This is a genomic window from Halalkalirubrum salinum (assembly GCF_005543295.1).
Taxonomy (GTDB): Archaea; Halobacteriota; Halobacteria; order Halobacteriales; family Haloferacaceae; genus Halalkalirubrum; species Halalkalirubrum salinum.
In genome coordinates, this window is the sequence record NZ_SRSG01000017.1 from 1 (window position 1) to 54,878 (window position 54,878).

62 protein-coding genes and 1 tRNA gene (1 of these 63 running past the window's edge) are annotated in these 54,878 nt (G+C 60.1%); 23 read left to right on the forward strand and 40 right to left on the reverse strand.

Translation table 11 applies throughout. The annotated features are described in order from the left end of the window. The first annotated feature begins 138 nt into the window (after positions 1–138). Positions 139–396 carry a hypothetical protein gene (locus E5K03_RS06880; protein ID WP_138005733.1) on the forward strand — a complete coding sequence of 86 codons (258 nt, stop codon included), beginning with the start codon at positions 139–141 and terminating at the stop codon, positions 394–396. Positions 397–618: 222 nt separating this feature from the next. Here the strand turns inward: E5K03_RS06880 and E5K03_RS06885 are convergent, their stop codons facing one another. Continuing rightward, positions 619–1,770 carry a metal-dependent hydrolase family protein gene (locus tag E5K03_RS06885; protein WP_138005736.1) on the reverse strand — a complete coding sequence of 384 codons (1,152 nt, stop codon included), beginning with the start codon at positions 1,768–1,770 and terminating at the stop codon, positions 619–621. A gap of 131 nt (positions 1,771–1,901) precedes the next feature. On the opposite strand from E5K03_RS06885, the gene E5K03_RS06890 reads away from it, so the two are divergent. Further along, positions 1,902–2,636, forward strand: coding sequence for an SDR family oxidoreductase (locus E5K03_RS06890; protein ID WP_138005739.1), 735 nt, complete (start codon positions 1,902–1,904; stop codon positions 2,634–2,636). Between the two features lie 4 nt (positions 2,637–2,640). On the opposite strand, the gene psmA is transcribed toward E5K03_RS06890, so the two are convergent. The 3 genes from psmA to E5K03_RS06905 form a co-directional block, all read right to left on the reverse strand. Further along, positions 2,641–3,429: an archaeal proteasome endopeptidase complex subunit alpha gene (gene psmA, locus E5K03_RS06895; protein WP_138005742.1), complete on the reverse strand. Its 789-nt coding sequence runs from the start codon at positions 3,427–3,429 to the stop codon at positions 2,641–2,643. Between the two features lie 415 nt (positions 3,430–3,844). Next, a tRNA-Ser gene (locus E5K03_RS06900) sits at positions 3,845–3,927 on the reverse strand. Positions 3,928–3,989: 62 nt separating this feature from the next. Beyond that, entirely contained in the window at positions 3,990–4,772 is a 783-nt protein-coding gene (locus E5K03_RS06905) for a hypothetical protein (protein WP_138005745.1), read from the reverse strand. Between the two features lie 66 nt (positions 4,773–4,838). On the opposite strand from E5K03_RS06905, the gene E5K03_RS06910 reads away from it, so the two are divergent. Then, positions 4,839–5,033, forward strand: a complete 195-nt coding sequence (locus E5K03_RS06910) for a hypothetical protein (RefSeq protein ID WP_138005746.1) — start codon at positions 4,839–4,841, stop codon at positions 5,031–5,033. Positions 5,034–5,081: 48 nt separating this feature from the next. Here the strand turns inward: E5K03_RS06910 and E5K03_RS06915 are convergent, their stop codons facing one another. Continuing rightward, positions 5,082–5,717, reverse strand: coding sequence for a uracil-DNA glycosylase (locus E5K03_RS06915; protein ID WP_138005749.1), 636 nt, complete (start codon positions 5,715–5,717; stop codon positions 5,082–5,084). A 166-nt stretch (positions 5,718–5,883) separates the two neighbouring features. On the opposite strand from E5K03_RS06915, the gene E5K03_RS17145 reads away from it, so the two are divergent. Further along, a complete protein-coding gene (locus tag E5K03_RS17145; protein ID WP_171006625.1) occupies positions 5,884–6,042 on the forward strand; it encodes a DUF7563 family protein in 159 nt (52 codons plus the stop codon). Here the strand turns inward: E5K03_RS17145 and E5K03_RS06920 are convergent. The 7 genes from E5K03_RS06920 to E5K03_RS06950 form a co-directional block, all read right to left on the reverse strand. Continuing rightward, positions 6,039–6,239, reverse strand: a complete 201-nt coding sequence (locus E5K03_RS06920; RefSeq protein ID WP_240729969.1) for a helix-turn-helix domain-containing protein — start codon at positions 6,237–6,239, stop codon at positions 6,039–6,041. The two genes, E5K03_RS17145 and E5K03_RS06920, sit on opposite strands and share 4 nt — an antisense overlap. Before the next feature lie 300 nt (positions 6,240–6,539). Then, on the reverse strand, positions 6,540–7,451 hold the full coding sequence (locus E5K03_RS06925) for a prenyltransferase (protein WP_205742971.1): 912 nt from the start codon (positions 7,449–7,451) through the stop codon (positions 6,540–6,542). A gap of 37 nt (positions 7,452–7,488) precedes the next feature. After that, entirely contained in the window at positions 7,489–9,336 is a 1,848-nt protein-coding gene (locus E5K03_RS06930; RefSeq protein ID WP_138005755.1) for an FAD-binding protein, read from the reverse strand. 49 nt (positions 9,337–9,385) lie between these two features. Further along, positions 9,386–10,267 carry a succinate dehydrogenase/fumarate reductase iron-sulfur subunit gene (locus E5K03_RS06935; protein WP_138005758.1) on the reverse strand — a complete coding sequence of 294 codons (882 nt, stop codon included), beginning with the start codon at positions 10,265–10,267 and terminating at the stop codon, positions 9,386–9,388. A gap of 2 nt (positions 10,268–10,269) precedes the next feature. After that, a complete protein-coding gene (locus tag E5K03_RS06940) occupies positions 10,270–10,641 on the reverse strand; it encodes a succinate dehydrogenase (protein WP_138005761.1) in 372 nt (123 codons plus the stop codon). A 2-nt stretch (positions 10,642–10,643) separates the two neighbouring features. Further along, entirely contained in the window at positions 10,644–11,036 is a 393-nt protein-coding gene (sdhC, locus tag E5K03_RS06945; protein ID WP_138005763.1) for a succinate dehydrogenase, cytochrome b556 subunit, read from the reverse strand. 93 nt (positions 11,037–11,129) lie between these two features. Further along, positions 11,130–12,155, reverse strand: a complete 1,026-nt coding sequence (locus E5K03_RS06950) for a succinylglutamate desuccinylase/aspartoacylase family protein (RefSeq protein ID WP_138005764.1) — start codon at positions 12,153–12,155, stop codon at positions 11,130–11,132. 190 nt (positions 12,156–12,345) lie between these two features. Between E5K03_RS06950 and trxA the strand changes: the two genes are divergently transcribed. Further along, positions 12,346–12,675 carry a thioredoxin gene (gene trxA / locus E5K03_RS06955; protein ID WP_138005766.1) on the forward strand — a complete coding sequence of 110 codons (330 nt, stop codon included), beginning with the start codon at positions 12,346–12,348 and terminating at the stop codon, positions 12,673–12,675. Between the two features lie 306 nt (positions 12,676–12,981). Here the strand turns inward: trxA and E5K03_RS06960 are convergent, their stop codons facing one another. Both E5K03_RS06960 and E5K03_RS06965 read right to left on the reverse strand, forming a co-directional pair. Then, positions 12,982–15,339, reverse strand: a complete 2,358-nt coding sequence (locus tag E5K03_RS06960) for an ATP-dependent DNA helicase (protein ID WP_138005769.1) — start codon at positions 15,337–15,339, stop codon at positions 12,982–12,984. 277 nt (positions 15,340–15,616) lie between these two features. Beyond that, the gene (locus tag E5K03_RS06965) at positions 15,617–16,357 is read right to left on the reverse strand and encodes a proteasome assembly chaperone family protein (protein WP_138005771.1); all 741 of its coding nucleotides are present in this window, start codon (positions 16,355–16,357) and stop codon (positions 15,617–15,619) included. A 140-nt stretch (positions 16,358–16,497) separates the two neighbouring features. Here E5K03_RS06965 and E5K03_RS06970 point away from each other — a divergent pair, with 140 nt between their 5' ends. Both E5K03_RS06970 and E5K03_RS06975 read left to right on the forward strand, forming a co-directional pair. Then, a complete protein-coding gene (locus tag E5K03_RS06970; protein ID WP_138005772.1) occupies positions 16,498–17,406 on the forward strand; it encodes an RsmB/NOP family class I SAM-dependent RNA methyltransferase in 909 nt (302 codons plus the stop codon). 66 nt (positions 17,407–17,472) lie between these two features. Continuing rightward, positions 17,473–18,039 carry a DUF7122 family protein gene (locus E5K03_RS06975; protein ID WP_138005774.1) on the forward strand — a complete coding sequence of 189 codons (567 nt, stop codon included), beginning with the start codon at positions 17,473–17,475 and terminating at the stop codon, positions 18,037–18,039. Positions 18,040–18,045: 6 nt separating this feature from the next. On the opposite strand, the gene E5K03_RS06980 is transcribed toward E5K03_RS06975, so the two are convergent. Both E5K03_RS06980 and E5K03_RS06985 read right to left on the reverse strand, forming a co-directional pair. Continuing rightward, entirely contained in the window at positions 18,046–19,560 is a 1,515-nt protein-coding gene (locus tag E5K03_RS06980) for a DUF790 family protein (RefSeq protein WP_138005776.1), read from the reverse strand. A gap of 74 nt (positions 19,561–19,634) precedes the next feature. Further along, positions 19,635–20,975, reverse strand: coding sequence for a DEAD/DEAH box helicase family protein (locus E5K03_RS06985; protein WP_394343969.1), 1,341 nt, complete (start codon positions 20,973–20,975; stop codon positions 19,635–19,637). Positions 20,976–21,040: 65 nt separating this feature from the next. Here E5K03_RS06985 and E5K03_RS06990 point away from each other — a divergent pair, with 65 nt between their 5' ends. Then, positions 21,041–21,985, forward strand: a complete 945-nt coding sequence (locus E5K03_RS06990; protein WP_138005780.1) for an alpha/beta hydrolase — start codon at positions 21,041–21,043, stop codon at positions 21,983–21,985. 36 nt (positions 21,986–22,021) lie between these two features. On the opposite strand, the gene E5K03_RS06995 is transcribed toward E5K03_RS06990, so the two are convergent. Both E5K03_RS06995 and E5K03_RS07000 read right to left on the reverse strand, forming a co-directional pair. Next, positions 22,022–23,164: an NAD(P)/FAD-dependent oxidoreductase gene (locus E5K03_RS06995; RefSeq protein WP_138005783.1), complete on the reverse strand. Its 1,143-nt coding sequence runs from the start codon at positions 23,162–23,164 to the stop codon at positions 22,022–22,024. Positions 23,165–23,224: 60 nt separating this feature from the next. After that, a complete protein-coding gene (locus tag E5K03_RS07000) occupies positions 23,225–23,779 on the reverse strand; it encodes a response regulator (protein WP_138005785.1) in 555 nt (184 codons plus the stop codon). 221 nt (positions 23,780–24,000) lie between these two features. On the opposite strand from E5K03_RS07000, the gene E5K03_RS07005 reads away from it, so the two are divergent. Then, a complete protein-coding gene (locus tag E5K03_RS07005; RefSeq protein WP_138005948.1) occupies positions 24,001–25,845 on the forward strand; it encodes an SLC13 family permease in 1,845 nt (614 codons plus the stop codon). A gap of 11 nt (positions 25,846–25,856) precedes the next feature. Here E5K03_RS07005 and E5K03_RS07010 read toward each other — a convergent pair whose 3' ends face one another. The 5 genes from E5K03_RS07010 to E5K03_RS07030 all read right to left on the reverse strand — a co-directional run bounded on the left by E5K03_RS07010 (position 25,857) and on the right by E5K03_RS07030 (position 28,777). Next, positions 25,857–26,102, reverse strand: coding sequence for a DUF5816 domain-containing protein (locus E5K03_RS07010; RefSeq protein WP_138005788.1), 246 nt, complete (start codon positions 26,100–26,102; stop codon positions 25,857–25,859). A gap of 80 nt (positions 26,103–26,182) precedes the next feature. Next, on the reverse strand, positions 26,183–26,548 hold the full coding sequence (locus E5K03_RS07015; protein WP_137198941.1) for a HesB/IscA family protein: 366 nt from the start codon (positions 26,546–26,548) through the stop codon (positions 26,183–26,185). Positions 26,549–26,617: 69 nt separating this feature from the next. Beyond that, positions 26,618–27,886 carry a histidinol dehydrogenase gene (hisD, locus tag E5K03_RS07020; protein WP_138005791.1) on the reverse strand — a complete coding sequence of 423 codons (1,269 nt, stop codon included), beginning with the start codon at positions 27,884–27,886 and terminating at the stop codon, positions 26,618–26,620. 57 nt (positions 27,887–27,943) lie between these two features. Further along, positions 27,944–28,153 (reverse strand): hypothetical protein, encoded by a 210-nt coding sequence (locus tag E5K03_RS07025; RefSeq protein ID WP_138005794.1) that lies wholly within the window; start codon positions 28,151–28,153, stop codon positions 27,944–27,946. A gap of 75 nt (positions 28,154–28,228) precedes the next feature. Then, positions 28,229–28,777, reverse strand: a complete 549-nt coding sequence (locus E5K03_RS07030) for a mechanosensitive ion channel domain-containing protein (RefSeq protein ID WP_138005796.1) — start codon at positions 28,775–28,777, stop codon at positions 28,229–28,231. A 186-nt stretch (positions 28,778–28,963) separates the two neighbouring features. On the opposite strand from E5K03_RS07030, the gene E5K03_RS07035 reads away from it, so the two are divergent. Next, a complete protein-coding gene (locus E5K03_RS07035; protein ID WP_171006626.1) occupies positions 28,964–30,025 on the forward strand; it encodes a sensor histidine kinase in 1,062 nt (353 codons plus the stop codon). Positions 30,026–30,027: 2 nt separating this feature from the next. Beyond that, positions 30,028–30,486 (forward strand): DUF5804 family protein, encoded by a 459-nt coding sequence (locus E5K03_RS07040; RefSeq protein WP_138005799.1) that lies wholly within the window; start codon positions 30,028–30,030, stop codon positions 30,484–30,486. A 36-nt stretch (positions 30,487–30,522) separates the two neighbouring features. Here the strand turns inward: E5K03_RS07040 and E5K03_RS07045 are convergent, their stop codons facing one another. Beyond that, positions 30,523–31,440 carry a PLP-dependent cysteine synthase family protein gene (locus E5K03_RS07045; RefSeq protein WP_138005801.1) on the reverse strand — a complete coding sequence of 306 codons (918 nt, stop codon included), beginning with the start codon at positions 31,438–31,440 and terminating at the stop codon, positions 30,523–30,525. Positions 31,441–31,582: 142 nt separating this feature from the next. Between E5K03_RS07045 and E5K03_RS07050 the strand changes: the two genes are divergently transcribed. After that, the gene (locus E5K03_RS07050; RefSeq protein WP_138005803.1) at positions 31,583–31,963 is read left to right on the forward strand and encodes a thioredoxin; all 381 of its coding nucleotides are present in this window, start codon (positions 31,583–31,585) and stop codon (positions 31,961–31,963) included. A 10-nt stretch (positions 31,964–31,973) separates the two neighbouring features. Further along, positions 31,974–32,585 (forward strand): DUF192 domain-containing protein, encoded by a 612-nt coding sequence (locus tag E5K03_RS07055; RefSeq protein ID WP_138005807.1) that lies wholly within the window; start codon positions 31,974–31,976, stop codon positions 32,583–32,585. Between the two features lie 36 nt (positions 32,586–32,621). Here the strand turns inward: E5K03_RS07055 and E5K03_RS07060 are convergent, their stop codons facing one another. Together E5K03_RS07060 and E5K03_RS07065 are read right to left on the reverse strand one after the other, a co-directional pair. Next, the gene (locus E5K03_RS07060; RefSeq protein ID WP_138005809.1) at positions 32,622–33,878 is read right to left on the reverse strand and encodes a Glu/Leu/Phe/Val family dehydrogenase; all 1,257 of its coding nucleotides are present in this window, start codon (positions 33,876–33,878) and stop codon (positions 32,622–32,624) included. A gap of 92 nt (positions 33,879–33,970) precedes the next feature. After that, entirely contained in the window at positions 33,971–34,807 is an 837-nt protein-coding gene (locus E5K03_RS07065) for an HpcH/HpaI aldolase/citrate lyase family protein (RefSeq protein ID WP_138005812.1), read from the reverse strand. A gap of 105 nt (positions 34,808–34,912) precedes the next feature. Between E5K03_RS07065 and E5K03_RS07070 the strand changes: the two genes are divergently transcribed. Continuing rightward, on the forward strand, positions 34,913–35,416 hold the full coding sequence (locus tag E5K03_RS07070) for a MaoC family dehydratase (RefSeq protein WP_138005815.1): 504 nt from the start codon (positions 34,913–34,915) through the stop codon (positions 35,414–35,416). Positions 35,417–35,739: 323 nt separating this feature from the next. On the opposite strand, the gene E5K03_RS07075 is transcribed toward E5K03_RS07070, so the two are convergent. The 4 genes from E5K03_RS07075 to E5K03_RS07090 all read right to left on the reverse strand — a co-directional run bounded on the left by E5K03_RS07075 (position 35,740) and on the right by E5K03_RS07090 (position 39,981). After that, a complete protein-coding gene (locus tag E5K03_RS07075; protein WP_138005818.1) occupies positions 35,740–37,488 on the reverse strand; it encodes an acyl-CoA carboxylase subunit beta in 1,749 nt (582 codons plus the stop codon). Between the two features lie 57 nt (positions 37,489–37,545). Continuing rightward, complete coding sequence (locus E5K03_RS07080) at positions 37,546–38,391, reverse strand: class 1 fructose-bisphosphatase (protein ID WP_138005821.1); 846 nt, start codon at positions 38,389–38,391, stop codon at positions 37,546–37,548. Further along, on the reverse strand, positions 38,391–39,215 hold the full coding sequence (locus tag E5K03_RS07085; RefSeq protein ID WP_138005823.1) for a class I fructose-bisphosphate aldolase: 825 nt from the start codon (positions 39,213–39,215) through the stop codon (positions 38,391–38,393). Before E5K03_RS07085 ends, E5K03_RS07080 begins: the two co-directional genes overlap by 1 nt. A gap of 145 nt (positions 39,216–39,360) precedes the next feature. Next, positions 39,361–39,981 carry a DUF7409 domain-containing protein gene (locus E5K03_RS07090; protein WP_138005826.1) on the reverse strand — a complete coding sequence of 207 codons (621 nt, stop codon included), beginning with the start codon at positions 39,979–39,981 and terminating at the stop codon, positions 39,361–39,363. Between the two features lie 151 nt (positions 39,982–40,132). On the opposite strand from E5K03_RS07090, the gene E5K03_RS07095 reads away from it, so the two are divergent. After that, entirely contained in the window at positions 40,133–40,990 is an 858-nt protein-coding gene (locus tag E5K03_RS07095; RefSeq protein ID WP_138005828.1) for a 3-hydroxyacyl-CoA dehydrogenase family protein, read from the forward strand. A gap of 31 nt (positions 40,991–41,021) precedes the next feature. Here E5K03_RS07095 and mce read toward each other — a convergent pair whose 3' ends face one another. Both mce and E5K03_RS07105 read right to left on the reverse strand, forming a co-directional pair. Next, a complete protein-coding gene (gene mce / locus E5K03_RS07100; protein WP_138005830.1) occupies positions 41,022–41,432 on the reverse strand; it encodes a methylmalonyl-CoA epimerase in 411 nt (136 codons plus the stop codon). Beyond that, the gene (locus E5K03_RS07105; protein WP_138005832.1) at positions 41,429–43,102 is read right to left on the reverse strand and encodes an acyl-CoA mutase large subunit family protein; all 1,674 of its coding nucleotides are present in this window, start codon (positions 43,100–43,102) and stop codon (positions 41,429–41,431) included. Before E5K03_RS07105 ends, mce begins: the two co-directional genes overlap by 4 nt. 103 nt (positions 43,103–43,205) lie before the next feature. On the opposite strand from E5K03_RS07105, the gene E5K03_RS07110 reads away from it, so the two are divergent. Next, positions 43,206–43,877 (forward strand): O-methyltransferase, encoded by a 672-nt coding sequence (locus tag E5K03_RS07110; protein ID WP_138005834.1) that lies wholly within the window; start codon positions 43,206–43,208, stop codon positions 43,875–43,877. Between the two features lie 24 nt (positions 43,878–43,901). On the opposite strand, the gene E5K03_RS07115 is transcribed toward E5K03_RS07110, so the two are convergent. After that, positions 43,902–44,672, reverse strand: a complete 771-nt coding sequence (locus E5K03_RS07115; protein ID WP_138005837.1) for a creatininase family protein — start codon at positions 44,670–44,672, stop codon at positions 43,902–43,904. 125 nt (positions 44,673–44,797) lie between these two features. On the opposite strand from E5K03_RS07115, the gene E5K03_RS07120 reads away from it, so the two are divergent. Beyond that, a complete protein-coding gene (locus tag E5K03_RS07120; protein ID WP_138005838.1) occupies positions 44,798–45,196 on the forward strand; it encodes a nascent polypeptide-associated complex protein in 399 nt (132 codons plus the stop codon). Then, positions 45,193–45,921 (forward strand): tRNA (adenine-N1)-methyltransferase, encoded by a 729-nt coding sequence (locus E5K03_RS07125; RefSeq protein ID WP_138005840.1) that lies wholly within the window; start codon positions 45,193–45,195, stop codon positions 45,919–45,921. Before E5K03_RS07120 ends, E5K03_RS07125 begins: the two co-directional genes overlap by 4 nt. 17 nt (positions 45,922–45,938) lie before the next feature. Here E5K03_RS07125 and E5K03_RS07130 read toward each other — a convergent pair whose 3' ends face one another. The 3 genes from E5K03_RS07130 to E5K03_RS07140 are packed head-to-tail and all read right to left on the reverse strand — an operon-like array spanning position 45,939 to position 47,204. Beyond that, positions 45,939–46,541, reverse strand: a complete 603-nt coding sequence (locus tag E5K03_RS07130; protein WP_138005842.1) for a hypothetical protein — start codon at positions 46,539–46,541, stop codon at positions 45,939–45,941. Positions 46,542–46,569: 28 nt separating this feature from the next. After that, positions 46,570–46,902 (reverse strand): transcription factor S, encoded by a 333-nt coding sequence (locus E5K03_RS07135; RefSeq protein ID WP_138005844.1) that lies wholly within the window; start codon positions 46,900–46,902, stop codon positions 46,570–46,572. A gap of 44 nt (positions 46,903–46,946) precedes the next feature. Then, positions 46,947–47,204, reverse strand: a complete 258-nt coding sequence (locus E5K03_RS07140) for a DUF5789 family protein (protein WP_138005845.1) — start codon at positions 47,202–47,204, stop codon at positions 46,947–46,949. Between the two features lie 181 nt (positions 47,205–47,385). Here E5K03_RS07140 and E5K03_RS07145 point away from each other — a divergent pair, with 181 nt between their 5' ends. Further along, entirely contained in the window at positions 47,386–48,702 is a 1,317-nt protein-coding gene (locus E5K03_RS07145; protein WP_265338716.1) for an MFS transporter, read from the forward strand. A gap of 53 nt (positions 48,703–48,755) precedes the next feature. Here the strand turns inward: E5K03_RS07145 and E5K03_RS07150 are convergent, their stop codons facing one another. Continuing rightward, positions 48,756–49,526, reverse strand: coding sequence for an enoyl-CoA hydratase/isomerase family protein (locus E5K03_RS07150; RefSeq protein WP_138005846.1), 771 nt, complete (start codon positions 49,524–49,526; stop codon positions 48,756–48,758). Between the two features lie 61 nt (positions 49,527–49,587). After that, on the reverse strand, positions 49,588–49,872 hold the full coding sequence (locus tag E5K03_RS07155; RefSeq protein WP_138005847.1) for a DUF7545 family protein: 285 nt from the start codon (positions 49,870–49,872) through the stop codon (positions 49,588–49,590). A 117-nt stretch (positions 49,873–49,989) separates the two neighbouring features. On the opposite strand from E5K03_RS07155, the gene E5K03_RS07160 reads away from it, so the two are divergent. Further along, positions 49,990–50,532, forward strand: coding sequence for a type II toxin-antitoxin system RatA family toxin (locus tag E5K03_RS07160; RefSeq protein WP_138005848.1), 543 nt, complete (start codon positions 49,990–49,992; stop codon positions 50,530–50,532). A gap of 27 nt (positions 50,533–50,559) precedes the next feature. On the opposite strand, the gene gatA is transcribed toward E5K03_RS07160, so the two are convergent. Both gatA and gatC read right to left on the reverse strand, forming a co-directional pair. Beyond that, positions 50,560–51,831 (reverse strand): Asp-tRNA(Asn)/Glu-tRNA(Gln) amidotransferase subunit GatA, encoded by a 1,272-nt coding sequence (gene gatA / locus E5K03_RS07165; RefSeq protein ID WP_138005849.1) that lies wholly within the window; start codon positions 51,829–51,831, stop codon positions 50,560–50,562. Next, the gene (gatC, locus tag E5K03_RS07170; RefSeq protein ID WP_138005850.1) at positions 51,828–52,106 is read right to left on the reverse strand and encodes an Asp-tRNA(Asn)/Glu-tRNA(Gln) amidotransferase subunit GatC; all 279 of its coding nucleotides are present in this window, start codon (positions 52,104–52,106) and stop codon (positions 51,828–51,830) included. Before gatC ends, gatA begins: the two co-directional genes overlap by 4 nt. A gap of 257 nt (positions 52,107–52,363) precedes the next feature. Between gatC and E5K03_RS07175 the strand changes: the two genes are divergently transcribed. The 3 genes from E5K03_RS07175 to E5K03_RS07185 form a co-directional block, all read left to right on the forward strand. Then, entirely contained in the window at positions 52,364–53,344 is a 981-nt protein-coding gene (locus tag E5K03_RS07175; protein WP_138005851.1) for a transcription initiation factor IIB, read from the forward strand. Between the two features lie 171 nt (positions 53,345–53,515). Then, positions 53,516–53,992 (forward strand): NUDIX hydrolase, encoded by a 477-nt coding sequence (locus tag E5K03_RS07180; RefSeq protein WP_138005852.1) that lies wholly within the window; start codon positions 53,516–53,518, stop codon positions 53,990–53,992. Positions 53,993–54,035: 43 nt separating this feature from the next. Further along, a protein-coding gene (locus E5K03_RS07185; RefSeq protein ID WP_138005853.1) for a DUF362 domain-containing protein crosses the window boundary here: on the forward strand, positions 54,036–54,878 show its 5' portion. It continues 456 nt past the right edge of the window; the window shows 843 of its 1,299 coding nt (coding positions 1–843); the start codon lies at positions 54,036–54,038; the stop codon falls past the right edge of the window.

Below are 54,878 nucleotides of genomic sequence, written 5' to 3' on the forward strand. Positions count from 1 at the left end.
TCGCTATAGTTCGGTCAAGTTCTTCTACAGCCAGTACCCCTCAGTAAAATTTCACAAATAGGGTCTCCAGATTCACACTTCGCTTGGAAGTACGCCCCCACCACAAGAATTATATCTCTTATACGTATCTGACCCTCCATGTCCCTGTATACCGCTGGGGATCGGGTGAGAATCGAGATCCCCGATCCGAGCGATCCCGATTTCACCAGGCTCCACGGTGCTTCGGGAACGCTTTATCATATTTCCGATACCTCCGACACGGAAATCGACGACAGTCTCCACCGGGTAATGCTTGACACCGGTGCAGTAGTCGATGTCTTCGAAGAAGACCTCCGGCCGTGGTCAGCTGTCGACGAAACCACTTGGTACGTCGATCGGTACCTTTTGCAAAACTAACTATAGTAGCGTTTGCAATTATTTTCCCACTTCGATTCAGGAACTACCGGTTCACGTTCTCTCAGACTGTATTTCGAGGTGGCTCTTGCAAAGAGTTGCAAACGTTACTATAGCGTCGTCATCAACGCTGCCCACTCTCTCGGTGTTGTGCGTGACTGCCAGACCCAACGCGTTCCGCCTCGTGGCGGTGTGGCAGCCGCAAGCTACTGGGTAGCTCAGACGTTACACGACTCGATCGCCGGCTTTGTACACATGCGTTGGCTCTTGCCACGCAGTCACGTCTTCGTGCGGGTCCGCAGAGAGCACAACCAGATCCGCAGCGTAGCCCTCCTGGACCTTTCCGAGGCTGTCTTCTCCGAGCAACGTTGCCCCGTTGACCGTTGCGGCTTCGAGTGCATCGCTTGGAGACAGCCCCTGTTCAACCATGGACGCCATCTCAGTTGGAATGTCGGCGAAGAAATTGAACGGTGTGCCGGCGTCGGTTCCCATTGCGATTGTGACCCCGGCGTCGATCGCGTGCTCGAACGCTGATTCCATCCGCTCACCAGCATCCTCGGCCTTTTCGACCGCTGACACTGGAATTCCGGCCTCAACCCCGTTGTCGACGATGCCATGAAGCGCGCTCACCGTCGGCACCCAAAACGTCCCGCGATCGGACATCAATTCGGCCGCTTCGCGATCCATGAACGTGCCGTGCTCAACGCTCGAGATCCCCGCCTTGACGGCGTTTTTGATCCCTTCAGCGCCGTGGGCGTGCGCTGCGGTCGGGACACCAATCGGCTCGGCTGCAGCGGTCAGCGCCTCGATCTCTTCGCGAGTGAGTTCGGGTGCGCCCGTAACCGCGCCCTCGGTCAGGACCCCACCGGTGGCCATGCACTTGAGTACGTCTGCACCAGCTTTGAGCTGTTCGCGGGCGGCAGTCCGGACAGCTGTCGGTCCGTCCGCCTCCCGACCAAACCAGTGGCCGTGTCCCCCAGTCATCACAATATTCCGTCCGCAGGCATGGACTCGTGGACCAGGCAGAATTCCCGAAGCAACAGCCTCCCGTGCGGCGAGTGCGACATCGTCGGGCGCTCCGAGATCTCGGACTGTCGTCACGCCGGCTTCGATCGCGGCACCGAGATTCGCTGCCGCTCGGTAGCTCGCTTCGGCGGCACTATCATCTCGAACCGTCGCGACATTGGGCCGACCGTCCATCATCAGGTGAACGTGCGCATCGATCAATCCGGGGGCGACGACCGAGCCAGAGACATCCGTCTCAGTGTCGCCGTCGAGATCCAGTCCTACCTCAACGATCTGGTCACCCTCAATGGCGACATCAGCGCGTCTGGTCCCATCTACGTCCGCGATGTGTCCGCCACGTAGTACGTGCATGCCTACTCGATACGGGGCGATCAGCAAATAGCTGCGGATGCCGGCGGTTCGTCATGATTTGCGCGAACCGATCGCGTCCGCAACAATCAAAAGGAGTAACGCTGAGGTGGCTGGCGATCGAGCAACGCAGTATGACAGCACTAGCAGACCAGTCGGTGTTGCTCACGGGCGCAAGCTCGGGCATCGGAGAGGCGACTGCACACGCACTAGCAGCCGACGGCGCAGATCTCTCGCTGCTTGCACGCCGCAAAGAGCGGCTCACGACGCTGGCAGACGAACTCGAAGCATCACACGATATCGAGACGCTTGTCGTGCCGACAGATATGCGTGAGGAGGCAGCCGTCGCGGAGGCAGTCGATCGAACCGCCGAGACCTTTGGTGGAATCGACGTCGTCATCTCGAACGCCGGACTCGGCCGCGGCTCGTCGGTCGAAGATCTGTCGACGGAAGAGTACCAGGCGATGATGGACACGAACGTCGACGGGAGCTTCTTTTTGACGCGTGCGGTGATCGAACATCTCAGACGCAGCGAGGGCAATCTCATCTTCGTCGGCAGCTTCGCCGGCAAGTATCCTCGGCCGTTCAATCCCGTCTACGCGGCCTCAAAATGGTGGGTTCGCGGCTTCGCGATGAGTGTCGCCGGCCAGGTCGGCGAGGACGGGATTGGGGTGTCGGTTATCAATCCCACAGAGGTTCGTACGGAGTTTGGCTCCAAAGATGGGACTGCCTTTGAGGATCGATTCGAGCCCGGTGAAGTGACCGAGCCCGAGGAGGTCGCCGAGGCGATCGCCTTTGCAGCCGCTCAGGACAACTCAACAGTCAACGAACTCGATCTATACCGGCGAGATAAATTCAGCGGCTGGTAGCCGATTACTCTTCGTCCGACTCGTCGCCATTGGTTTCGTCGTCTGCGTCAGCTTCGTCTTCGTCTTCGTCTTCATCGCTGATCCCGATCGACTCAAACGCCGCCTCGATTTCATCGACGGTTAAGACGTGGTAGCCGTCATCATCTGTAATCGTCGCGACACTGATCTCTTCAGGTTGGAGCTCGTCGTTGGCGACTCTGAGCGATCGGATCGCCAGTTCGACGCCGTCATCAACGGTCGTGTCTTCGGTCCACTCCTCTTCGAGGAACGACTGGACTTCCGAACTACTACCGCCGATGACAGTCGCTTTCCACTCGTTCGGGGTTCCGGATGGATCCGCACCGAAGAGCCGCGGGGTGCCGTTGTCAATACCGGCGACGAGCAGCGCAGCACCGTACGGTCTGGTTCCGCCGCGCTGGGTGTTCTCCTGGATGTGATCGGTGACGTATTTGGTCAGCGTTTCGACCCCGACCGGCTCGCCGTAGCGGAGCCGGTTCATCTGCGACATCCGACGGGCGAAGTCGATCAACTGGCGGGCATCGGCGACATGCCCGGCGCTTGCGGTGCCAATATGATCGTCGAGTTTGTGGAGCTTCTCGATGCTTTCGGAGACCATGAGCGACGAGGCGGCCCGGCTCTGTGCGGCGAGCACGACGCCGTCTGCGGCACGGATGCCAACCGACGGTGCGCCGCGAGAGACCGCCTCGCGGGCGTATTCGACCTGGTAGATCCGGCCGTCAGGAGAAAACAGCGACGTGCCGCGATCGTACGCCTGCTGGTCGTTGCCCCTCATTGGGCACCTCCACACGCGAGACCGACTGCGTACTGGTTCATCGATTCTGGATATGATTCGCTCATTCAAAAACCCTTGTTAAGCGGTCGGATTGTCGATCGCCCGACGGCGGGCGAATTCTTGGTTACGCATCTGCGGCCGCCCGCGGTGGGATTGGGATTCGAACCGATCCGAGACGATCATCCTCACATTCGCTCGGATGCTGCGACTCGTAGGCTTCGAATCTCGCCACAATTTACCGGCTCACGAACTGGCAAGCACAAACAGTGCTCGCCGTTATGTTCGCCTCACAATCGGTGGGACTGGGATTCGAACCGATCCGAGACGATCATCCTCGCAGTCGCTCGGATGCTGCGACTCGTAGGCTTCGAATCCATCCGTGAAACCGCGCGGCGCGTCAGTGCGCCGCGCTTTACGGTGGGACTGGGATTCGAACCCAGGAGGCCGAAGGCCACCTGCTTTCAAGGCAGGCGCAATAGTCCACTCTGCCATCCCACCGCGCAAGAACACATACTCAATCGCGAGGTTAATGCGTATCGATCGACAGCGACGGAAATCACTCAGGAAGAACTCTCATCCACCGACGATCGATCGATGACAATCGATCGCTCCCCGTCGGTCTCGGCGACAACCAGGCCGTAGTCATATACGAACGACGCGGTGTAGGTGGGAACGATCCGTTCGGCCGTAAATCGCGCTCGAAGCTGTGGAATGAGCGTCTCGAGATCTGCGCCCCGCTCGACAACCGGCTGCATCGCGAGAAAGTCGGTGTCAAGTTCCGCGTCCGATGCTCGCTGGGAGAGCGTTTCGAGCGCGGGCGCGTCGTAGCCGTCGGTGAAGTCGATCGGCTCGGTGAATCCCGCGTAGTATACCCGACCGTCAAGCGACGGGCCGAGGACGACCTCGTTCGTCCGCAGGCGCATCGCCGCGGTGTCGATAACCGATCGAACCATGAGCGGCGCGGTCCCTGGAACCGCTGCGACTGATTGTGCACCTTCCTCGCGAAGCAGATGGGTGACGGTGTTCCCAACGCGTGCGGCGTACGTCGAACCCACCTGTGGCTCGAACCGAACCGAGCCAACGTCGTCGATCGTGTCCGCGACGATCGCACGCAGTTCGGCTTCGGGTGCAATATCCTGCTGGTGCGCCGCTGGAATTGACTCCTCAGGCCGATAGTTGACCAGCAGTTCCCCACCCGATCGGTGGATCGCCGAGATCGTATCTCGAAACATTGCCTCGTACAGTTCGGCTGTCTCGGCCTCTGTGAGTGGGGTGGTCTCGGCAAGCTCCGACAAGACGAGTCCCTCGCGCGGCGGCTCCGCAAGGACTGCGACAACGGTCATACCAACAGTCCGACTGGGATCCATTTGAACCCAGTGTTTTAGCCAGTTGCCGTTGAATCTCAATGTATGACCGATCGATCGACACTCGCAATCGCGTGGGTCGCCGTCCTCACTGCCGCGCTGTTCGTCGTCGCCGCAGTCGGCGGAGCGACTGAACTCGTTGGTAGCGCCGAAGCGATCGCTGTCGCCGCGATCGTGCTCGTGTTTACACTTGGGGTCCTGAGGAAGGCTCGCGGCGTGCGGTCGACGCCATACTGGTGAGTCCGCCCACGGCAGCAACAGAGCGTTGCCAGTGGACCGCTGTCTCGGCTATCGGCTCTGTCTACCCTTCGTTTGGCGGTAGTCACGGCTAAACACGTTTTCGAGAACGTGTGTGACGAACGCGTTAGTCTCTTCGTCGGTTTGCGCTGTCAGGTTGATCATCGGCAGTAGCTCGAATCCACGGCCACGGAGGGTCGTCGCATGCAGCTCCTCGATCGACAGCGAGCCCGGCCGATAGGTCGTGTAGTCGATCGCAAGCGCATCAAGCGCGCGCTGACCGATCGGAACGATGAGCTGGGGGTTAATCATCCGAATCTCGCTGTTCAAAAACGGCTCACAGGTGTCGATCTCCGTGTCAGTTGGTTCGCGATCAGGGTGGCGACACCGCGTGAGATACGTCAAAAAGGCGTTTTGGATGTCTGGCTCTGCGGCATCGGGCTCTGATCTGACGAAGCCCAGGTCCCTGAGAATCTCTTGGAGCCGCCGCCCTGCCTGGTCACCAGTGAACGGTACGCCCGTCTGCTCGGCACCTTCGGAGGGGCTCACACCCACAAAGAGAAACTCCGCGCCCACGTCACCGTAGCCGTGGACGATCCGCTCGCGGGCCGCACACAGCTTCGAACAGTTCGTGCAGTTCTCGTCCATGCTGAAGGGGTTCGAGAACGTCCGCTGATTTGCGTCCACACGATCGCTACTGGGGGAAGCGTCAAAACGTCGTCGGCTTTCTGTTCGATTGACTCGGTGTATTATGCGGAGGCGAAGCCTGTCTCATGATGATTGATACCAATCAGCGTGTCTGGATCGGTAGCTGGCCACAAAACTTATACAATCGTTTATGATTGACTCAACTATGCCGGAATGTCAGAACTGCGGCGCATTCGTCACCCAGGCATACGCCCGCGTGTTCACACCTGATGGCATGGACCGCCCCCGGGTCTGCCCTCACTGCGAGGATCTCGTTCGTGACGGCGCGGGGGTCAGAAAAGCGCGATCGACGCGTAATAACTAGCTCGCATCATTCGAGAGGACGTAGGAATCTGCGTCCTTCGAAACGACACCCCGCTTTTGCAGGGTCTTCAGAATGCTGTACAGAGAGATCTTTTTCATATCGAGCTGTTCGTGAAGCTCTGTGATCGTCGCCTTTTCAGTCGTCGACAAATACAGACAGACGAGCTTTGCCCGAGGTGACTGCAGGCCAGTAGGCATTGTGGGCTTCGATTTGACTTCCGGAATCATCTTCTTAGTACATTGCAATACTTCGACGATAATAAAACTGCTCTACGACGATCGACGAAATTCTGTTCGGTTGCCCCAACCGCTCAGGCGAGTAGTTTCGGCTAACTTGGTCGTTTATGTACAGACCTGAGCCGGGCGATCGGCGCTGTTTTGACATCATATTTCGACCGCTGACGAATATACTGATATTCCGTGATAGTCACAAAAAAATTGATTCTAAGAATATAAGAACTACCATCGCGGTTGAGTGTGCGGCCAACGGCGTCGCAGTCAACCAAACAGTACGACGCTAGACGACAACAGGAACGTCGTGACAAATACGAGCATTGCCGCAACCGTCGGTACGGGCGATCGCTGGCGAGTATAGCTCGTGTATCCCCAGAAAAATACCGGCAGCGACAAAAGTATGCCAATGGTTACAGCCGCCTCAATCGCTCCAGACAGCCATCCCAGCGCGGTCGAACCAAGGATGCCGATCAGCCCAATGGCGTACGCGGACCGGAGCCACGACTTTGACCATCGCGTCGCCAGCGTTCGTTTGCCGACAACTGCGTCTGCTTTGCGGTCCGGCCACGTCGTTGCTAGGAGATTACAGAAGACAGCAAATCCAAACGGGAGAAACGTTGCAACAATCGCCAGCGTGACCTGTCCCTCAGTTGCGACGGCAGCGCCGTACACCGGCAACATGATTCCACCAAGAAGCGCGTTGTCTAACTCACCAAACCCGTGCCACGCGAGCGGGTATGGCCCGACTGAATACGCCCACCCAAGTACACCCATTGCGACAAGTAGTCCGCCGCTTGCAAGCGCGAGCACCCCTGTCAAAACGGCGATCGAAGCCACCAACACTCCTGTCAGGCCAGTAGCGACGGCAGCCCCTCGAGCTGTCTGCGGGGACACACCGAGTTCGGGGATCGCACCACTGCCACCAGAAAACGGAGTCCGCTGAGTCAGCCGATCGGTTCTGGCATCAGCGTACTCGTTCGCGTAGTGGACGCCCAAGGCGACCGGTGCAAAGATCACGAACCCGATCGCAAGTCGTTTGATCGAAACAGCACCGCCGTGAGCAACCGCCGTGAAGACTCCCATTGCGTACACTGCGATCATCAATAGCAACTGATCGGGACGGGCCATCAGCCCCAGCGCGTACAACCGCGTTTTCGCTAGGCGATGACAGGCCATTAATCCAGTCGCACAGAAACAAAAACGTGTCTTTGGCTCAGTAGCTTCGGGTCTTCGGTTCGTAGGTTTTGTCCTCGCCCTCAAGCATCACCGGACGGTACCAAAGTTCCGGAGTGCCGTCGTTCCACGAGAGCATCGTGTGTTTGAGCCACTCGTCGTCTTTTCGCTCCGGCGCCTCTGCGCGCCAGTGCGCGCCACGGAATTCCTCGCGCGCGAGCGCACCGATCGTGATCGCCTCTGCGAGATCCAGCAGGTTCCGCGTTTCGATCGTCTGCAAAAGGTCGGTGTTGAACGTGCGTGAGGGGTCCGAAACTGCGACGTCCTTGTAGCGATCGCGCGCCTCGCGGATGTCGCGAAGCGCTTGCTTGAGGCCTTCTTCCTCCCGGAAGACGTTGACGTAGCGGGTCATTGACTGTTGGAGGTCCGAGCGAACCTCTGAGTGGTGAATCCCCTCGCTGCTCAGTAGCTCGTCAATGTTCCTGCGCTCGGCTTCAACGGCGCGTTCGACGATCGACGTCTCATCGACGCTGCCGCCCTCAGCGACGGTCCCACCGTCAGCGACAGCATCGGCATCACCGAACGAGCCGGGCTCACCAAGAGCCACCGGGCTATCGATTTCGGCTGTTTCGTACTCACCGCGCTGGCCGGTTTCGATCTTCGCCGGCTCCATCTCCGCGCCCGCTGCGTGTTTCCCTGCGCGCTTGCCGAAGACAATGAGTTCTGGCAGCGCGTTCCCGCCGAGACGGTTTGCGCCGTGGACAGATGCACACGCACACTCACCAGCCGCGTACAGGCCGTTGACACACGTCTCGCCATTCTCGTTGGTCTCGATCCCACCCATCGCGTAGTGCTGGCCGGGCTTGACGGGCATCGGTTCTTTGAGACCATCGACGCCCTCGAAATCCTCTGCGAGATGAAGAATGTTTTCGAGGCGATCGAGGATCCGTTCTTCGCCGAGGTGACGCATGTCGAGGTGGACGTATTCGTCGTCGATACCTCTTCCTTCGTTGACTTCTGTCAACTCGGCGCGAGAGACGACGTCTCGAGACGCGAGTTCGCCGTCGTTGTTCGCGTAGCCGTGTTCGAACATGAAGCGCTCGCCCTCGGCGTTGTACAGGATACCACCCTCTCCACGGACACCTTCGGAGATCAACACGCCAGTCGACGGCAGTGAAGTTGGGTGGAACTGAATGAACTCCATGTCCTCTAGTGGGACGCCCGCGCGGTAGGCCATCGCCTGGCCATCGCCGGTGCACGACACCGCATTTGTCGTGTGATCAAAGGCCTGTCCTGGACCCCCAGTCGCGAGGATAACGCCATTTCGAGCGCGGAATCCAGAAATTTCGCCTGTCTGGACATCGTAGGCGACGACGCCGTGACAGGTCCGATCCTCGGGGCGCTCCTCGTCGGTCACCGCGAGGTTCAGCACGTGCCACTCGTCGTACACCTGCACACCGCTTTTGACCAACTGTTCATACATCGTGTGCAACAGTTGGTGGCCAGTTTCAGCGCCAGCGTAGGTCGTTCGGGGGAACGAGAGCCCGCCGAACGGTCGCTGGGAAACCCGGCCGTCCTCCTCGCGGGAGAACGCCATCCCCCAGTGTTCGAGCTGGATAACCTCGTTTGGGCTGTTCTTACAGAGGGTCTCGATCGCCGGCGCGTCGCCGAGATAATCTGAGCCCTTCATTGTGTCGTAGGCGTGGTCCTCCCATGAGTCGCCCTCTCGAAGGGCGGCGTTGATGCCACCTTCTGCCGCACCGGTGTGGCTTCGAACCGGGTGGACTTTCGAGACGATCGCCACGTCTGCGCCCTCGTTCTTTGCCGCGATCGCCGCCCGGAGACCCGCGCCGCCGGCGCCGACCACGATCACGTCGTGTTCGTACATAATTGTGGTATATGTTCCCTTAGTGTTGTATGCTCTTGAGCCTTGATCCTCACCAGAACTTCAGGTTGCTTTTGACCGCTTCGCGTTTGAGTTCCTGAATGTGTTCGGTCAGTGGAATGTCCTTCGGACACACCTCCGTACAGGAGAACTGCGTCTGACAGCGCCAGACACCGTGTTCCTGTTCGATGATCTTGAGTCGTTCTTGTTTTCTGGCCTCGCCTTCGCGCTCGTCCATCGCAAAGCGGTACGCTTTGTTGATCGCCGCCGGGCCGAGATACTGGTTATCGCCCGCCGCGATATTACACGATGACATACAGGCGCCACACCAGATACAGCGTGTTGACATCTTGATTTTCTCGCGGTTCGCCCGACTCTGGCGCTGTTCTTCAAGTTCACCGTCTGGAAGCTCATCGGGGTCGAAATATGGCTCAACAGCGTGCATCTGCTCGTAGAAGTGATCCATGTCGACCACGAGGTCTTTGACCACATCCTGATGCGGAAGCGGTTCGATTCGGACTGGTTCATCGAGCTCTGAAAGCTGTGTCTTACAACCGAGCCGCTGGGATCCGTTGATAAAGAAGGCGTCCGAGCCACAGATCGCCTGTCGACAAGAGTGTCGGAAGGTGAGCGATGGATCGTAGTGATCCCGCGCGTACATCAACGAATCCAATACCGTCATCCCTTTTTCAAATGGAACGTGGAACTCGTCGAACCGCGGCTCCTGTTTTGCTTCGACCTCCGGATCGTACCGGAAGACTTTGATCCGAACGGTGTCCTCGTTTGCCTTCGCGCGCTCTTCGGCCTCGCGCTGTTTCTCCTGTTGCCCGGCGCGATCGGCTTTTGCGGTGTCGCGGCGCTGTTTCCCCGGCGAGGACGCTGCCTCGTCGGTCGTCGATTCAACCTCTTCTCTTTTTGGAACTTGCGTGCTCATGATTACAGAATCGAGATGCCGGCCCACGCGTTCGCGGTTCGAACGCCCTGGACGATCAAGATCGCGCTGGCGACCACAAGCGTCCACTTAACGATGGTCTGTTTGGTACCGGTCAATCCTTGATTAATCAACGCGTTGTAAACGCCGTTGACGCCGTGGAACGTCGCTGTGATCAAAAACAGGATCATGAGCGAGTAGTATGTCCACGACTCCATGCGGGCGCTCGACAGCGCGAACGTCACCTCGTCAGCGTGGTAGACGAAATGCAGCAAGAAGAAGTGAAACGACAACACGACCGCAAGAAATGCCGCCGTAATTCGCTGCCAGAGCCACCGACGACCGCCAGGTCTGAACGAAGAGTAGCGCTCAGCCATAGTCAGAACGCCCCCGCGATAAACGTTGGAACCGATGCGACCGTGATCGCTCCGGTCAAGATTAGCGACGCGTAGAAGCTTTTGTCCTGTGATTCCAGCCCGATACCGAGATCGATCATTAGCAGTCGGAGCCCGTTGAGAATGTGAAACACCGCAACAGCGAGCAATCCGACCTCAAGGATTCGGACTACGAGCAGCCCTTCGAGCGTCTGGATCGTCCCCGTATACGCTGCTGCGCCCGATAGCGCCGTTGACAGCACGGCAATGTGGGTGAATAGGTAGCCGACAAGCACCCAGCCGGTGAACTTGTGGAACACCCAGGCCCACATTCCTGCGGAGAACTCCCGCCAGCGGCCGAAGTCCTCAATGAGGCCTCGATTGTACGACTGACTCATATCGTATGTGGTTCGGTACCGGGGTGGTATAGAAGTTACGTAGTCGGCCGTCCACGCGTCAGCACCCAGCCGGTCAGCTGAAGCGATCGATCCTCACGTCTCGTTGCCGTTTGGCGGAGTTTGGCGGCTCTCGACGACGCGCCGGGTTTTTTCGCTGAGTTCGACGAGATGACACAGCGGGTTTCCCGGGTAGACCACCGGATTTTCCAACAACCCAACCAACAGCCCGGTAAATGGGGCCTCGACGGTCACGTTGTCGTCTTTGAACGGATTTGTGATAGTGCATATCCGATCGCCATCGTGGACCAGCGAGCCCCGACCGTAGTGCATATCAACGATTCCGCCAACGTCTGCCCGAATCCACGTCTTTTCGCGATCGTCCGTAATGATCGTCCGCCAACCGGGCCATCGAACAGTCGATTGTTCGATCATGTTGTACTCCGCGAAGACACTTTCGGCGCCAGCGAGTGCGTCGTCGATAAGGCCGCGCTGGAAGCGGTGGGCTTCACCCATTTCGATCGTAATCGTCGGGATTCCCGCACGTGTTGCCTCACCGCGGAGCGTTCCGTCCGGACCCTCCCCGTCTAGCACGACGTTCGAGCCGTACGCAAGCGCGAGCCGATGAACCGACTTATTAGCCATATTGCCACGGACGTGAAGCATATTCGTCCGTCCTCGCGTGGAGGTGTGAAAGTCGAGCCCGAAGTCACAGGGCTCGATGAAGTTGGAAAAGATCCGATGCGCCATTCGTTTTGCGCTTGTCGATCCCTCGCGACCGGGAAACGATCTATTCAGGTCGCGATCGTAAATCGGCAGGTATCGCTGTTGGGCCAAAAATCCGGGCACATTCAACACGGGCAGACAGACGAGCGTGCCGGCAAGCCCCGAGAGATCCCACTCGTGGGCGATCTCGCGGACTACCTCGATACCGTTGAGTTCGTCGCCGTGGGTAGCCGCCGTGAGAAATGCCGTCGGCCCCGGCTTCTCGCCGTTGATGATTGTGACCGGAATTCGGACGGGATCGCCGAGATACGTCTCGCTGATCCCATAGCGGATGTTCTGGGTTTCGCCCGGAGAGACCTTGCCGCCGTTGTAGGTGAAGGCCTCGGAGTCGCTCATACTCCGACCAGTCGCTATTCACAGATATAAACCCCGGCACATTGATCGGTCTGTCCATATTCGTGACTGTTCCCGGTAGTATGACTTGCTTTACTTGAGATGTTGTGACGGTCAGGATTCTGGTAACGCGCTGTGCATAAGGTGGACACAGCCGTCAAAGGATTATATACTCGTGTGTGTAAGTGGGTGTATGAGCACAGCAACTGTCTCGGAGCCGATCCACGTCGAAGATGAAGCCCAGTTTGAAGAGTTGATCAACGAGCACGAGATCGTCCTCGTCGATTACCATGCGGAGTGGTGTGGCCCGTGTAAGATGCTCGAGCCGACGATCGAGGAGATTGCCGCCGACTCAGATGCAACCGTCCTCAAGGTCGATATCGACGAACTCCGTGGGCTTGCAGAAACACAGGGTATCCGGAGTGTGCCGACGCTCGAATTCTACGCAAATGGCGAACTGAAAGACAGCGTTGTCGGTGTCCAGGATAAAGACGACTTGCTGTCGGCGATCGACTCACTGTAATCGAACACTGGCGCTGTTCGGATGCGGACGCTGTTACAGACGATCGGTGAGAGAGCGATTCACACGAGCCGTGCAAAGACGACTTTGTGTCCGGTCTCGTTCCGGTGCCTATCGGCAGCGGTAGTTGCACTGTCTTCGCTTCGCTCTAGGGATTCAAACGTGCATTGTCGACAGACGACGTGATATTCGGTGGGCGTCATTGTCTCGGCATTTAACAGTTATTTGTATAGTTATGATCCGCATATCGGACGGTACTCACAGTATACTTCGGCAGAACTGGATCGCTACTGGCGTGATCTGAACGTCTCAGTGTCTATCAGAGTCTTCCGCAGGTTGTTGATCCCAAAACCGATCGAGCCCGAGAGAGAGCATATCGGCGCTCACAGGTTGGAAGGCATCTTGTTCGTGCGCTGGTAGGTACGATCGGACACTGTTCCACGACTGGCGGGCGTACCGCGCGTCAACCAATACCCGAACGCCGCGATCGTCACGTCCTCGAATCACCCGACCGATCGCCTGTCTCGCCTTGCGGACCGCTGGAACGACGAGGGAGGTCTCAAAGCCGTTGCCGAATCGCCGATCGTAGGCGGTCTGGACCGCCTTGGTCCGGGGGCTCGCGGTGTTGACAATCGGGACGCCACAGACAACGGCCGCGGCCAGCCGATCGCCACTGTAGTCGACGCCTTCTGTCAGCGTCCCTCGAAGACTCGTGACGAGGACCTTCCCATCCCCGGCAAAAAACGATCGTTTTAACCGATCGGTCTCAGCGTCGTCGCTCGATTCGTCCAGAAGCACGGGCTTGTCAACACGCGCTTCGAGGACGTCTGCCATCCATTTGGCTTCTCGATAGCTCGGCATCCCCACGAGCACATTCCCGGGCGATTGCGCGACAGCCACGGCCGCGTCGGCGTGTGCCTGTCGTGTTGGCGTGTCTTCCCCAGGATCGCCGCGGTTTGCGTACGTGTACTTCGGGGCGTCGACGGCGAAGCTCTCGCGGTTCGATTCGGGGAAGCCAAGGCCGTACGTCCGTCGTTCGATCGGTCGATCGGCCTCTCTGAGGTGTTCAAGCCCCGAGACCTGTTCGAACACGTCAAGCGGCGCGAGCGTTGCGCTCATGAGGATGCCGCCGCCGAACGCTGACAGCCGCTCGCCGATCGCATCGCCCGGGACACAGTTGTACAACACCAACCGGGCGTTGTACGCCCGCTGCCAGGATTCGGGCGGCTCACTCCGATCCCAGGTCCGTTCGAGTTGGATCTCCCGAAAGTACGACTCGTGATCTGCACGGTACCACGCGCCGAGGGTCCGTCCGACGCTCGGAGCGGATCGATCGACATCGTCATCTTCCAGTTCGTCGAGGATCCGTCCAACGACCGTTCCAACGATCTCTGCGCGCGACCACACCGCATCAGTATAGCCCTGTGCGTTAGCCCATTCGGTTATTTCGTCTGGCTCTGGGACCGTTGGATCGCGAAGGGGAATTTCTGTGTCTGGGAGGGCTTCGAGATCGGCTTTCCAGCCGCGGTGTTCTGCATCCAGATAGGCGTTTACCCGCCGATCGAACTCTGATCGGAGGTCACGGACGAAGGATCGATATCGCTTGAGTTCGTCGATCGAGACGTCGCTTTCGGCCAGTTCGCTCCGGATTAACTCGACATCTGTTCCGTCGAGCTGATTGCCCTCGAACGACAGCGGCTGGATCACGCGAGTCAGTTCGTTCTCGGCGGTCCGGAGGCTGCGATCGGCAATTGCGTCGCTCACGAGGTCTCTCACCCGCGGTTCGAGCATGTGTGCTTCGTCGCAGATGAGGAATGTCTCTTCGTCGATGAGCGAGCCAGTGAACGACGACGCTGTCAGTGGATCAAAGATGTGATAGTAATTTCCGATTACTACCTCGACGTGCGGCAAGATTGCACCCATGATCGAGTGTGGACACATGCCGTAGCTGGCGGCCAGTCCGACGAGTTCCTCGGTGCCGATGTGTCCGCGATCAGTGAGATCAAACGGGACAGCCTGAATCGGCTCGCCATCCTCAGGCAGTTCGTCCAGATACGTCGCGTAGAACGGACAGTACTCTGTTGCACCCGTCTCGTCACCGTGCGCTGGAGTCGACGGCAGAAACGGTGTCTTTTCGCCCGCGGTTTCGAGGACGGCAGGACCCGCAGTGCCAGTATCGGCCAGTCCAGTTTGTGCACGGCGGGCAGTCTCCGCCAGCGCGCCTGTTGTGGTGGGCCCGTCTTCACCGGTTAGATTTCGCGTTCGCTCGCGGAGTCCCTCACAGCGATCGTACACGTTCGATCTGTCGATTCCACCTGCGCTCTCGCGGCTGTACGGACAGACGTCGGCCTTTCCGACGAGTGTCAGTCCCGATATCAGGCTGTGCGGATCGGGGAGCGTCTCGTTGATCTGACGGAGGTCTGTCTCGAACTGCCGGAGCTGTTGTTTGACGCTCGTGGCGACGACAACCCGCTCGTAGGGCGAGTCTGGATCGCGAACCCGATCGATCCCGGCAGTCAGCGCCAACATCGTTTTGCCGGTTCCACACGCGCCCTCGATGACAGTGTATCCACCCGATTCGGCTGTTTCGATCGCGGTCACGATCCCATCAGCCTGCTCTCTATACGGCTCTGGATGGCCGAATAGCTCTTGCCACTGCGTTACCATCGGCGCTGTCCCTTCCTGTGGCTTGGCATGGTCCGTTTGGATCTGTTGTTCGTCCGCACTGGTGTCCCCATTTCGTTCTTGTTGGTACTCGGTTCGTCACCGCGGAAAAATCCTCACATCGAGTTCGGTCTCGGCTGTTTGTCATAGGGATTATCGTAGCCATCCGGAGACTTCGATCCCCCTCTTTTGACCCCGTGTCTCGATCTCTCAGCAGAAAATTATGACTTTCTATGATAATCCCTATCAGTACAAGTTGGATCGGCATCGACCGACCAGATCACTGGTACATCCGCAGCGGCTGCACTCGGGTACTCTCTTCGTCGGCTTGTTGCATCTGCTGGGCGAGTTGCTCGCGGGCCTCACGAATTTCTTCGGCGCGATCGACCAGATGGTCGGTCGGAACGGAAATATCAGCGAGCGGTTCGATGCCCTGTTTGAGTAGGCGGCTTGCGGCCTCCGGGTCGGGGAACCGTGGATCCGATTCGACGACAAGTCCGATCGCCGGCTGATCATGTTCAAGCGCATGCGCCAACAGTGCACCCGTTGGTCCCGAAACCAGTCCACGCTCGCCCGGAGCGGGAATATCGAGCGACTCCAGACGATCGATACCACGGTTAACGCCAACTCCGTGGACACGTGCGGGTTCAGATCCCTTTTCACGTGGAATCCCGGAGAGGTACACCGGTAAGATAGATTCCTCAGCGAACCATCCCGAAACGCAGTCTGCGAACGTGATCGCCGCCTGCGGAGAGACTGGAATATCACTTTGTAGCGCGACTAGATCGCGCTCGGAGTCAACGTACAGTCTAACCGGCGTCACAAGCCGATTGTTGTCCTCGTGATACGTAACTGCCTTCGGGATACCCTCACAGTGGACGTTTGCGTAATGGTCCATCTCGAAGGTCGAGATCAGGTGATCGGCCGTAATCTTCCCAACGAGACCAACACCAGGAAGGCCCTCGATGAGCGTTGGTTCAGTGAGCGATACATCATTATTAACCACCTCAATTTCTGCCATGTCCGGACGGTTCGCAGGGCACGAAGGTAAAACGAGGTGTCGAATGGTTCGAGCGTGAGAAAGTCACATACAGGAGTGGATGTCCCCCGGAGACGAAGTCGACCCGAAACGGCCAAGCGATCGGGACAAAAATGGCACGTATGAATCCGTTAGAGCGGTACGCCCCGCTCGTTGACGACCCCGAGGCCTTTCGTGCAGCGTGTCAACGGCCGCTGCCGTCGGTTGTTCGTGTCAACACGATCAAGGCGACGGCCGATCGGGTGGCTGCGGCTTTTGATACCGAGGGCGTTGGGTACGAGCCGATCGAGTGGCACGACGGGCTGTTTGCGCTTGCCGAGCGCGGGCCGGGGACGACGTGGCCGTACTTTCACGGCTGGGTCCACGGCCAAGAGGAGGTGTCGGCGCTCCCAGCGGTGGTGCTCGATCCGGATCCGGGCGACCGCGTGTGGGATGCGTGTGCGGCCCCGGGAAGTAAGACCACGCAACTGTCGGCGCAGATGGGCGACCAGGGACTGGTCGTCGGGAACGACAGCAATCTCGGTCGGCTCTCGGCGCTGCGACACAACGCCGAGCGGCTGGGCGTGACCAACCTCGCGGTGACAAATCAGGACGCGCGAAACTTCTCGCTGAAGCCGTTCGACTTCGAGGCGTTCGACGCCGCGCTCGTCGACGTGCCCTGTTCGTGTGAGGGGACCTGTCGAAAGAACCCAACTGCACTGGAGGAGTGGACGATCGACCACGTCCGATCGGTCACCGGCGTCCAGAAGTCGATTCTCTCGCGGGCGATTCAGGCGACGAAGCCTGGCGGCACAGTGGTCTACTCGACGTGTACGTTCGCCCCAGAGGAGAACGAAGCCGTGGTCGATCACGCCCTCCAGACCGAGGACTGTCGGATCGTACCGTTCGATCTGCCGATCGACACCGTACCCGGTGTGACCGAGTGGGACGGAGCGACGTTCGATTCGGCCGTGACAGAGACTCACCGGATCTACCCCCACCTCAACGATACCGGCGGCTTCTACTGTGCAAAGCTGGAGGTGACCGCATGAGAACCGATCGTGCGAGACTGGAGGTGACAGCATGAGAACCGATCGATCGAATCAGGAGGTAGCCACATGACCGACGAGCGTCGCGTCCCCGAGGACGATCGCCTCGCGGACAACGTCGGCCAGCGGTTCGATCGACTGCCGGCAACTCCTGCGGACCGAACTGTCTCTGGGCGAGCCTCCCGCGAAGAGGTGATCGAGTGGTGGGTCGAGCAGTACGGCGTCGACCCGGCGATTTTCGAGGGGTATTCGTTCTGGGAAAAGGGCGCAGGGAAGGTGTGGATCTGCGCTGAAAAAGAGACTTCTCAGGCGCTTCCGAGTCCGATCGAAATCGAAGCCCTCGGAATGACGTTCATGCGGACCCGCCAGCGCCACTGGAAACCGACCACGGCAGCGGTTCAACGGTTCGGCCACCACGCGAAAAAGAACGTGCTCGTTCTCGAAGGCGCAGAAGCCGCTGCGTTCGCCCGCGGCGAAGACATCCCGTACGAATCGTGGGACGGCGACTGGGGATACCTCGTGGTTGCCCACGAACTCGCCGGCGACGTCGAACCGATCGGCGTCGGCCTCTACCTGTACGACGAGCTCCGATCGACGGTGCCAAAGGGGAGACAGGAGTCCCTGGCCGACCTCTGAGCGAGGTTAGGACTCCGATCGCCGCTCGATCGTCCCGCCAGACAACCCATCCCACGCCACGCGGTAGCCGAGCCGCGAGAGGACCGCGCTCACGTCGGTAGCCCCAGTCGCTTCGACAATTGATTCGACCTCCTCGTACGCCATGCCTGTCTCGATTCGCTCGTCGATCGACGTGAGGGCACTGGGCCGAATGAGCATCTGGCCAATCTGCTCGTGCTCGGGGAACGATCGTGACGCGATCGCCTCGGTTGCGACCCCGTACTCCGCAGCCAATGATTCGAGCGAAATCACATCGACCTCAGGTGTGATTTCGGCCGGAAGCGAATCGACAGTGGCGTCGAGCAATTCGTCCTCGTACGCCGAGAGCACGTCGACGACGTCCTTGACGCGAACAGTTCCGCTGTAAGGAATTGCCCGGTGATCGAGTCCCTCGATCTCCTCGCTCACGCCAAGGCTCTCGTCCACGGCGACGAGCAGTTCGACATCCTCAACGTCTGCGAGTTGGTTGAGCTTTTTTTCGACGTACTCCGGCGTCCAAAAACCCATGACCTCGAAATACACACGAAAGCCGGTGTGGATGTACTCGAAGGCAAAATCAGGGATCATCACACTCGTCCCGGTTTCGAGTGGCTCGGGCTCTCTGTGCAGTTCCCAGTCGAGACCCAGAGCCTGAAATCGCGCTGCGAAATCAGCCTCCACACCGCTGTCGTACGTCGGCTTGGCGATCGGCTCGGTTCCCGGCACCGATACGTCTGTCGCGGACAGGCGCATCGTTCGCTCGCGGCCGCGGTCGTCGATCGTCGCGACAAGTTCCCACTCGACCGCAGAGCCGGCGATCGATCTGAGCAGCCGCGCAAAGGCGGTGCCGTAGCGCCGTGTGCGCCTGAAGATCGCGTCTGGCCCGGTGATGACGACGATACGACCCGAATCGGTCCGTTCGATCTCGTACATGAGCCGCAGGCGACCCATCGCAGATACCAGCGCCTTCGGGTCGTCCGTCCGAACGCGGACCTCGGTCGCGTCAAAAAGCGCGGTCTGTGCGAGCGAGAGGTTGTACTGGGAGCACAGTGTCTTCGGCGTCCACCGTGGCTCGAAGTTTGTCAGGAGCTGGTTGCAATCCCGATCGGCGTACAGCGCCTCCTCAACTGTCTCGGGCGGAACCGCGAGCCGATCGGCTGCGGCGTCGATCGCCTGTGTTCGCTCCGCGTCAGACGTGACGCCGCCGATCGATTCGGCCGTCTCGAAGGTGGTCCGTCGGACCCGCTCGGGCGGAATCGGCGCGGCAGTTTCGAACGTCGCGTCGCGCTCGCAAAGCGCCGCGAATCCGCGAACGAGTTTGAAGTCGTCTGCATCTTGTTCAAGCGCGGAAAGCGCCTCATCAAGCGCTGATCGCGGCGAGCCAACATGCTCGTCGAACGTCTGGAGGACCCGATCGGCGAGGTGGTGTCTCGACTCGTTGACAAACTCTGGGCGGTACCCACCGCCCGATCGAGACACCCTGAGCAGCGCCTTCGGTAACACGCGAACTGGTACACAGGGACGGAAAATAAGAGTTGAGATGCGCAGTTGCACCATTTGCGAGCTGAATGGTACGCTCAGCGTCGTCGCCCAGCAACCCGCTCTTCGGCGGTCTCAGCGCTGACCACCTCGTACAGAATCGCCCGTCCACCGTCGGATTTCGGCCGGAGGATCCGTCCGAGCCGCTGGGTGAACTCCCGTTCGCTGCCACTACCAGAGAGAATGACGCCCACATTCGCATCCGGGACGTCGACACCCTCATCGAGCACGTTCGCCGCAATTACGCGGCTGTAGGTTCCCTCGCGGAAGCGCGAGAGGATTTCCGATCGCTCTGCGGCCGACGTCTCAGCGGTGATCGCTGGCAGGAGGAATCGCGATGAGAGCCGGTAGACGAGGTCAGTATGCGCGGTGAAGACGATGATGCGATCGTCTCGATGGCGATCGAGAATTCGCCCGAGCTGGACGGCCTTCTCCTCGGCGTTCATCATGATCTCGCGGGCTCGTTGTTTGGCGAGCATTGCCTCACGAGCGCGAGGGTCGTTCCCCGATCGCTTGACGAGTTCCATGTAGTCGCTACCGCTGGTAAACTGGATGTTTGCCTGGCGGACGTACTCAACAAACGTTCCCTGGGCGTCTTCGTACGCCGCGCGCTCCTCGGGGCTAAGTTCGACTTCAATCCGGCGGATATCGTATGCAGCAAGATGCTCGCCAGCGAGCGAATCGACGTCCACATCGTACACTTTCGGACCTACCAGCTCGCGGATTACCTCGTGGGCACCGTCGGGCCGTTCGAACGTTGCAGTGAGACCGAGGCGGTTCGGCGCCGCGGCGAGACGAGCGATGTCTCGGTAGCCCTCCGCGCCGAGATGGTGGACCTCATCAAAGACGAGTAGTCCGAACTCGCCACCGATCTCGTCTGCGCGGAGGTACACGCTATCGTACGTCGCAACAGTCAGGTCGCCGAGCCGTTGTTCGCCCCCACCCAGCCGCCCGATCGACACAACCTCGCCGAACTCAGACTGCAACTCGCGTTCCCACTGTTCGACGAGCGCGATCGTTGGTACGACCACGAGCGTGGGCGTTCCGAGCGCCGCGATCGCTGCGATCGCGATCACCGTTTTGCCGCTGCCAGTCGGCAACTCGAGGACGCCGCGGTTCGATCGCGCCTCCCACGCGTCGAGTGCCGCACGCTGGTACTCCCGGAGCGCGTACGTCGTCGACAACGAGAGCGATCGCGCTGGTGCGACCCGATCGTCGATTCCAACGTCGAGTTCGCCGAGAATCGTCCGGATCGCTGCATAGCGGTACGCCGGTGCTCGCAGCGTCTCCGTCCGAGGGTCGAGCTCCGCACCGGGTAGCGACGGGAGCCGATCGGGGTCGGCTGCCTCGACAACGACGGCTCCGTCGGCGAACCGGATGGTAGCGGTCACATCGACGCGTGCGGGCGCACTGGATATATGTGCTCCGGGATCGACGCGGAGGTATGGAGCGATCGCTCGATCCGGAACTCGCAGAGATCATCTCGACGACTGAAGCGGCAGGGATTCCACCGTGGCATGCCCTGAGCGTCGATGCGGCACGAGGGCTCGAAGGGAGGGTGTTCGCACCCGAGGTGGAGCCGACAGAGCACCTCAGATCAGTCCGTGATCTGGCGTTCGAGGGCCCCGACGGCGAGGTGCCTGTCCGGATCTATCGACCAGAGCGGGAGGATCCAGCCCCAACCATCGTCTACTTTCACGGCGGGGGCTGGACGCTCGGCACGTTGGATTCGATCGACACCGTCTGTCGCCGACTCGCTTCGGCCGCCGATAGCGTCGTCATCTCCGTTGACTACCGGCTCGCACCCGAACATCCGTTTCCGGCGCCGCTCAACGACGCGGTCGCGGCGATCGAGTGGGCCGATCGACACGCCAGCACTGTCGGCGGCGATCCCGATCGGCTTGCAGTAGCAGGGACGAGCGCCGGCGGAAACCTCGCGGCAGCAACCTGTTTGCACGCCCGTGAATTCGATGGACCCACGATCGACGCGCAAGTGCTATTATATCCGATCACCGGCAGGGTTCGCTCGACGCGCTCCTACGAGCGAAACGCTGACGGCCCGCTGTTGACCCGCGCGGATATGACGTGGTTCTTCGAACAGTACTGCCGGGATCCGGTCGACAGCTACAACCCGTTTGTCTCACCACTGGACGCATCGGACCTCTCAAAGCTGCCGCCAGCAGTTGTCGTCACGGCTGGCTTCGATCCACTCAGAGACGACGGGAAACAGTATGCCGATCGGCTCGATGCGGCAGCCGTCCCGGTTACCTACCTCGACTACCCAACAATGGTGCACGGCTTTCTTAGCCTCGCCCAGAACGTCGAGACCGCCGCGGACGCGTTCGACGAGGTGGTCCAGGCGTTCGATTCGGCGATCGAAATCGAATAGTGAATAGCCACGGTGAGTCGATCGCTGTTGATCAGATCAGGCGCGGATCTCTTCTTCGACCAGTTCCGCAGCCTGCTTTATTGCCCGAACAGAGCTGAGATAGCCCGCGCCGACGGACGCTTTCATCGCTTTGGCCGGCGCACCGGTGAGCACCGTCGGACCGACCTGCGCGACGGCACCGGTCCCGACTGAGACGATCCATCCTGGTACCGAGAAGCGATACGGCTCCATTCGAGGTTCGAAGCCACCCGCTCCCTCGAGATCGTGCTCCACGAGCGCGGTAATGTTTTCAGCGACTGTCCCGGCCTCACGGATCGCCGCCGAAGCGCTTGCGGGTACCGGTTCACCGTCTGTGTCGACCGCCTTGGCTGCGTCGCCGAGGACAAACGTCGATCGATCGAGCCGGAGGTCATTCCGGACGATCGGGCGCTCGCCCGACAGCGCGTCTGGGCCGCCAATGCCGCCGGTCCAAACGAACAGGTCATACGGAAGATCGCCGCCGTCAGTTTCGATAACATTTGGGCCGGCCCGCTCGACAGCGGTCTCGGTTCGTACATCGATTCCGCACTCGATCAGTTCGTCGTGAACCGCCGTCTGGAAGTTCGCCGGGAAACTCGGTGCGACCGAGTCTTGCATTTCGAGCATGACAATATTGATGCGATCGCTGGCACCTTCCTCATCCACCAGCGCGGCAAGTTCGCCAGCAACCTGGATTCCCGAAAGCCCGGCACCGCCAACGACGATCGTCCCCGCAGTTCCGCGCTCAATGAGGTCGAGCGCCTCGCCGCGGATTCGATCGGCCTCTTCGAGGCTCTTCAGGCCGATCGAGTGCTCCTCGACGCCTTCGAGGCCGTAGTACGCGGTTTCTGAGCCGAGACAGATCGCCGCATAATCGTACTCTATCGTTGAACCGTCGGCAAACGAAACGACTCGGTCCGTGGTGTCGACATCAGACACCGTTCCGAGTCTGACCGCTGCACGGTCGAAGAGATCTTCGAGTGGAACCTGGATCGCCTCGGCGATCGATGGCCGTCTGATCGCGCGGTGGACCTCGTGTTGAACAAGATGATTCGGTGACTGATCGATGACGGTGAGTTGGACAGACTCCGGCAGCGATCGCTCAAGCTGCCTGGTCAGGGTAACGCCGGCATATCCCGCCCCTAAAACGATGACATCCATACGTAACGATAGGCAGTCGAGCATCTTGAGGGCACGGGAAACGCGGCGGAATAGCGAGAATCAGCTTACGCTTGGCAGATCTTTGAAGGCTGCCTCAGCGCCGATTTTATCGAGTTGTTCGTCCATTTCGGCTCTGACAGCGTTGAGATCATCGAGGAGTGTTTGATACTCCTCGCCATGATCGTTGTCTGCCATCTCCAGGGCCGCTTTCTTTGAGGCGAGGCGAAAGTACGTTTGGCCGCGGCTGTCGTAGGCAATTCGCTCTAAGAGCGCCTCGACAAGGCCCGTGAGCTCGTGTTGATCGACCGGTTTCACTTTGTAATCGTCGAACGGCATATCGATGATGTCGACATCGGGTTCGACAGCCGTGAGCATCGCTACTTTAATCGAGCAATCTCGTTCGCGGATCTTCGCGAGCAGTTCGTCACCCGAAATCCCCGGCATACGCCGATCGAGCAGCGCAACGTCGAGGTCTTCGTCAACGCGTTCTAAGGCTTCAGAGGCGCTCGTCGCGGTTCGAACAGTGTACGACGACGAAAGGAACGCGGTATAGAGATTCGCTAAGTCGGGCTCGTCGTCGACGACGAGTACCGTCGGATCTGACGGTCGGGTCATATCTGTGAGCGAATACACAATCGTCGTATCGATAGCTGTGCCATATGTCAATACACTTCGATTCATGAAATAAAAAGACCGCGGCCGCGTTATCAAATCTGGGATTTTGAAACCCCGTTTTTTCCAGCCTCGAATTTTAGTGTGAATAATTATATTAATCGGCGGGTACTGCAACCACCGTGGCCGTGTACCGATCTGTATTGGTGCAATCGACTACAGGACTGTCGCCAATAACGCCTGAGATCGCCATCGTGTTCGCGATCGCGGCGATCACGTTGGTGTTGTTTGTGCTCGAACCGCTACCGATCGACGTGACTGCGATTGGGCTGCTCGTCGTATTGATGCTTCTCGAACCGGTTACCGGCGTCGATACGGCTGCTGGGCTCTCAGGATTTTCGAGTGTTGCGACGATCACCGTGCTTGCGATGTTCATTTTGAGCGAAGGAATCAGACAATCAGGAATGATAAACTACCTCGGACAGTGGATCGTCCGCTCATTCGGTGACAGCCCGTTTGGACAGCTCGCGGCCGTCCTGGGCCTTTCAGGCGGGACCGCAGGATTCATCAACAATACGCCAGTCGTTGCGGTGATGATTCCGATGATCATCGAGGTGGCCGATCGGACCGGTGTCTCCCCGTCGCGACTGTTGATGCCGGCGTCTTTCGCCGCGATGCTCGGCGGCATGTTGACTGTCATTGGTACGTCGACGAATATCCTCGCGTCGGATCTGACCGCCCGCATCGGGGCGGACCTCGGCATCGAGTCCCTATCGGCATTTTCGATGTTCGAGTTTACCGGACTGGGAATTATTGTGCTTCTGACAGGTGTAGTTTACCTGCTTATCGCCTCGCCGTACCTCGTTCCAGAGCGCATCAAGGTCGACGAAACACTCACCGACGAGTTCGAGATGACAGAGTACCTCACTGAGGTCGTCGTTACCGAAGCGTCGCCGTTCGTTGGTCAGACGATCGATCAGGCGTTTTCGACGCTGGATATGGACGCAGACATCGTCCAACTGGTCCGAAACAGACGCGCGTTCAGTGAACCCCTCGCCCCAAAGGAGATCCACGCGGAGGACATCCTCGTCCTTCGGACAGATCGCGACAGCCTCATGCGGCTCATCGAAGCCGAGGGCCTCAAACTCGCACCTGACGCGGACGTAACCGACAAACAGCTGGCCGTCGAAGACGAACGGATCGACGAAACACCGAGCCAGCGGCTCGTCGAGATCGTGATCTCCCCCGAATCGACGATCGTCGGATCGACACTCGAATCAATCCGGTTTCGGCAGCGCTACGACGCAACCGTGCTCGCGATCCGACGCGGCGGCGCGATCATCCACGCGCGAATGGACGAACGGGTGCTTCGCGGGGGCGACACGCTGTTAGTGCAAGCGACCGAGTCGACGGTCAAGCGCTTTGTGGCCGATCGGGGCTTCATCGTCGCACAGGATCTCACACCCCCGGAGTACCGCTACGATCGCATCCCGATCGCACTCGGGATTGTCGCGTTAGTCGTCGCATTGCCTGCAATGGAGGTGCTACCGATCGTCGTCTCCGCGCTGGCTGGAATCGTCGCCATGGTTGCGACCGGCTGTGTCAAGACCAACGAGATGTACGAATCCGTCGATTGGAGTGTGATTTTCTTGCTCGCAGGATTGATTCCTCTTGGGGTTGCGCTCGAGCGGAGTGGAGGCGCAGAGTGGCTCGCAACCGCGATTGTCTCGCTCTCATCTGGGCTCGCGCCGATCGTCGTCTTGGGGCTGTTTTACCTCGTGACCGCGCTTTTGACCAACGTGTTGAGCAACAACGCGAGCGTCGTCGTGATGATCCCGGTGGCCGTTGAAGCGGCGCTACAGCTCAGCGCAAACCCATTCGCGTTCGTGATGGCGGTGACGTTCGCCGCGTCGACGCCGTTTTTGACGCCGATCGGCTACCAGACGAATCTGATGGTCTACGGACCCGGCGGCTACACCTTCTCGGACTACGCTCGTCTCGGTGCGCCGCTACAGCTGTTGTTGACTGTCGTGACGACACTCGGGATCGCGTTCTTTTGGGGAGTGTGAAGGCACCCGCCTCACTCGTGGGCAGCGTCCCACTCTTCGGGTTTCCGGATATTCCCGCAGGTGTTACACTCGATGCGGCCCATCGTGTCCATCGCGTTGTCGAAGCTCTCACAGTTCGAACAAAAGTATCCCCAGGGATCGTCACCAGATTCAGACACATACACGGCGTAAAATAGTCCATCAGCACCGCGTTCGGCGTCCGATCGATCGATGAATACCGACTCTCCGGTTTCGGTGGTCGCAGCTTCTCGAGTCATGTCTGGAGTGAACGGACGGGACCGATTTATACGTTCGTGCGGATACGTCGGCTGATTTTTTATGCGGTGGCGTGCGCGTCTCAGGTGCGGAAGCTCTCACCACAGCCGCATTCGGCTTCCACGTTCGGATTTTCGACAGTAAAGCCCGCCGCCTGTAGTCCATCTTCGAACTCAAGCGTACTGCCGCCAATGTAGTTCAAACTCGCCGGGTCGACAAAGATCCGGAGCCCGTGGTGCTCGGTTACGGTGTCGTTTTCTTCTGGTTCGTTGTCAAAGCGCATCCCGTAGGACAGCCCAGCACAGCCACCTTGCTGAACGAATAGCCGCAATCCTCCGACATCCGTGTCCATTCCCTCTGTGTCCATAAGCGCCAGCGCCTTCTCAGCAGCCGCGGGCGTTACTTCGACGCGGGACCGCGCCGATCCGTCGATCGATTCGGTACTCATACCCCACGATAGCGATCGAACGGTGTTAACTGTGACGCCGTCGACGGCGCAAAATGAAACTGTTTGTCGTTACTCGAATCGCTTTCGGACGCTTTCGGCGTGTGCCTCCAACCCTTCGGCTTCTGCGAGGAGTGTTATTGTTTCTTCGAGTTCAGCCAGCGATTCCTCCTCGAGGCGCTGGACAGTGGTCGATCGCAGGAATGTGTCAACCGAAAGGCCACCGAAACGCTTCGCGCCGCCGTTCGTCGGCAGAACGTGGTTCGTCCCAGAGGCGTAATCGCCGGCGGCAATCGGCGTGAACGGGCCGAGAAACGCGCTCCCCGCGGAGTCGATCCGATCAAGCAATGCCTCGTCGTCTGCCGCCTGGATCGAGAGGTGCTCGGCAGCGTACTCCTCAGCAAAGAGCACCGCTTCGGACATCGATCGGGCGGTCAAGATCCCGCTCGCGTCGTTGTCGAGCGCTTCACGAATGATCGACTCACGCCCGCGCTGGGCGGCCTGGCGATCGACCGCCTCGGCGATCGCTTCTGCAAGCGCGTCGTCGGCAGTCACCGCCACCACGGAGGCATTCGGATCGTGTTCGGCCTGCGCGAGGAGGTCTGCAGCCACGAGCGCCGGATCAGCCGTCTCGTCGGCGAGCACGAGCGCTTCCGAGGGACCGGCAAGGAAGTCGATCTCGACATCGCCGCGGACCTCAGCCTTTGCGGCGGTGACCCACTTGTTGCCGGGGCCGACGATCTTCTGGGCGGCCGTAACGGTTTCAGTCCCGTACGCCAGGGCCGCGATCGCCTGTGCTCCGCCAACCTGATACACCGCATCCGCCCCCGCGACGTGGATCGCCGCCAGCGTCACCGGGTTGATTGGTTCGCCGGGAGGGGTAGCCACAGCGACGTGCTCCACGCCGGCGACTTTCGCGGGGATGACGCCCATGAGGACGCTCGAGGGATACGCGGCGGTCCCACCGGGGACGTAGACGCCGGCGCGCTCGATCGGCCGGTACCGACGCCCGAGCTCACGGCCGTCAAAATCCTCACGCCAATCAGTCGGTCGCTGGCGTTCGTGAAAACCACGGATGTTCTCGGCAGCGGTCTCGATCGCGTCACGGATGTCAGCGTCAACCGCATCGTAGGCTCGCTCAGCCGCATCGGTCACGTCGATATTGCCGACCTCGACGCCGTCGAACTCCTTAGAAAACTCTCGGACGGCAACGTCACCCTCTCGACGGACGCGACCAACAATGTCGCGGACATCCCCCCGAACCGCGTCGATACCGGCATCACGCTCGAACAGCGCGGCCCGCTCGTCCGGCGAAAGGTCCCCGATGGCTCGTACGTTCATACATTTTGTTGGGCGAGCGATCGAAAAACGGTTTGCATCGGGCGGGCGCTGCGAGCCTCACTCGATTGATCGAACGCCGAACAGGTCCAAGAGCCCCCAGAGGAATAGATATACGATAATAGCGAACGCCGCGAACACAACTGGCGCGGCCAGGATTAGCGATATCCGGTACGGCAGAAGAATCCGCGTCGTCCCCCGAATCAGAAAGCTCGCAAGGAGTAGCCCGAACGCGGCGATCGCGAGCAAGACGAAGCGGTTCCGATTCATACCGTAGCTCGTGTCGGCGTCAGTGATGAACGTTGCGTAGGCAGGCAGACGTGGCTGTGAGTGGCCACAGCGTGACTATTCACTCCGCTCTGTGGCACGTTTGGTCCACTTTGCTTCAACATCCCGGTTTGCAAGCACCGTTGTATCGCCGTTTTCGAGCGTAAATCGGCTCTTTCGCAGGCCGATTTCGGCGACCGTTCCATCAACGCTACCGGTGGTGACTGAATCGCCGACGTTGAAGTCCGGATCTTTAAGCAGGTAAATTCCGGCGACGGTGTCTTCGATCATCTCCGAAAGCGCATACGAGACGCCTAACGCGACGAATCCGACGGCTGTGCCGAGGCTCGCTGCGATCTGTCCAAGTCCGAGAATGTCCAACAGCACAAGCCCGGCCGCAAACCAGAGGAAGATCGTCACGACGACGACCGCAAAGTCGGCAATGAGCCGCTGTTCAGCCGGGAACGCCCCGGTGATGACACTCCGGACAAGCCGGCGGATAATTCTGATGCCGATGTACGCGATGACCGCAAAAACGATCGCTGTGACGAAGGACGGAATCGCAGTGATAAATCGGTTGACCACGGAGTCGATCACTGGCACAAGAGGTACTGACGATCGCCACATATTGGGTAATCGGATGGGGCCGTCCTGAAAGTATCGGCTGAAAAGAGTTTGAAGCCCGGTGATGACTGGTGGACTGTCACACGAATCAGAACAGTAATATTCACAGCGGGTGCCTACTGAGTTGATACGATCGTGTCTCCAACTCGACCAGCGTGGCTTGTCATGGCTGTGGGTGTGCTAACAGCCATGTTCACTGTCTGGAGCCACCTGACAGACCCGACAGCAGAGGTCGTAAGTGTCCTGGTTCGATCGCTCTTGCCGCTTTGTTTGTCTGCCATCCTCATCGGCGTCGGCTGGTGGATGCACCGTGAGGCCTTCGATCGAGTCGTCGGACGACGAATTGTGCTGTGGCTGTGCGTCGGCGGTGCCTTCATCGCGGGGTTCGAATTCGCGACAATCTTGTTCCAACAGGCAGAGGGAGTTACTCTCACAAATCGGCTGGAAACTGTACACAACGGCTTTGTCCGCGGGGCGTTGATCGGCGCAGGGTTTGGGCTCTACGATGGGCAACGGCGGGTGAGCCAATCCCAAGAGCGCCAGCTTCGCAGACAGAACAATCGCCTCGACCAGTTTGCCGCAACTGTCTCTCACGACCTTCGAAACCCCCTCAACGTGGCGAGCGGGTACCTCGATCTGTTGGAAACTGATCTCGAAAGAACCTGCGGAGACCACGAACAGTTCGACGAATCGATTACTGAGATACGGACCGCCCACAATCGGATGACCGAGATCATCGACGACGCGATCACGATCGCAAGAGAGGGAACAGCAGTGATAGCGCCCGAGTCGGTCGACCTGGAAACAGCCGTCGAAGCCGCATGGCGGTCAATCGTTGCCCCAGATGCGACCGTACGCGTACAGACCGCTGGAACGATAGCTGCCGACCGCGATCGGCTTGTGAGACTACTCGAAAACGCACTGCGAAACGCTGTCGAACACGGTGGTGAGGACGTGACGGTTCAGATTGGGATGCTCACTACAGAGCGCGGGTTTTACATAGAGGACGACGGCGTCGGGATCGACCCCGAGATCGGATCTGACGTGTTCGACCAAGGCGAGACGACGGCAGCAGACGGCAACGGATTGGGCCTCGCGATCGTGCGCACGATCGCGGATGCACACGGCTGGTCGATACGGATTGCAGACGGAACTGCCGGCGGTGCGCGGTTCGAGTTTCTCACTGACGCTGCCGAGGAAGAGACAGTTATCGAGCCGGAACGGATTTATTCGTCCGCAGAAAGCTACTGAACGTGACTCGTGTGTGTTTCGTCGGCTCCGAAGACAGCTCACTCAGAGCAGAATTGCTCTCACGAGAGACCTCACGAGCGGCACTTTCGACGTATACGCTCGCAGAGCCATTCGCGAACTCGATTGCGATCGACACCGTCAGTCTGGGCACGGCCGTCTCACTGTGTAATGATCTAAACTGGTATCTCGTCCGGTTCGTCGACACGGTGTTGATTCGCGAACCGAGTGTCTCGACAGCCGAGTGGCTCTCGCGGGAGCTCGCAAGCGACGTCAGGAACCGCGAGCTGCCGCCCGAAGAGACTGATCGCTATCTCACCGTGTACGGCGTCGTCGACGAGCAGCTGGTCGAACCGATGTACGTCACCCGCCGGGATGGGACGGTTCCCGAGTACGACCTCCAGGAGGTCGATCGAACAGTCGTTGTTCGCGTGACTGCAGACGAATTTTCGAACGCCGAGTGATCGATTGGGCCGGTTTGGCGTCGAAGACCCCCTCGGTCAGTCAAACATCCCGGTCGACATGTATCGCTCACCGCTGTCCCAAAACACTGTAATGACGAGCGGATCGTCGATCGGATCGGTATCACCGTGGTCCGAAGCGAGCCGTTCGGCGACGCGCTTGGCGGCGAGGTTCGATGCGCCGCTGGATTGGCCGGCGAGAATGCCCTCGCTCTCAGCGAGTCGGCGACACTCCGCCTCAGCCGCTTCGAGACTGACCGTTTCGATCGAGTCGATGAGTGTCGTGTCAGTGTTCGCGCTGATGAATCCCGGTCCCATCCCCTGAAACGAATCGCCAGTCACTTCTCGCCCAGAAAGCACCGCCGACTCCTCGGGTTCAACGGCAACGATTGTTATCTCTGGGAATGCGTCGCGGAGCCGGCGGCTGGTGCCGGTGATCGTCCCGCCCGTTCCAACGCCGGCGACAAAGGCATCGATGGTCCGATCGCCGACCTGTTCGAGAATCTCTTCGCCAGTCGTCCGGTAGTGGGCCTTGGGATTGGCGGGGTTTTCGAACTGTTTGAGCTGGACCATCCCTTCAGCTTCAAGCTCGTCTGCGCGATCTTTTGCGTCAGAGATGGTTCCCTCGACGAGTTCGAGTTCCGCTCCGTAGGCTTGCATGATCGCCCGGCGCTCTGGGGACTTCGATGCCGGCATGACGATCGTCGCGTCGTAGCCCTTCGCCGCGGCGACCATCGAGATCCCAATGCCGGTGTTGCCACTCGTGGGTTCGACGATCGTATCGCCGGGTTCGAGCTCGCCAGCCGCCTCTGCGGCCTCGATCATCGACAGCGCGGGCCGGTCTTTGGCCGAGCCGCCGGGGTTTTTCGACTCGATCTTCGCGGCGACAGTCGTCCCGTCCGGCGAGTCGACCCGTACCAGCGGCGAGCCGATCGTGTCGAGGATGTTCTCGTGCATGTGCGATCGATTGGTCGGTCAACGATAAAACAGCTACTGGAACCGGCGTGTCATCCAGCCGATCCGATCGCAGTACTCGATTGCGGTGGGAGCCATCGCTGTCAGCGCGTGAGTTATCACCCTCGAAGGCGTGGGCATGGGTATGCAACTGAAAACGATGCAGCCGACAGACGACTGGGACAATTCGGGAGACGAACAGGCGATCGAGGCGCTCAGCGCTGATGGACTCGTCTTTCACGTCTGGGGTGGCGACTGGTGTGGCGACTGCCAGCGCCAACTACCGGCGTTCGCCGCAGCACTGGATGCCGCGGGTGTCGCCGACGAGAACGTCAACCACTATCCGGTGGAAAAGAACGACGACGGCGGCAAATCCGGGCCGAAGGTCGACGAGTATGGGATCGAATTGATTCCAACCGTCATCGTCGAGCGTGACGGCGAGGAGGTCGTCCGCTTCGTCGAAGAGGAATCTGAGCCGATCGCGATTTACCTCGCAAACCAACTCACCACGGAAGCGTCAGCCTGATCGACCCCGTATGGGCCGACACACGAGGCGGTCCGTGCTCGCAGCTGGACTGGCTGGGGCGATCGCCGGCTGTGTGGGCGGATCAGACGACAGCCCACAGGAGTCCGAGGAAGCGAGCGACGGCACAACGAACGAGAACGGGTCCGAACAGTCCGACTCCGACCAGGATACGACTGACGCTGAAACAAACGAGAGCGCCGACGAGGACGCCAGCGAGCCGGTCCACGAGGACTACGAGACGACAGTCGTCGAGGTTCGCTCAGCGGACGATGAGGTACTCGGACGCGTCACTGCGGCGATCGCGGACACGGGCGACCTCCGCTATCTCGGGTTGAGTGATACCGAGTCATTACCCGAGGATCGCGGGATGTTGTTCGTCTACGATTCGGTTTCCGATCGAACGTTCGTGATGCGGGAGATGGATTTTCCGATCGACATCGTCTACGCAGGCGACGACGGTACAATTACGGAAATACACCACGCCAGATCCCCAGGGCCCGACGAGGACGGCAACGAGCTTCGATATCCAGGGACAGGACAGTACGTACTCGAGGTCAATCGTGATTGGACGACCGATCGCGGGATCGAAGCCGGCGATCGTCTCGAATTCGACCTGCCGTGACGTCTGGGGCTTAGCCGATCAAGCGTGGATAAAAGTTCAGGGCCAGGTGCCGCCCTGTTCGTAGGCGTTTGCGACCCGCTCGATCGCGACCACGTACGCCGCAGTCCGGAGGTTCGGCGCGTCAGTTTTTTCGTAGGACGTCGTCAGCGCGTCGAACGCATCGACGATCACGCGTTCGAGTTCTTCGTTGACGCGTTCTTCAGTCCACGCGAATCGCTGTCTGTTTTGGACCCACTCGAAGTACGAGACTGTTACACCGCCCGCGTTCGCGAGGATGTCGGGTACGACGTGAACGCCAGCGTCGGTCAACACGTCATCGGCCTCGGGGGTTAACGGCCCGTTAGCGGCTTCAACGATCACGTCCGCACGGACATCTTCAGCGAGTTCACCGTCGATCGCGTTCTCTAGCGCTGCTGGGACGAGTAGATCGACATCCAGCGTCAGTAGTTCGTCGTTGGTGAGTTCCTCAGTCGCCTTCTCGTAGCCGGTAACGCTGCCTGTCTCAGTTTTGAACGATTTGACGGCGCGCGCGTCGAAGCCGTCTGGGTTGTAGACAGCGCCGCTAGAGTCCGAGACTGCGACGACGTCGGCGCCCAGGTCGTCGATCAGTTTCGCTGCGACGGAGCCCGCGTTCCCATACCCCTGTACGGCGACGGTCGCCTCGGAGATGTCCTCCTCGAGGTACTCGAAGACCTCTCTTGCGGCGAGCATGACCGATCGCCCGGTCGCCTCGACACGGCCAGCAGAGCCACCCGAGTCGATCGCTTTGCCGGTGATGACCCCCGGCGCGGTCGTGTTTTCGAGCGTCTCGTAGGTGTCTTTGATCCAGTTCATCTCCCGCTGGCCGGTGTTGACGTCCGGCGCGGGAATGTCTCGATCCTCCCCAATAATCGGTCGTAGCTCGGTCGCAAACGCTCGAGTAACCCGCTCTAGCTCGGATTCAGAGTATTCGCTTGGATCGATGACGATCCCGCCCTTGCCGCCGCCGTACGGGATATCGACGATCGCACACTTGTACACCATCCATCCCGACAGTGCCTTCACTTCGTCGCGGGTTACGCCCGGATGGTACCGGATTCCACCCTTGTAGGGGCCGCGATCGCCGTTGAACTGCGATCGGTACGCTCTGAACAGTTCGATCGAGCCGTCGTCCATCGCAACAGAAAGGTTTGTTTCGAGCACCCGCTCTGGGTGCTTGAGCCGGGTGAGCACGTCGTCACCGAGGTCGAGATACGCAGACGCTTCCTCGATCTGCTTGCCCAAGCTCTCGAACGGGTTTGCCTCGTCGCTCATGTGCGCTAGCTTTCTGCGGATCGAGATAACTGTGTCGACCTAATATCATGGGGTAAAATACATATAATTTGTATTTTTTGGTTCTGGTCGCCTCACCGGGTGGTTGCTCGCTCAAGAATTCGTTCGGCCTGCGCAATGAGTGGCGCATCGATCATCTCGCCGTCGACCTCAAAGACCCCACGATCGTCCGCGGCCGCAGCATCTCGCGCGGCCACCACCCGCTTGGCCCACTCAACCCGTTCGGTGGCGGGCGTAAACGCGTCGTTGATGATCGGCACCTGTGCAGGATGGATCGCAAGTTTGCCGTCGTACCCAAGTGTGACCGAGCGTTCGGCGTCCGATCGCAGCCCCTCGGTATCCTCGAAGTCGGTGTGGAGCGTGTCGATCGCGTCGACACCCGCCGCACTCGCACCGAGGACAACGTGCTGGCGGGCGTACAACACTTCAGTCCCCTCGTCAGTTCGGGTCGCTCCGAGGTCCGCAGCGAGGTCCTCCGCACCGAAGACGATCGCCGACACGTGCTCTGCGGCCGCAATGTCGGCGGCAGCTAACACGCCTGCGGCGGTTTCAATCAGCGCGTAGATCGATAGCGATCGCCCCCGATCGGCGATCGCGTCTGCGAGTCCGGTGATATCGGTAGCTGCGGTCGTTTTCGATCGCATCACCCCGTCCGCAGCTGAACCAGCAGCGCAGATTGCATTGAGATCGGCGTCGTCATCGAGTCCCGACAGCCGAACGCAGACCTCGGCGTCCGGATCGAAGTCTGGCTCTGTCAACACCGATCGCACGGCCTCGCGAGCTTCGTGCTTTCGAGCCGGCGCGACCGCATCCTCCAGATCAAAAACGAGCACGTCGGCGTCGGTCGTTGCCGCCTTGCGCATGAGGGTGGGTCGATCACCGGGGGAAAACAGAACGCTTCGTCGTGGCATGTCCGATTGCTCTCGCGGAACAGGCTTGAACGCTTGCCTCAAGGTCAGCTCGAATACGACCATGTGGACCGACACGGATATGCATCAGCCGACCGATCGCCCGCCATGCCCGGCAAATACTACGAGGAGTTCGCGGTTGGCGAAACGATCGAACACGCTCGTCGGCGGACCGTCTCCGAAAGCGACAACCAGCGCTTCTGTGACCTGACGATGAACCAACAGCCGTTGCACCTCGACGCGGACTTCGCTGCGGACACGCAGTTTGGCGAGCGCCTCGTCAACGGCATCTACACCATGGCGCTCGCGGTCGGGGTGTCGATTCCCGAGACGACAGACGGAACGATCGTCGCGAATCTCTCGTACGACGATATTCAGCACCCTGCTCCCGTTTTTCACGGCGACACGATCCGCGCCCAATCGACAATTACCGACAAACGCGAAACGAGTGACGGCGAGCGAGGGATCGTGACGATGCACGTGGAGGTGTTTGTCGTCGATCGAACAGAACGCGATCGTCCCGATCAGGACGGCCCAACCAGCGGGGAAGTGCTGGTCTGTGCGTTCGATCGGACCGTACTGTCGTTGAAGCGTCCTCGGGCAGAGGACTGAGATCCCTCAACCGTGACGCCGTCGACACGCGATCGCCCGCGAGCCGACCGGAGCCCCACGGATCGTCGCCCGGACTCGATCGACTACTCGCGAGACAGGGAACTGCCCAGGCACGACGACGGTGAAAACTGAACAATGTCATACCGACCCGAAGTTCGGTAGCGGTGATGTCGCCACACAGCGAATCCAGCTGCGAGAATCCCCCCTGACCACATTGCGATGCTACCAACAGTTGGATTGGCATTCGAAATAACTCGCCTGATTCGATGCATTTACCACCGTCACAACCCAATTCTCCGATAGTAGTTTGCTACTGGTGCTGCTCACAGCACCGTGCCGTGTTTCTTGTCGGGGATCGACTTCTCGATCGATCGGTAGAAGTCGAAGCGCTCGACCAACTCCCGCCGGAGGTCACTTGGCGGAACGATCTCGTCGATCACAACCTCGCTCGCCATCCGGTGAATGTCGATGTCCTCGCGATACGCTGCGCGGAGTTCGGCTTCCATCTGTGCGCGCTCTTCGGGATCGTCGATCGACTCCAGCTTGCGTGCGTAGACCGCGTTGATCGCGGCCTCGGGGCCCATGATCGCGATCTCGCCGGATGGCAACCCGATCACGCTCTCTGGGTCGTACGCCGGACCACCCATTGCGTAGATGCCAGCGCCGTAGGCTTTCCGAACGATGACGGTCTGTTTCGGCACCGTCGCCGAAGAAGTGGCGTAAATCATCTTTTTGCCCTTCTCGAGGATCGCGTCCTTCTCGACAGCAGAGCCGGCCATGAACCCCGGCGTGTCACAGAGGTACAAAAGCGGGATCTCGTAGGCGTCACACGTCCAGATGAACTCCGCAGCCTTCTCTGCAGCATCTGGGAAGATCGCCCCCGAGCGCGCTGTCGGCTGGTTTGCCACAACGCCGGTGGGTCGACCGTCGATCCTAACAAAGGCGGTTACAATCTCAGAACCGTAGTCGGGTTTGAGCTCGAAAATCGAATTCGCGTCGGCAATTCGTTCGAGCAGTTCGAGCACGTCGTACGGACGGTTCGGCTCGGCTGGAACGATCGAGTCGATCCCCGCAGGATCGTGCTTCGGTGGCCGTGGCTTGCTGCGGGGCGGCGTCTGACCAGCCTGGTCCGGCAGGTACGTCAATAGTGTCGAAACGAGCTGTCTGGCGTGTTCCTCGTCACGAGCCACGAGATCTGCCGAACCAGAGTGTCTGGCGTGAACCTCGGGACCACCAAGGTCGGCCATGTCGATCTCCTCGCCGGTCACCATTTTCACCATCCGCGGGGACGCGATCGCCATGGCGCTCATGCCCTCGACCATGATCGTGAAGTCTGCAAACACCGGCGTGTACGCTGCGCCGGCGATACAGGGCCCATAGAGGACACAAATCTGTGGCACTCGACCCGAAAGCATCGAGTGATTGTAGTAGTACTTGCCGATCCCCTCGCGGTTCGCAAAGAAGCCGGTCTGTTGGTCGATCCGTCCGCCGGAGGAGTCCATGAGGTACAACACCGGCTTGCCCGTTTTCAGCGCGCGCTGTTGCATCCGGAGGAACTTCTCGACACCCAGCCGTGCCATTGAACCGGCTTTGACCGTGAAGTCGTTGGCCATGAAGTGAACGTCACGACCGTCAAACCGCGCCGCTCCCGTGAGCAGTCCATCACCGGGGAGCCGGTTGCCATCATCGGCTTCATCGACCTCGGGGCTGTTTGGATGCCACTCGTCGAAGGCGGCGAATTTGCCGTCCTCAAACTTGATTCGGGAATCCTCGGCGTCGCCGAACCACAGGTCCAGCCGATCGCGGACGAATAGTTTGCCCTGCTCGGGGAGGCGCGCTTTGTACTTTTGTGGCCCGCCGTCGAGGATATCGTCGATTTCCTCGCGGAGGGACTGTTCGCGATCGGTCGGGCCACGATCGTCAGAGAGTGGATACTGTGGCTCCGCAGCGGCGGCCGGCTTCTCATCGTCCCCAACGAATACGGACACCTCGACGCCCAGGTGCGTTGCCACGGCGGAAGCGATCGCTTCGGCCTCCTCCGCTGTCGCCTCGTCACCGACGTGAACGTGCATACCCGAAGGTGCAGCGGGCAATTGTAAACAATTTTCTATGTGAAAAGCGCCGACCGGTTACCGAAGCGCGGCTTCGAGGCGATCGATCAACTCGGCGTTGCCGAGATGGACCGGTGTTCGATCGTGCACGCCGTCGGGTTCGCGATCGAGCAGCGATCTGACCCCATCAGAGGACGCGCCGCCGGCGGCCTCGATGATGTACGCCATGGGGTTCGCCTCGAACTGTAGCCGGAGTTTCCCATCGGGAGCGGTCGTCAACGCGGGATACGAGAAGATTCCGCCGTAGGTGAGGACCTGATTCACATCGCCGACCATCGAACCGCCGTACCGGAGTTTGAGCTCGGTTTCGATCTCGTCGGCGAACGCGGCAAACCCATCAGTCCACTCGGGGACCCGCCCACCGAATGAGTAAATCGTCGGCGGCGACGGCAGTTCCATATCCGACTCGGAGACAGTCCGATCGCCGTCGTCGACAACGTAGCCGGTAACGGTGTCGCCAATCGCGACGATCATCGTGGTGATCGGGCCGTACAGGACGTACCCTGCGGCGACGAGGTCGCGGCCAGAGGCGGGCAGCGGCTCGTCGTAGATGCCCACAATCGTCCCGAGGGCGTTGTTCGATTTGAGGTTCGAGGAGCCGTCGAGTGGATCGACGGCCACTGAGAGCTCGCCGTCGCCCACGTCGATCGCCTCCGTTCGCTCTTCGCTGACGTAGATTCCGACGCCGTCGATCGCCTCGATGGCCTCCTTGAGGAGTTCGTCGGCGTACACGTCCGCCGCGAGTTGGTCTTCACCGCTCGGGTTCTCTCCGCCGGCCGCCAGCCGTCGGCCGGGTAACGCCGCCCGGATGTCGGGGGCGATCGCAGCGATCGCATCGAAGATCGCCTCACTATGGTCTGTCATCAGTCGTCGGCTGCAGCCGCCGCGTCGGCAGTTTCGACGAGTTCGAGCGCTTCCTCCGCCGGCGCTTCCTCGAAGATGACCGCCTCCAACCCGTCGAGGATCGCCGTTGGATTGTCCCGCTGGAAGACGTTCCGACCCACTGCGAGGCCCTGCGCGCCGGCGTTCATTGCGTTCTCGACGAGTTCGAGGAACGCTCGATCGCCGATCTTCGATCCACCGCTCATAACGACCCCCATTTCACCAGCGACGTCGCAGACGTGTTGCATTGCGTCGGTCGAACCGGGATATTTGACCTTCGTCATGTCCGCACCGAGTTCCAGTCCCAGCCGAGAGGCGTACGCGATCGTGCTGGCACTGGTGTCGTTTTTCAACCCCTGGCCGCGTGGATACGACCACAGGACGATCGGGAGATCGTGTTCGCGGGCGTCCTCATGTGCCTGTCGGAACTCTTCTGCCATCTCGACCTCGTGATTCGAACCACCGTAGACGGTGAACCCGAGACCCGAAGCGCCGATTTCGGCGGCGTACTCGACTGAACAGTTGACCGCGCTGTTCGGTTCGCCCATCCAGAGGTTCGAGGTTCCGTTGAGCTTGACCATCAGCGTGACGTCATCTTCGTACGACGGGTAGTATCCTTCGGCGATCCCCTTTTGTACCGCGACGCAGGTGACCGCGTCGTGTGCACCTAATTCAAAAATTCGGTGGGGGTCCATCGTCGGCGGATTCGGTTCGAAATCCACGGGGCCGTGTTCGAGTCCGTGGTCGTACGCGAGAATGAGCGATTTTCCGTTCCGTGTGATCTCAGAATCCTCAAGTGGGAGCATCAGTTCGGATTCGGGTTACAAGATATAAAATAACTTGGGTCACTGCGAATCTCAGTCCTGTCAAAAAGTGACGTTTTAGAAGCCTAGGGAGGGATTTTCGTGAAACGATGAATGTTTATTTAGTACTACAACAGTAGTAAACAGCTCAGTCGTTTTCGTACGTATCCCGAGCTAGTTCGTGCCACTTCCGGACGGTCGATCGATCGAGCGCGAGGACGTCCGCAACCCGATCGGGGTCCGCCGTCGCAAGGCTCCGGACGGAGGTGATGCCAGCCTCACCGAGCAGTGTTTCGGCCGCTGTGTCGATGGCATCCAGCGTCTCAAGTGGTGTCGGTCGACTCCGGGTGCGCCAGGCGGCCTCCGCTTCGAACGCATCGCCGCTGCCATCAGTCTCGGCGGGTTCGGCCGTCTGAACGTTAGACTCAGTGACATCGGGGCGATCGTTGGCGCTGTCCGCTTGATCGGCCCATCCGCCTGAACTGGCGGCGACCCAAGCGGCTTCGTCCTTGCTCAACCCACGAATCTGTGCGGATCGTCGTTCGAGATCAGCCCCTGAACTGAACGACCACGCCAGCGAGTGCTCTCGACGAATCTTCGCCGCAACGCCTGGATGCACACCCGCGTCAACGAGCATCCGAAACGAAACCCGTTTTTCCCGGATCGCGTCAGCCCCGAACGGCGCGGTGTCGAGAACAGCAGCGGTTTTGGGGCCCACAAACTTCAGCGTCCTGGCGTCTGAGGTCCCCCCACTGGTTCGTTCAGTCATGGGTGGTTATCTGCCTCAATGCTCTCACGCAGCGAACTTGAGCGTTTCCGTCAGCCTATCGAAATTGAGATTGGCCGCCGCAGGGGGGTCAATGAAAGGTCAATCATGTACTTTCGGCATATTTAGGTGCATTCCAGCGCGATTCCGTGCTATGAGGGCGAGAACCGCAATCGAAACGATCGGCGTCGTCGGCGCGGGGACGATGGGCAACGGGATTGCACAGGTCGCCGCCACCGCAGGCTACGATGTAGTGATGCGCGACATTGAGCAGGCGTTCGTCGATCGCGGCTTCGAGTCGATCGAGGACAGCCTCTCGCGGTTCGTTTCGAAGGACAAACTCACTGGCGAGGAAAAACGGGAGGCGATCGATCGGATCGAGGGAACAACCGATATCGAAGCCCTCGCAGGGTGCGATATCGTTATCGAGGCCGCCGTCGAGAAGATGGACGTCAAGCGATCGATCTTCGAGGAGTTGGACGCAGTCGTCGACGACGATGTCGTGTTGGCGACGAACACCAGCACCCTGTCAGTGACATCGATCGCCGCGGCAACCGATCGGCCCGAGTTGGTTGTGGGTATTCATTTCATGAATCCGGTTCCGATTATGGACGGCGTCGAGGTGGTCGTTGGCGAGCGAACCGCAGACGCAGTCGTCTCTTTGGCGCACGAGCTCTCCGCAGCGCTCGGTAAGGAAACCTGGGAGTCAGACGACAAGCCGGGATTCGTCACGAACCGGATCCTCATCCCGTGGATCAACGAAGGAATCCGCGCGTACGACGAGGGCGTCGCAACCAAGGAAGACATCGATCGAGGCATGAAACTCGGCACAAACGTCCCAATGGGACCACTCGAGTTGGCCGACCACATCGGCCTCGACATCTGCTTGGACGCCTCCGAGACGCTCCACCGCGAACTCGGCGATCGCTACATGCCGGCGTACCTGCTCAAACGAAAGGTCGAGGCCGGCGATCTGGGCAAAAAGACCGGACGCGGCTTCTACGAGTACTAACTCTGGCGGCGGACCATCGGCTGTGAGCCAGCTAGTGTTCGACGAACTCAATCAGTACCCCACCGGTCGATTTGGGATGTAAAAAGGCAACCTCATGGCCCCACGCGCCGGGGCGAGGCTCGGTATCGATCGGTTCGACACCCGCCTGAATCGCCGTCTCGATCGCCGCGTCAATGTCGTCGGTTGCGATTGCAACGTGGTGGATTCCCGGACCGTTTGAATCGAGATACCGGGCGATTGGATCCTCATCGCCGATCGGTTCGAGGAGTTCGAAGTAGCAGTTGTCCAATTCAAGAAATCCGACGCGCATGCCGTCGAACGTCTCTTCGTGGACCAGCGGCGCATCGAGAAGTCCACCGAACAGGGCTGCGATCGCCTCGAAGTCGTCAGTTGCGATACCAATGTGGTCGATTTGGGTTCTACTGGTGGAGTCTTGGGTCATACTTGCTGGTACTCGCCGAACTCGTCTCTGAGGACGTTGCTGATTTCCCCGACTGTTCCGTAGGCTTTGACCGCCTCGATGATCGGGGGCATGAGATTTTCGCCGTCACGAGCCGCCGATCTGACCGCCGAAAGCGCCGCATCGACACGCTCGCTGTCGCGGTCCGCCCGGAGCGTTTCGACGCGATCGATCTGCGCCTGTTCTTGTTCCTCGTCGACCTCCTCAAGATCAACTTGCGGGTCCTCATTCTCGACGGTGAACTCGTTGACACCGACAATAATCCGCTCGCCGGATTCGATCTCCTGTTGGCGATCGAAGGCGACATCCTGGATCTGTCGTTGGACCCAGCCGTCTTCGACCGCGGACAGCATACCGCCGCGCTCGTCAATCTCCTCGATGATGTCGAACGCGTCGGATTCGAGGCGATCGGTGAGCGATTCGACGTAGTAGCTTCCTGCGAGGGGATCGATCGTATCGGCTGCGCCTGATTCGTGGGCGAGGATCTGTTGGGTTCGAAGCGCGGTCCGGACAGACTGTTCGGTCGGTAGCGCCAGGGCTTCGTCCTTGCCGTTTGTGTGCAGCGACTGGGTCCCGCCAAGGACAGCCGCGAGCGCCTGGTAGGCGACCCGGACGACGTTGTTTTCGATCTGTTGAGCGGTCAATGTTGAGCCGCCGGTCTGGGTGTGGAACTTCAGCTGCTTGGATTTGGGATTCTGTGCGTCGAATCGATCGTCCATAATCTGCGCCCACATCCGCCGGGCGGCGCGGAACTTCGCGGCCTCCTCGAAGATGTTGTTGTGCGCGTTGAAAAAGAACGACAGCTGTGGGGCAAACGCGTCAACGTCCTGGCCGGCCTCGATCGCCGCCTGGACGTACTCGATTCCGTTCGCGAGGGTAAACGCGATCTCTTGGGCAGCTGTCGAACCGGCTTCGCGGATGTGGTACCCTGAGATCGAGATCGTGTTGAACTTGGGCACTTCATCCGCACAGAACGCAAAAATGTCGGTGATGAGCCGCATGGAGGGCTCCGGCGGGTAGATGTAGAGGTTCCGCGCGATGTACTCTTTCATGATGTCGTTTTGGATCGTCCCACGAAGCTCCGTGCGGTCGACACCCTGTTTGTCTCCCAGCGCGATGTACATCGCAAGCAGCACCGCCGCGGGCGCGTTGATCGTCATGCTGGTCGAGACCTCGTCGAGCGGAATTCCCTCGAAAACGGTCTCGAAGTCAGCCAGCGAATCGATCGCAACGCCGGATTTGCCGACCTCGCCGGCAGCCATCCCCGCGTCCGAATCGTAGCCCATCTGGGTCGGTAGATCGAACGCCATCGAAAGCCCCGAGGAGCCGTTGTCGATCAGATACCGAAACCGCTCGTTGGTTTCGCGGGCGGTCCCCATGCCAGCGTACTGACGCATCGTCCACAGCCGACCGCGGTGCATCGTCGGGTAGACGCCGCGAGTGTACGGTTCCTTGCCCGGAAACCCGAGATCATCGTAAGAGCGGTTTGCGACGTCCGCGGGCGTGTAGAGCCGTTGTACCTCCGAGCCGCCGGTGTCGGTCGTAAACGAATCCGCGCGCTCGCCGAAGCGATCGAGTGTCCCCGAGAGAGTGTCCGCTTCCCACTCGGTTTTTGCCTCGCGAATCCGGTCGAGTTCGTCGGGGTCGAACATTGTTACAGAGGTGCCGCGGGGAGGACTTAAGCGTTGAACCACCGGCCAGCTTGGAGGATTCGCGGTCAGCCACGTTCAAGTCGATCGACGGACATGATCGCACATGGACGTCTTAGCAGACGAAATCGTTCGATTTCTCCGTGCGACGGGTCCCGATCACGATCCGATCCAGACGGAGATGGCCGAGTACGCGATAGCGGAAGGCTTCCCCATTATCGGCCCGAACGCGGGCGCAGTCCTGCGCTTGCTGGCGCGGCTGACCGACGCTGAGCGGATCTTCGAGTTCGGCTCTGGATACGGCTACTCGGCGTACTGGTTCCTGCAAGGCATGAACCCGAACGGCCACATCGTGTTGACAGAGTTCGACGAGGACGAACTGGCGATGGGCCGGGAATTTCTCGATCGCGCCGACTTGGCAGACAGAGCCTCTTTCGAGGCGGGCGACGCGATGGAGACGATCGAACGCTACGACGGCCCCTTCGACGTGGTACTCATCGATCACCAGAAACACCGCTACGCCGACGCGTTCGAGCGGGTTCGCACGGACGTGCGGGTTGGTGGCGTCGTCGTCGCGGACAACATGATGGAAGGCCCTATCGACTTCGATCGGTTGCTGGCACACTTTGAAAATGATGAGCCATTACCAGCCGCCGAAAGCGATCGCGAGACTGCGGGAATCGGTCAGTACGTCGATACTGTCCGCGCGGACCCTGCCTTCGAGACGTTCCTGCTCCCGGTCGGGTCAGGAATCTCGATCAGCACGCGGATGGAATAGCCCACATGTATCGGGCCGAAGTGCTCACACGTGTGGATCGGGCATGAGATCCGCAAAGCGCTGTGCGTCGAGCCACTCGAGTAACCCCACGAGCTGCTCGGTCGCGGCTTCGAACAGCTCTTCGCCGATCTCGGGAGTGGCGTCAGTCTGATCGCCAAAGACGCCGTTTTCAGAGTTGTCGATCGCGTCGTAGAACGTCCGCGCCCCGTGGACCCGCCCTGACTCGGCGTCGAACGTTCGCGTCCCGCCGTCGCGGGCTGCGTCGAGGCGATCGGTTCGAACCAGCTCCTCGGCGATGTGCATGATCATCGCAGTCTCTTTTGGGCCACCGTGGGGGCCGTTGTATTCGAAGACGTCGTTCACGAGATCCGGAATCGACTCGTCCCACATCCACTCGATCGCATACGCGGCTTCGTCGTCTCTGAGCCGGCGACCGACCTCTCGGAGGTGAACGATGTTGCCGCCGTGGGCGTTGACGTAGACGACGCGATCGATCCCGTGGTAGGTGAGATTTCGGGTGAGGCTCTCGACGTAGTCGCGAAACGCCGGTGCGTCAACCCACATCGTGCCGTTGAACTGGCGGTGATGGGGGCTGACGCCGACGTTGATCGTTGGGGTACAGAGGTAGCCGGTTCGGTCGGCCGCTTCACGGGCCAACGCCTCTGCGATGAGGTGGTCGGTCGCGAGCGGCAGGTGCGGGCCGTGTTGTTCAGTCGATCCGAGCGGGATGATCGCGAGAGACTCACTGCCGACGTAGTCATCGAGATCCGGCCAGGTCTGTGCTGCGAGGTACATAGAGCGTAAACGGAAACGCCGAAAATGAAACCATGGGATTCGATCTGGACGTGGTCGAACGACCATGTGAGTTGATCGCTCCGTGGTTCGCCATGTTTTTGCCGGCGCACCACCGACATCTGCGCATGTTTGGAGGCGGCGGAATGAACCCACGGAAGATGCAACAGATGATGAAACAGATGGGGATCGACGTCGACGACATCGACGCCGAACGGGTCGTTATCACGACCGAAGACGGCGAAGAGCTCGTCTTCGAGGCCCCACAGGTCACCAAAATGAACGCCCAGGGGACCGAAACCTACCAGATCGTCGGTGAGCCCACGGTTCGCGACGCTGATGCCGCAGCGGTGACCGACGCCTCGGAGGATACTGACGATGGCTCGTCAGACGAGGCGACAGCGGCGATCCCCGACGAGGACATCCAAATCGTCGCGACACGAGCTGGCGTCTCCAAAGACGAGGCTCGTGAGGCGCTCGCGGCGGCTGGCGGCGACCTCGCAGCGGCGATCGCCAGCCTCGAGTGATTCTCCTCGTCCACGGCGATCGCGAGTACGTACGCGCCCCCGGCGAGGAGCTACAGACGGACCTCGGCGTACTCACGGTTCCAGACGATCCTGAACCGGGAACAGTTCTAGAGACGCATCTAGGCGAGGAGTTTGTCGTCCGGCGGCTCCGCGGGCCTGATCTGTTCAACCACCTCGATCGAACCGGCGCGCCGATGATGCCGCGGGACATCGGACTGGTGATCGGCTTCACCGGCGCACAGGCGGGCGATCGCGTGCTCGATGCGGGGACGGGAACCGGGATTCTCTCCGCGTATCTCGGGCGGCTCGGTGCCGCGGTGACGACCTACGAAATCGACGCAGAGTTTGCCGAAAACGCCCGGCAGAACATGGAAACCGCCGGCGTCGCCGACGCGGTCTCGGTCAGAACTGGAAACGTTCTCGACGACCTCGATCGACTCCGCGAGGAGCCGCCGTTCGATCTTGTGACGCTCGACACTGGCGACGCGCCCGATATGGTCGAACACGTCCCCGATCTGCTGGTGCCAGGTGGGTACGTCGCCGTCTACTCGCCGTTCGTCGAATCGACGCGATCGGTTGTCGAGGCCGCCCGCGACGCGGGGCTTGCAGACGTTCGGACGCTCGAGACGATCCAGCGAGAGATGACGTTTGACGATCGTGGATCGCGGCCGTCGACGCGTGGGGTCGGGCACACGGGATACCTCACGATCGCCAGAAACGAATAAGCCAGGACAGCCAGCGGCTAGTTCACGTCTGTGGTCCCAACCGATCGAAACAACTCCAATAACTCAACTCTATCTTCATCGGGAGTGATGAGCGAGGCGACTGCGTTGGGATCGGCGCCTTGTGGAACAGAGACGGGATACGCGCCGCCGCCGACGTAGTACTGTCCGCTACGCGTCCACACCGCGAGCATTCCCTCGAGCGGGATCCGGATCGAATCCACGACGCAGCGTGCGCTGTACGTTACGAGTGTCCCATCCTTATCTCCGTCTCCGTCTCCGATCGCGACCGATCGCGAGTCACGTTTGCGTATTGATTCGAAGCTGCGATCGGCAAGCCGCTCCTCGAATCCGTCGGCTGCGCCGTTTCTAACGACCCGCGAAAGGGCTGCAGACGGACGTGTGTTCGGCCTGATCTGGATCCTGGTGACAAAAACAAATCGCCAGGCTGTGTCGACGCCCGTGCGTTCGGTAAGGATCGGTCCCCGATCGGCATCCTCGAACACGAGGGTGTGCGCGCGGACGGTGACGACTTTCGCGTCGAAGGGCGTCTCGACACTCGAATCGACCCGTCGCCAGCCTTCGAGGCGATCGTCCGGGATCGCCGGCGGTGGGACCTCCATGACGGGCTATTGATCGCAGCGAGGCTACTTAGTGGTCGTCCTCGCGCCACTTGTGGTCGCACTCGACGCAGGTGAAAAAGCGTGTTTCGGACTCATCAGCCGATCTAATCTGTTTCATTTCGTAGCGGGCGCGATCGTGCCCACAGGACGGACAGATGACGGTCGTCGTCGGGCCAATCTCCGAGTTGTCGACCTCGGACATATCGACGACGCCCTCGTCGGACGATTGGCTCTCCGTGGTCGCTTCCTGGAACTGTCGTTCCTTCTCGCTGTCTCTGGGCTTTTCGAAGCCACAGCTTTGACAGACCCACATTCCGCCATCGGTCTGCATCATCGAACCGCAGTCGTCGCAGAACTCCATAGCCGGATGCACGGCCGCGGTCGTACTTAACGGTCCGGATTTCTCTACGCGTCGCCGTCAGACTGGCCTGGTTCGCCGAGCGCTTCGATCGGCAAGACATTATTAAGATCAGAATACAGGCCCTCAGCACTCTCGAAGCGATCGGCGTCGATTTTTCCGATCAGCGTTCCGAGGTCTGCATCGCCGTCGGCAAACGTGACGGTGGTGTCAGCGAACGAATCGGCCGCTTCGTCGGCGTCGATCGGATACGAGAGTGATTCGAGCTGTTGCTGCAGGCGACTGAGTTTGATAGTCTGGCTCATCACTGTAGGATCGGCCTCCGAACGGATAAGTACGTACACCAATACACGCTTAATCATCGCTTACACGCCGTCTATCCGATTTTGACCTGCTCACAAACAACCCGCAGCGCCAGTATCGATCCCCGGAAACAAAACACCCATACCGCCGAGCACCTAATGATTCGACAATGGTGATGTGGTAGTGTCAGCGCCGACGCTGTTCGGCAGCGATCGCCGGGTCATCGTGTTGGCGCTGGCGCGGATGGTCGGTGCGATCGGGAACTCGTTTTTGATCGTCGTCCTCCCACTTTTCATCGTCAGCGATTCGGTCGACATCGGAACGCTGCTCGACGTGTCGATCGGGATTGGTGGATACGGCTTCAACATGACAGAGCCGATTCTGATCGGGTTCGTGCTCTCGCTGTTTGGTTTGTTGAACAGCGTCTCGCAGCCGTTTACTGGGCGGCTTTCGGATCGCCGCATGGAGCGAAAGCCGTTCATCCTTGTTGGGATTGCGCTGCTCGGCACGGGCAGCCTCGGCTTTGCGATCGCGAGCGATTACCTCTCGATCGTGTTGCTTCGGGCGATGCAAGGCCTCGGCGCGGCGTTCATCATCCCATCGACCGTCGCGTTGGTAAACGAGTACGCTGCCGACGCCACGGACCGCGGTGGGAATTTCGGGATCTACAACACCTTTCGACTGATCGGGTTTGGATTCGGTCCCGTGATCGCGGGCATTATTGTGGATGCAGGTCCGTACATGGTGCCCGGCGGCGTAACGATTTCCGGGTTCGATGCGTCGTTTCTGGCAGCGTTTCTCGGCGCATTCACGAGCTTCGTGCTCGTCTACACGTTCGTCTCAGACGCCGAAGATGTCGAAGAGCCAGCCTCTGATGACATCTCGATCCGCGTCTGGGGCGACGATCGGCTGTTCGATCCGGTGTTCGTCCTCGGACTTGCGACGGTCACGATGGGGATCTGTATTGCGCTGTTTGCAACGCTACAAAACGAGATCAACGCGGCCTTACAACAGGGGCCGATCTTCTTTTCTGCACAATTCGGCGCGGTGGTGATCTCGAACGTCCTGTTTCAGATCCCCGTCGGCCGGGCCGCCGATCGCTACGGCCGCCGTCCGTTCCTCGTGATCGGCTTTGTGATCCTCATCCCCTCAACGCTGTTGCAGGGGCTCGTGATGTCCCCACTTGTCATGCTCGCGGTTCGGTTGCTGCAGGGGGTCGCTGTCGCGTTCGTGTTCGCCCCGTCGTTGGCGCTTGCGGGCGATCTGGCGCGAGCGGGCGAGTCGGGGTCGACGCTGTCGATCCTCACCATGGGATTTGGACTTGGTGTTGCGATCGGTCCGCTCGCGGCAGGATTTCTGGTCGCATACGGGCTCGCCGTGCCGTTCGCATTCGGCGCGGTGCTCGCGGTTGTGGGATTCTTTGCAGTGTACACCCAGGTTGAAGAGACGCTCCCTCCGAGCACAGACGGTGAACAACCCGCCGCGACACCACAGGATTGATCGCGTCGATCGCCGATCGCCGCGAGGGTCACTTGAAACCTAGATCGTGAACACTACTCGAAGGCAGGATCGCGATCCTCGAGAAACGCGGCCATTCCCTCTTGCTGATCGTCGGTCCCGAACAGCCCGCTCCAGGCGCGTTGTTCGAACGACAACCCCGCGTCCAGTGTCGTTTCAGTGGCCAGTGAGACGGCCTCCTTGGCCGCACGCAGCGCCACCTGCGGTTTGAATGCAAGCACATCGGCCATCTCGTTGACGTGGGTGGTAAGCTCCTCAGCCGGCATAACCTCACTAACGAGGCCGTACTCGGCGGCGGTCTCGGCATCGATTCGATCGCCGAAGAAGATCATCCGTCGAGCGCGCTCGTCGCCGACCAGCCGCGGAAGTCGCTGAGTACCGCCCCAACCGGGGATGATTCCCAGATCGATCTCGGTGTGTCCGAGGATGGCGTTTTCGGCGGCAATACGAATGTCACAGGCCAGCGTCAGTTCTAACCCGCCGCCGAAGGCGTAGCCGTTGATCGCGGCGATCGTCGGCGCGGGAAACGCCGACAGCGCGTCCATCACATGATGGCCGAGTTCGGCGTACGCCTGCGCCTCCGGGGTCGAGAGATCCTGCATGTACGAGATGTCTGCACCGGCGACGAACGATCGATCGCCCGCGCCAGTCAGAATCAACGCTCGAGTGTCGGGTTCAACATCGGCGAGTGCGTCGGCGATCGACTCGAGCGTCTCGACGTTCAACGCATTGAGCTTCTCGGGGCGAGTAATGGTGAGCGTCGTGACGCCGCGATCGGTCATCTCTACGCTAATTGAGTCTGTCATGGATACGTCGCTGACTAGATTCGTCGATCGATCAAAAGAATTGCCGGTGACTGACTGAGTGTCAGTGCTGGTGGCCGGTTGCTTCCGCCAGCGTGACGCCGAACCGCTCTTCGAAGAGTTCTTCGGCGGTTTCGTTCATCTTGACGAGTTCCGGGGGTGTCTCTCCCTGCGAGTGGTGGGCGAGCGCGTGGGCGTGCTGGGCAAGCGCCTGCAGTACGATGTCGCTGATAACCTTCGAGGGCTCCTCGCCCTGTTCTGCGAGCGTGTCGACGAGGCCTGCGGGAAGTTCAACGGTGTCGCTGTCGCCTTCGGGGCCCTCGATGGTGTAGGTTTCGGTGTCTGCCATACCGGAAAGAGGAGAGGGCCACGTAAGGGTTTGTGGGATTCGGCACGCGAAACTGTTGGGCAAGGACGACACCCTCTGGCCTGAAGGAATTAAGACACTCTCGCTCCAAACGCCACCGTGGACGAACTCACCGTCAGCACGATCGTGTTTGCGCCCCCCGAGCGGATTTACGAGTTGCTCATCGACTTCCCGCGATACGATCGCTACACAGAGTACCTCGAGCGCGTCCGCCGCATGGAAGGGGACGGCGGACCGGGGACACGGTACGCGCTGCGATTCTCGTGGTGGAAAATCACCTACACGGCCCATTCGCAGGTAACAGACGTCGAGCCACCCGGCCGAATTGACTGGCGGATTACGAAAGACATCGACGCGAACGGCTGCTGGCGGATTGAACCACTCGACAGCGTGCCAGAAGATGCCCCTGCGGGGACTGAGACCGCAACGAGAGTAAGCTTGGAGGTCAATTTCGATCCCCACTCTGCGGACGCGGATTCGCTTGATCTCCCGCGATTCGTCAACGTCGGCTGGGTAGTTGAGAAGGCAACCCCGCTCATTAGACAGGAGGCAGAGCGGGTGTTCGAGCGGGCGATCGCCGACATCGAAGGCCAGCGGCGATCGATTGACCTCGAGGTGCAGACGGATTCCGATCGGCTGTGAAGCCAGCGGATGCTGGCGCGTACTCATTCAGCGTTCGATCGCGCTCGCGGCGCGGATGATCGTTTCCTCGCCGAATTTTGGGCCGATTAGCTGGAGTCCGACCGGTCGATTGTCAGCCGTACCAGCCGGAACCGAAATCGCGGGGAGATTCGCGAGATTCACGGGGACTGTGTTTGCGTCCATGAGGTACAGCTGCAACGGGTCCGAGAGGCTTTCACCGAGCGCCGGCGGCAGTACCGGCATCGTCGGTGAGGCCAACACATCGACGGATTTGAACGCCTCGTCGAAGTCCTGTTTAACCCACGCTCGGGCGTCCTGGGCCTTCTTGTAGTACTTGTCGTGGTAGCCGGCCGACAGAGCGTACGTGCCGAGCAGAATCCGGCGTTTGACCTCTGGGCCGAAGCCTGCCTCTCGGGCAGCAGCGAACGACTCGTTCCAGTTGCCGTCTGAGCCGCCACTCGTGCCGTAGCGAACCCCGTCGAACCGCGCGAGGTTCGAAGATGCCTCCGACATCGCGATGACGTAGTACGCCTGGACGGCGTGTTCCAGCGAGTCCAGCGAAACCTCCTCGATCGTCGCGCCGGCTGCTTCGAGCGCATCGATTCGGTCCTCAAAGACATCGACGACGCGATCATCTGCGCCCTCGAGTAGATCAGTTATGACACCGACAGTGAGCGTGTCTATTTTGTCGTCGACCGCGGCCGCGTACGCCGAGTCTGCGCCCCCGTCGTTGGTCGTCCCGTCGTTCCGATCGGGGCCGGAGATAACGTCGAGCAGGCGCGCGGCGTCCTCAACCGTGTTCGCGAGTGGGCCGATCTGTTCGAGGCTGTTGGCGTAGGCAACGAGGCCGTATCGCGAAACCAGCCCGTAGGTCGGCTTGATTCCCACGACGCCGCAGAACGCTGCAGGGTTGCGAACTGAGCCGCCAGTGTCCGAACCGATCGCCACGTCTGCCTCACCAGCGGCGACCGCAGCCGCCGAACCACCCGAGGAGCCGCCAGGGACGTGTCCTGGGGCGGCCGGGTTCTCTGTCGGCCCAAACGCGGAGGTTTCGGTCGTGCCGCCCATCCCGAACTCGTCCATGTTCGTTTTGCCGACGATCGTCCCGCCGGCGGCTTTGATTTTTGAGACAACGGTTGCGTCATACGGCGGGACGTAGTCTTCGAGCATCGCCGAGCCGCACGTGGTCGTGACACCGGCGGTTGAGATATTGTCCTTGACTGCAACGGTCAACTCCGACAGCGGACCATTGCCGTCAGGTTCGATCGTTTCCTCGGTGATGAAGGCGTTCGTGCTCATGAAACCGTCGGCCCCTTGAAGTAGCCGTCTTCGGTTTCTTCGGCGTTGGCCAGCGCTTCCTCCTGGGAGAGACTCGACTCAACCTCGTCGGGGCGCATGACATTGACTAGTTCCGTCTCGCTATCGACCGCGGGCACCTCGTCCAGCGCATCGAAGTACGAGAGGATTTCATCGAACTGTTCGGCGAATTCGGCGACATCCTCGTCGTCGAGTTCGATTCGGGCAAGCTCGGCGACGTGTTTGACCGCCTCACCGTCGACAGACGATTCGCTCATACAGTGGAGCAACCGTGCGCGGCGAGTAAGGGTTTCGATCGACCAAAGATACATACGGAGTCAGTTTCCTTCTGCTAAAATCGCAAGGCGTGATCGGACCGAACCGAACGATTAATCATCCCCGTTGCGTCGTTTAGTTTTCCAGAAAATATTTTTTGAAATTAACTGATAGTATTAAGTAGGTGGAAAACAATGTTATTGATACACAGAACAGTGGAAAAGAGACGCATCTTTCCCACCTGTTCTTGGATTCATACATGAGTGAGAACGTCCAACGTTTCACCGATCAGCGTACGACGGAGTACACGCGGAAAAACGAGAAAACGGAGTCCTCCGAAGATGTCCGATGTCCTGAATGCAACGGGCAGTTAGCTACCGACACCGAGCACGGCGAAACCGTCTGTCGGGACTGTGGCCTCGTCGTTCAAGAGGACGAGATCGACCACGGCCCCGAATGGCGTGCGTTCAACTCCAACGAGAAGGACAAAAAGAGCCGTGTCGGCGCGCCGACAACGGAGATGATGCACGACAAGGGGCTGTCGACCAACATCGGCTGGCAGGATAAAGACGCCTACGGTAAGTCGCTCTCGTCGCGACAACGCCAGAAGATGCAGCGGCTGCGGACGTGGAACGAACGGTTCCGCACCCGCGACTCCAAAGAGCGCAACCTCAAACAGGCCCTCGGTGAGGTCGATCGCATGGCCTCGGCGCTCGGACTGCCAGATAACGTTCGTGAGACGGCGTCGGTGATTTACCGCCGCGCACTGGGCGACGATCTGTTGCCCGGTCGATCGATCGAGGGCGTTGCCACGGCTGCGCTGTACGCGGCGGCCCGTCAGGCTGGGACGCCCCGAAGCCTCGACGAGTTGGCGAACGTCTCCCGGGTTGAAAAAGACGAGATCGCTCGGACCTACCGCTACATCGTTCGTGAACTGAAACTGGAAATCAAACCTGCAGATCCGGGCAGCTACGTGCCGCGGTTCGCAAGCGATCTCGATCTCTCTGACGAGTCCGAGCGTCGCGCACGAACACTGCTTGAGACTGCAAAAGCCGAAGGGATCCACAGCGGCAAGTCGCCAGTTGGCCTCGCAGCCGCCGCGGTGTACGCCGCGTCACTGTTGACCAACGAGAAGGTCACCCAAAGTGAAGTCAGCGAGGTGGCAAACATCTCGGAAGTCACGATCCGCAACCGCTACCACGAACTGCTCGAAGCCGAAGAGAACGTACAGGTCCAGTGAACATACGAGACGCATAACACGTCTACCTGATCGGTGGCCGCCCTGTTCCGCCGATCCCGCGATCGCACCACAACCCTTCCTCCTCCGGTCGGTGCCGGCTTGCCGACCGTATGGCCACTCGTCGATCGCCGCGTCCGAAATCGCTAACAACGATGTCACAGACCGTATGGTATGGAGACGACGCGGCACTTCACCGCGACGACGTATATTGTCCACGGCGGCGCAACGGCACTGCATCACCACAATCGGCTCGGAATCCGTATCCCGCCCGGCGGGCACGTCGATCGCGATGAACTGCCCCACGAGGCCGCGCTGCGAGAAGTACGCGAAGAGACCGGATTGAATGCAACACTCGTCGACGATACCGAGCCAGTCGACGCGCCAGCAGGCGAAACGCTTCCCGATCCCAGACACATGATGCTGTACGACATCAACGTCCACGAGGACGGAACGGTCGGCCACCAACACATCGACCACATCTACTTTGCAGCGGTCGACAGTCGTGAGATCGATCCCGCGCCGGGCGAGGCCGACCCATCGCTGTGGGAGTGGTACACTCCCGAAGCGCTGCGATCGAGTACTATCGATGCCGACACCGTCGCGATCGGCTGTGAAGCGATCGACGTGGTCGGACGAGCGGTCCGCTGATCGGCCTGCGAGTATTTATTCTGTCAACCGTATCGGTTTGTATATGGAGTTTCCCGACCGGTCGACTGTCGCGAAATTGCTCGACTCGATCGAGTTGCCATCCTTTGTGCGAGTACGGTACGAACCAGCCGCCGAGCGCGTCGAATCCCCGGGCGATCGGGCCAAAGCAGAACTCAATCGACTCTCGTTTTCAGGGGTCGATCGCGGGGGAACTGTCGCGGTCGCCGTCGGGAGCCGAGGAATCGACGCGATCGACGAGGTGACCGCTGGCGTCGTTTCTGGACTCCGAGAGCGCGGCTTCGAGCCGATACTCGTGCCGGCGATGGGGAGCCACGGCGGAGCGACCGCTGACGGACAACGAGAGGTCCTTGCGTCGCTTGGGATCACGGCCGATCGAGTCGATGTACCGATCGACGCCCGAATGACAGCCGACCCGCTCGGTAGCGTCACCGTCGGTGGACAGGAGATGCCGGTGTACGTTTCGACGGTCGCCGCGGCCGCAGATGCGATTGTTGTTATCAACCGGGTGAAAGCACACACTAATTTTACGGGTCGAATCGAGAGTGGCCTGACGAAGATGGCCGTCGTCGGGCTGGGCAAACAGCGGGGCGCGAAGGCGTTTCACTCGACGGCGATCGCAGCGGGGTACGTCGAGACGTTGAAAGCTGCCTTCGAAGTCATTCGAGAAGAGACACCGATCGTCGGTGGAATCGCGCTCGTTGAGAACTTTTACGAAGAAATCGCTCTTGTTGAGGGTGTGCCAGCAGACGCCTTCCTCAATCGCGAACCCGAGCTGTTAACACAGGCGAACGAGGCGATGGCGACGTTGCCAATCGACAGTCTCGATCTGCTCGTCGTCGACGAGATGGGGAAAGACATCTCCGGT

Coding starts and splice junctions, on each gene's coding strand:
- E5K03_RS06950 (WP_138005764.1), bottom strand. CDS start 12,155: ATGAGCGACTCCGAGGCCTTCACCTACAACGGCGGCAAGGTCTCTCCG.
- E5K03_RS06880 (WP_138005733.1), top strand. CDS start 139: ATGTCCCTGTATACCGCTGGGGATCGGGTGAGAATCGAGATCCCCGAT.
- hisD (WP_138005791.1), bottom strand. CDS start 27,886: ATGAACGTACGAGCCATCGGGGACCTTTCGCCGGACGAGCGGGCCGCG.
- E5K03_RS07075 (WP_138005818.1), bottom strand. CDS start 37,488: ATGCACGTTCACGTCGGTGACGAGGCGACAGCGGAGGAGGCCGAAGCG.
- E5K03_RS07130 (WP_138005842.1), bottom strand. CDS start 46,541: ATGGAGGTCCCACCGCCGGCGATCCCGGACGATCGCCTCGAAGGCTGG.
- E5K03_RS07015 (WP_137198941.1), bottom strand. CDS start 26,548: ATGAGTACCGAATCGATCGACGGATCGGCGCGGTCCCGCGTCGAAGTA.
- E5K03_RS07025 (WP_138005794.1), bottom strand. CDS start 28,153: ATGAATCGGAACCGCTTCGTCTTGCTCGCGATCGCCGCGTTCGGGCTA.
- E5K03_RS06995 (WP_138005783.1), bottom strand. CDS start 23,164: ATGGATGTCATCGTTTTAGGGGCGGGATATGCCGGCGTTACCCTGACC.
- E5K03_RS07000 (WP_138005785.1), bottom strand. CDS start 23,779: ATGACCCGACCGTCAGATCCGACGGTACTCGTCGTCGACGACGAGCCC.
- E5K03_RS07120 (WP_138005838.1), top strand. CDS start 44,798: ATGTTTGGAGGCGGCGGAATGAACCCACGGAAGATGCAACAGATGATG.
- E5K03_RS07080 (WP_138005821.1), bottom strand. CDS start 38,391: ATGACAGACCATAGTGAGGCGATCTTCGATGCGATCGCTGCGATCGCC.
- E5K03_RS07035 (WP_171006626.1), top strand. CDS start 28,964: ATGTTCACTGTCTGGAGCCACCTGACAGACCCGACAGCAGAGGTCGTA.
- E5K03_RS07090 (WP_138005826.1), bottom strand. CDS start 39,981: ATGACTGAACGAACCAGTGGGGGGACCTCAGACGCCAGGACGCTGAAG.
- E5K03_RS06960 (WP_138005769.1), bottom strand. CDS start 15,339: ATGGTAACGCAGTGGCAAGAGCTATTCGGCCATCCAGAGCCGTATAGA.
- E5K03_RS07070 (WP_138005815.1), top strand. CDS start 34,913: ATGCCCGGCAAATACTACGAGGAGTTCGCGGTTGGCGAAACGATCGAA.
- E5K03_RS07175 (WP_138005851.1), top strand. CDS start 52,364: ATGAGTGAGAACGTCCAACGTTTCACCGATCAGCGTACGACGGAGTAC.
- E5K03_RS06925 (WP_205742971.1), bottom strand. CDS start 7,451: ATGGCCTGTCATCGCCTAGCGAAAACGCGGTTGTACGCGCTGGGGCTG.
- E5K03_RS06930 (WP_138005755.1), bottom strand. CDS start 9,336: ATGTACGAACACGACGTGATCGTGGTCGGCGCCGGCGGCGCGGGTCTC.
- E5K03_RS06885 (WP_138005736.1), bottom strand. CDS start 1,770: ATGCACGTACTACGTGGCGGACACATCGCGGACGTAGATGGGACCAGA.
- E5K03_RS07030 (WP_138005796.1), bottom strand. CDS start 28,777: ATGTGGCGATCGTCAGTACCTCTTGTGCCAGTGATCGACTCCGTGGTC.
- E5K03_RS06940 (WP_138005761.1), bottom strand. CDS start 10,641: ATGGCTGAGCGCTACTCTTCGTTCAGACCTGGCGGTCGTCGGTGGCTC.
- E5K03_RS07050 (WP_138005803.1), top strand. CDS start 31,583: ATGCAACTGAAAACGATGCAGCCGACAGACGACTGGGACAATTCGGGA.
- E5K03_RS07085 (WP_138005823.1), bottom strand. CDS start 39,215: ATGCTCCCACTTGAGGATTCTGAGATCACACGGAACGGAAAATCGCTC.
- E5K03_RS07055 (WP_138005807.1), top strand. CDS start 31,974: ATGGGCCGACACACGAGGCGGTCCGTGCTCGCAGCTGGACTGGCTGGG.
- E5K03_RS06965 (WP_138005771.1), bottom strand. CDS start 16,357: ATGGCAGAAATTGAGGTGGTTAATAATGATGTATCGCTCACTGAACCA.
- E5K03_RS06910 (WP_138005746.1), top strand. CDS start 4,839: ATGACCGATCGATCGACACTCGCAATCGCGTGGGTCGCCGTCCTCACT.
- E5K03_RS17145 (WP_171006625.1), top strand. CDS start 5,884: ATGCCGGAATGTCAGAACTGCGGCGCATTCGTCACCCAGGCATACGCC.
- E5K03_RS07060 (WP_138005809.1), bottom strand. CDS start 33,878: ATGAGCGACGAGGCAAACCCGTTCGAGAGCTTGGGCAAGCAGATCGAG.
- E5K03_RS07065 (WP_138005812.1), bottom strand. CDS start 34,807: ATGCCACGACGAAGCGTTCTGTTTTCCCCCGGTGATCGACCCACCCTC.
- E5K03_RS06905 (WP_138005745.1), bottom strand. CDS start 4,772: ATGACCGTTGTCGCAGTCCTTGCGGAGCCGCCGCGCGAGGGACTCGTC.
- gatA (WP_138005849.1), bottom strand. CDS start 51,831: ATGAGCACGAACGCCTTCATCACCGAGGAAACGATCGAACCTGACGGC.
- E5K03_RS07105 (WP_138005832.1), bottom strand. CDS start 43,102: ATGTTCGACCCCGACGAACTCGACCGGATTCGCGAGGCAAAAACCGAG.
- sdhC (WP_138005763.1), bottom strand. CDS start 11,036: ATGAGTCAGTCGTACAATCGAGGCCTCATTGAGGACTTCGGCCGCTGG.
- E5K03_RS06920 (WP_240729969.1), bottom strand. CDS start 6,239: ATGCCTACTGGCCTGCAGTCACCTCGGGCAAAGCTCGTCTGTCTGTAT.
- E5K03_RS06935 (WP_138005758.1), bottom strand. CDS start 10,267: ATGAGCACGCAAGTTCCAAAAAGAGAAGAGGTTGAATCGACGACCGAC.
- E5K03_RS07010 (WP_138005788.1), bottom strand. CDS start 26,102: ATGACTCGAGAAGCTGCGACCACCGAAACCGGAGAGTCGGTATTCATC.
- E5K03_RS07095 (WP_138005828.1), top strand. CDS start 40,133: ATGAGGGCGAGAACCGCAATCGAAACGATCGGCGTCGTCGGCGCGGGG.
- mce (WP_138005830.1), bottom strand. CDS start 41,432: ATGACCCAAGACTCCACCAGTAGAACCCAAATCGACCACATTGGTATC.
- gatC (WP_138005850.1), bottom strand. CDS start 52,106: ATGAGCGAATCGTCTGTCGACGGTGAGGCGGTCAAACACGTCGCCGAG.
- psmA (WP_138005742.1), bottom strand. CDS start 3,429: ATGAGGGGCAACGACCAGCAGGCGTACGATCGCGGCACGTCGCTGTTT.
- E5K03_RS07155 (WP_138005847.1), bottom strand. CDS start 49,872: ATGGCAGACACCGAAACCTACACCATCGAGGGCCCCGAAGGCGACAGC.
- E5K03_RS07110 (WP_138005834.1), top strand. CDS start 43,206: ATGGACGTCTTAGCAGACGAAATCGTTCGATTTCTCCGTGCGACGGGT.
- E5K03_RS06970 (WP_138005772.1), top strand. CDS start 16,498: ATGAATCCGTTAGAGCGGTACGCCCCGCTCGTTGACGACCCCGAGGCC.
- E5K03_RS06890 (WP_138005739.1), top strand. CDS start 1,902: ATGACAGCACTAGCAGACCAGTCGGTGTTGCTCACGGGCGCAAGCTCG.
- E5K03_RS06990 (WP_138005780.1), top strand. CDS start 21,041: ATGGAGCGATCGCTCGATCCGGAACTCGCAGAGATCATCTCGACGACT.
- E5K03_RS07150 (WP_138005846.1), bottom strand. CDS start 49,526: ATGACAGACTCAATTAGCGTAGAGATGACCGATCGCGGCGTCACGACG.
- trxA (WP_138005766.1), top strand. CDS start 12,346: ATGAGCACAGCAACTGTCTCGGAGCCGATCCACGTCGAAGATGAAGCC.
- E5K03_RS07140 (WP_138005845.1), bottom strand. CDS start 47,204: ATGAGCCAGACTATCAAACTCAGTCGCCTGCAGCAACAGCTCGAATCA.
- E5K03_RS07135 (WP_138005844.1), bottom strand. CDS start 46,902: ATGGAGTTCTGCGACGACTGCGGTTCGATGATGCAGACCGATGGCGGA.
- E5K03_RS07180 (WP_138005852.1), top strand. CDS start 53,516: ATGGAGACGACGCGGCACTTCACCGCGACGACGTATATTGTCCACGGC.
- E5K03_RS06975 (WP_138005774.1), top strand. CDS start 17,473: ATGACCGACGAGCGTCGCGTCCCCGAGGACGATCGCCTCGCGGACAAC.
- E5K03_RS07045 (WP_138005801.1), bottom strand. CDS start 31,440: ATGCACGAGAACATCCTCGACACGATCGGCTCGCCGCTGGTACGGGTC.
- E5K03_RS07115 (WP_138005837.1), bottom strand. CDS start 44,672: ATGTACCTCGCAGCACAGACCTGGCCGGATCTCGATGACTACGTCGGC.